Here is a 56145-nt window from a genome sequence, read left to right as displayed (position 1 = left end):
GCCGACAAGCTGGGCGTCGACCTGGTGATCGTCGGTCCGGAGGCGCCCTTGGTCAACGGCGCGGCCGACGCGGTACGCGCGCGTGGCATCGCCTGCTTCGGCCCGTCCCGGGCGGCGGCGTGGATCGAGGGCTCGAAGGCGTTCGCCAAGGAAATCATGGCCGCCGCCGGCGTACCCACCGCGATGGCGCGGGTGTGCGAGAACGCCGACGAGGTGGCCGCCGCGCTCGACGCGTTCGGGCCGCCGTACGTCGTCAAGGACGACGGGCTCGCGTCCGGCAAAGGAGTCGTCGTCACGACCGACCGGGATGCCGCCCTGGCGCACGCCGCCAGCGCGGACCGCGTGGTGGTCGAGGAATACCTCGACGGGCCGGAGGTGTCGCTGTTCGGCGTCACCGACGGCAAGACCGTCGTTCCGCTCATGCCGGCGCAGGACTTCAAGCGGGTCGGTGACGGCGACGCCGGACCCAACACCGGCGGCATGGGCGCCTACGCGCCGCTGCCGTGGGCGCCCCCCGATCTGGTCGACGACGTGGTGGCGCGGGTCCTGCAACCCACGGTTGACGAACTCCGCCGCCGCGGCACGCCGTTCGCGGGACTCCTGTACGCCGGACTGGCGCTCACCTCCCGCGGCGTGCGGGTCGTGGAGTTCAACTGCAGGTTCGGGGATCCGGAGACGCAGGTCCTGCTGCCGTTGCTGCGTTCGCCGTTGGGCCGGCTGCTGCACGCCGCCGCGACCGGAACCCTCGCCGACCTCGAGCAGCTCCGCTGGCAGCCCGGCGCCGCGGTCACGGTGGTCGTGGCCACCCACGGATACCCCGAGGCGCCTCGTACCGGCGACGTCATCGAAGGGGCCGAGGAGGTCGACGCGCTGGAGGGTGTCCACGTGATTCACGCGGGTACGTCGGTGGACCAGGCCGGCAACCTCGTCGCCGCCGGTGGCCGGGTGCTCGCCGTGACAGCGCATGGTCCAGACCTCGCGATCGCGCGTGACCGGGTCTATGACGCGGTGGCGCGGATCCACCTCGAAGGGGCCCACCACCGCATGGACATCGCCGCCGCGGCGGTTCTCGGCGAGGTCAACCTCCCGCGGTCGTAGGTCCGCCAGGCCGCCATACGTCGCCCCGCCGGGCGTCCGATCAGATCGGTTGGTACGTCAGGCAGTCGACCTCGCTCTCCCGGTAACCCACGACGATGCCGGGCGCCTGGCATTCAAGGTCGATGTTGTGCATGCAGTCGGCCTTCTTGCAGGCGCCGACGTGACCGATGGAGCTCGGGTCGCCGCCCTTCATCGCCGCGCCGAAGAACGTGTCGCACTGGGCGCTCCGGGAGTCTCCGACGGTGATGGCGAGCGCGTGGCAGGTCTGTTCGCGGTTGTACGCGCAGGCCTCGGCCGCGCAGCTGTTCACGACGGGCATCTCCATGATTTCCCCCACGGTGTGCTGGTTTTCCCTTGCCGTCTTCTGTCCCCTGAAGCTTTCTGTGCCCCTGAAGTCCGGCCGCTACTCCTGCCCGTCCGGCCGGCCGACGTACGGAACTTTTCATTGCGCCAGATGCCCCCGGCGTGCAACCCTCCGTTGCGCCGGTGCCGTTTGAAGGTGGGAAGGACCGACAGGGGGCCCGATGGGACGCGGGGACGACGCCGAGTTCGTGGAGTTCGTGCACGGCTCGGCCCGGGCCCTGCGACGAACGGCGTACCTCCTCTGCGGCGACTGGCACCGCGCCGAGGACGCCGTACAACAGGCATTCATCAAGCTCTATGTCGCCTGGCCACGGCTGCGCAAGACGGAGACCTTCGGTGCGTACGCGCGGCGCGCCGTGATCTCCGCCGTCATCGACGACGCCCGCCGGCCCTGGCGCCGACGCGAGCGGGTGGTCGAGTCGTTCCCGGAGGACACCGCGACCACGGACGGAAGTTTCGCCGGGATTGACAATTCGCTGGCCATGGTCGAGGCCCTTCGTGAACTGCCGCCACGCCAGCGTGCCGTGTTGGTTCTGCGGTATCTCGACGACCTGTCCGTCGAGCAGACCGCGGAGGTCCTTCAGATCGACCCGGGAACGGTAAAGAGCCAGACGTCGCGGGGCTTGGCGAACCTGCGCCGGCTGCTCGGTCCGCTCGCCGGCGCCGATGCCACCACCTCGGGCGAGCACGAAAGGACCGCGCGGTGAACCCCGACCTCAAAGACGGCGATCTCAGCGGCGAGGACCTCAGCCGGATGTTCCGGGCCGCGGCCGATGACTCTGGGCGTCCCTTCCAGATCGATGACCTCGACCTCCTGGCGCGCGGGCGCCGACGCGTGCGGTGGCGTCGGCGTACCATCTCGGCGGTGGCCGCGGCCTGCGGCGTGGGGCTGGTCGCCGCGGCGGTGTACGTCGTTCCGTGGAACTCCCCGTCCGAGTCCACGACGGTCGCGGCCAAGGCCCCGCTCGACAACCCCGGCATCGTCCGGGAATGCGCCCGGATGGCGGAGGTGCGCCCACCCGACGTGGTGCCCGAACCCCAAACCGTGTGGATGGCTTTCCATCATGGCCGGCGGTTGCGTTCCCCGGTGTCGGCCGAGCCTGACACGATCCGCCCGATGCGGGTACGCACGACGGTCACCGACCAGTCCGGCGTCACGGCGCTGCTGTGGGATCCCCGCTCCAAGGCCCACGTTGTCTGCAACCTCGACCTGCTGACCCGCGAGAACGCCGCCACGATGCTGAGCACCCTCGACACGTCGCCGTCGAGCGTGCGGCAGTCGGAGTTGGCGGAGTACACCACGGTTGACTACGCCCGATCCCGACCCTGCCGGGGGGACGCGCGGGACGGCTGCGCCTGGGAGCTGTGGTTCGGGCACGGCGTCGTTCCCGCCGAGGTCACGCGGGTCACCTTCGCGGCCGCGGGTGAGACCCAGGAGGTCCCGATCGTGGACGGGCGGTGGGTGCTGCGCCGCTTCGAGGACCCGGCCAAGCAGGGTGACCAGCCCCAGCCGTCGTACACGATCCGGATGTACGACGCGCGCGGCCGGCTCGTGCTCGACGACAACCCGAACAATCGCTGACAACCTTTGCCGCCCACGTTCCGTAGATGCCGGTGACAGCGCACAACGACCGACGAGCGCGAGGCACCGGGGCCAGCGTGGGGCAGGAGGACGTCAGTGGGGATGGACGGCGGACGGCGGGCGCAGGAGTTCAGTGAGTTCGTCAGTGCTCGCCGGCGTCACCTACGGCGGTTCGCCTACCTGCTGTGCAGCGACTGGCACCATGCGGAAGACCTGGTCCAGACCGCCCTCACGAAGCTCTACGTCGCCTGGCCCAGGATCAGGCAGGAAGGCACCGAGGAGGCGTACGCCCGGCAGACGCTCCTGCGCTGCCACCTCGACGAACGGCGGCGACCGTGGCGGCGCGAGTCGGTGACGGCGGAGCTGCCCGAGTCGGCGCTTCCGGGCGGGTTGTCGTTCGAGGACGGTGACCAGCTGCGGGCCGCGATCCGTTCGTTGCCTGACCGGCAGCGGGCCGCGGTGGTCCTGCGGTACTGGTGGGGTCTCTCGCTCGAGGAAACGGCCCAGGATCTCGGCTGTTCGGTCGGCACGATCAAGAGCCAGACGTCCCGCGCTGTCGATCGGCTACGCGCCGCTCTGGCGGAGGACCTGAGGACGGGATGAGGACGATGGACGACAACAATATTCGAGCAGCTCTGGAGCGCTCACTCGACGGCGAGCCCGCGGGCAACCCGCCCATGACGGACGACGTGACGCGCGGACGGAAGGCGCTGCGGTGGCGGCGGGCCCGGGCGACGGCAGGCGCGGTGTGTGGCGTCGCGCTCGTGGTGGGGGCGGCGTACGCCGTTCCTGGTGTGGTTGGTGGGGGTACGCAGGCGAGCTTCTTCGGTGGCGGTCCGGCGACGCCCACCACCGGCCCGTCCTCTCCGGCCGCGACTCCCACTGCCAGCCCCTCGGCCACGCCCCGCCCGACGACGCCGGCGCCACGGCCGTCGGTGACAGTGCCGGACACGCCGAAGCCAACCGTCGCTCGGGGTGGGAGCACGGGTCCGGGGAAGGTGGACACCCTCCCTGGCCCGCTGCCGACAGCGAGCTTCCGCGGTGTGGTCGTGAAGCATCTGGGAACGCCGAACTACTCGGCGAACGGCGTGTCGTACAGCGGAACCTCCCCTGACCAGCACGATGAGGAGCTCTCCTGGGGTACCTGGAGCGACGGTGACGCGAAGGGCACCGTGGTGGTGGCGTTGTACCGACCTGGGGCGGACCTCCAGTGGATCGACAAGGGACCCGACAGAAGGTCGTGTGCGGTACGTCCGGTCAAGTCCTTCGTGGACGGCTTCAGCTGGACCTCATGCCGGTCGGAGACGTTGGCCGACGGCAGCACGTTGCGGGTGGCAGAGGGACGGGACCCGCATGCGGCAGCGCGCGGCGTCACCTTGCTCCGCAAGGATGGCTGGATCGTCTCGATCGCCACGAGCACGGGCTACTTCGAGCGGGGCGGGGAAGACCTGTCGACCCTCGAGCCGACCCTGGCGGCGTTGCCGCTCACCGTGGAGACGATGCGTGCGGTGGTGACCGATCCGGACATGATCGCGGACTGACCTGCCCCGGCTGACTTACCTCCACCTTGACTTGGCGGAGGAGTCTCGGCCTAGAAGCCGACACACCTCCGCCAAGTCAGCTACCGCTTCACTCAGATCCGGCGCTCAGGATGCGGCGGCGGCGTTGTACTGGTCGCGCCAGGCGACCCACTTCTTGACCACGCTGAGGTCGTAGTCAGGGCCGTTGAGGCCGAAGGTGAACTGCGTGATCCCCGCGGCCAGCAGCTTGGCGGCCACCTCCTCGGGGTCCCCGTCGGCGCCCGCGGACCGCTCGATCTCGGCCGGGTCGCGGCCGATCTCGTGGCACCACTTGTCGAGGACGTCGCGCTTGTGGCTCAGGGTTTCGGGGTCGCCGAAGCCGTGCCAGATGTGGGCGTACTCCGCGGTGTAACGCAGCGTCTTACGCTCGCCGCCACCGCCGATGAGAATCGGGATGTCGCGGGTGGGAGCGGGGTTGAGCTTCTTCCAGCGCTGCGTGATGCGCGGCAGGGCCTCGGACAGGTTGTCGAGCCGGCCGCCCGCGGTACCGAACTCGTAGCCGTACTCGGTGTAGTCGCGTTCGAACCACCCGGAGCCGATCCCGAGAATCAGTCGGCCGTTGCTGATGTGGTCGACCGTACGTGCCATATCGGCGAGCAAGTCAGGGTTGCGGTAGCTGTTGCACGTCACAAGGGCGCCGATCTCCACCCGGGAAGTGGCCTCGGCCCAGGCGCCGAGCATCGTCCAACACTCGAAGTGCTTGCCGTCCGGCTCGCCGTACAGCGGGAAGAAGTGGTCCCAGTTGTAGACGACGTCGACGCCCGCGTCCTCCGCGCGCGCGACGGCGTCGCGGATCTGGGCGTAGTCGGCGTGCTGAGGCTGGATCTGAACACCGACGCGTACAAGTTTGGTCATGCCTGGAAGCCTATGGACCCCAGGCAAGTCGATCGCGGCCCGGCCCGCGAGGCCTGGAGTAACCCGACAAACCCGTTCCGCAGACAGGAGAGTCATGGGATTCGAAGGGTCGTACCTCTGGCGGCTGCGACAGAAGATCGGCACCGACCTCGTGGTGGTGCCCGCCGCGCAGGTCCTGGCCTTTGACCGTGACGATCGGCTCCTACTCATCCGGCGAAGCGACACCGGCCGATGGGGCCTACCGGCCGGCAGCGCCGAGCCAGGCTCGACCTTCGCGCTGACAGCGGTCAGTGAACTCGAGGAGGAGACCGGGCTGCGCGCCGACCCCGCCGATCTCGAGGCGTTCGGCTGCGTCTCCCATCCTGACCTGTCCTCGGTGACCTACCCCAACGGGGATCAGGTCCACTCGTTCGCGATCTGCTTCGTCGCCCACCGCTGGTCGGGTTCGCCGCGGCCGGTTGACGGTGAGGCCCTGGAGGTGGCGTTCTTCGCCGACCTTCCCGAGGACCGTCATGATCATGTCGACGAGACGCTCGGGCTCTGGAAGGCATTCCAGGAGACCGGCCGCTTCCAGGTCTCCTAAGAGGTCGTCGCCACTTGTTGGAGGAACTTCGGCAAAGAAGCCGACAGTCCTCCAACAACCCGCATCCGTGCGTCCGTCACCCGGGCGATCGGAGGGTTGCGACGTCACGAGAGAATGAGGGGCGTGTCGCAGCCTCTGATTCCCGATGTCCTCGCCGCGCGGTACGCGTCCGCGGCCCTGGTCGAGCTCTGGTCACCCGCGCACAAGATCGTTCTCGAACGCCGGCTCTGGATCGCGGTCCTCAAGGCCCAACGTGATCTTGGCGTCGAGGTGCCCGACGGCGTGATCGAGGCGTACGAACGCGTCGTCGACCAGGTGGATCTGGCCTCGATCCGCGAGCGTGAACGGGTCACCCGGCACGACGTGAAAGCCCGGATCGAGGAGTTCTGTGCCCTCGCCGGCTATGAGCACATCCACAAGGGTATGACCAGCCGCGACCTCACCGAGAACGTCGAGCAGCTGCAGATCCGGGCGTCGCTCGAGCTGATCCGTGATCGAGTGGTCGCCACGTTGGTCCGGCTGGCGGGCCGCGCCGTGGAGTACTCCGACCTCGTCATGGCTGGCCGTAGCCACAACGTCGCGGCGCAGGCGACGACGCTGGGCAAGCGGTTCGCCTCGGCCGCTGATGAGCTCATGATCGCTCTGCAACGCCTCGAAGACCTGCTGGCCCGCTACCCGCTGCGCGGGATCAAGGGGCCGGTCGGCACCGCGCAGGATCAGCTTGACCTGCTCGACGGCGATCCGGCCAAGCTCGCCGAGCTCGAACGCCGGGTCGCCCAGCATCTCGGCTTCACCCGCGTCCTGGCGAGTGTCGGTCAGGTCTATCCACGGTCGCTCGACTTCGATGTCGTCGCGGCGCTCGCGCAGACCGCGGCGGCCCCGTCCAGCTTCGCGACGACGATCCGCCTGATGGCCGGGAACGAGCTTGTCACTGAGGGATTCCAGCCTGGGCAGGTCGGCTCGTCGGCGATGCCGCACAAGATGAACACCCGTTCCTGTGAACGCGTGAACGGCCTCGCCGTGATCCTGCGCGGCTACCTGTCCATGATGGGCGAGCTTGCCGGCGACCAGTGGAATGAGGGCGACGTCTCGTGTTCGGTGGTACGCCGGGTCGCGCTGCCTGACGCGTTCTTCGCCGCCGACGGGCTCTTCCAGACGTTCCTCACCGTGCTGGATGAGTTCGGCGCCTTCCCGGCGGTTATCAACCGCGAACTCGAGCGCTACCTCCCGTTCCTCGCGACGACGAAGATTCTGATGGCCGCGGTCAGGCGCGGTGTCGGTCGGGAGACCGCGCACGAGGTCATCAAGGAGAACGCGGTGGCGGTCGCGCTGGCCATGCGCGAGAAGGGTGCCGAGCGCAACGACCTCTTCGACCGGCTCGCCGCCGACGAGCGGCTCGGGTTGAGCCACGATGACCTGGACGCGCTGGTGTCGGAGCCGCTGTCCTTCACCGGCGCGGCGGTCGCGCAGGTGGCCGAGGTCGTACGCCAGGTGGAGGAGATCGTCGAGCGTTATCCGGAAGCGGCGGCGTACCGCCCCGGAGAGATCCTCTAGAGCATGTTGCTAAACGTGTTCGGTGTTTCAGGGGCCGAGTCTTAGCCCCGTGCCGCGTGTCGGAGGGGAGCAGATCGTGGATCGCATGACTGGCACCGCTCAGGAGTTGCCAGGTGATTCTGGTGTCGACTTGTCGATTTCTGGGCTCGCCGTTCGTCTTACTGCGACCGATCTGGAACGAGGAGATGGTGATGAAGTACGTCATGCTGATCTACCAAGGCGACGCGCTCGAGCGGCAGGCCGCGCTTCCTGAGGGGGAGCAGAAGCAGGTCTATGCCGACTACCAAGGGATCAATCAGACGCCGGGCGTCACTCCCGTCCCTCCGATGGGACAGCCCCAGAACGCGACCACGGTCCGCGTCGAGGGTGGTAGGACCCTGACAACCGACGGCCCGTTCGTCGGTATGAAGGAGGCCGTGGGCGGCTTGTTCATCCTGGAGGCCGACGACCTGGATGCGGCGATCGAGGTGGCCGCCCGTGTCCCAGCAGCTCGCTACGGCGGGGCCGTCGAGATCCGCCCCTCGGAGGTGTATTGGTAACGACACTCGATCAGGTCTTCCGCGAGGAATGGGGCCGCCTCGTTGCCACCCTGATCGGCTTCCTCGGCGACTTCGATCTCGCCGAAGAAGCCGCCCAGGAAGCGTTCGCCATCGCCGCCGACCGCTGGCCACGCGACGGCGTGCCGATCAACCCGCACGCCTGGCTTATGAGGACGGCTCGCAACCGCGCCGTAGACCGCATCCGTCGGGACCGGGCTCTCACCTCGAAGCTCGGCTCGCTTGCGGTGCCGGACCGTGATGAGGTGTCGATGGCCGCGCCGACTTTTCCGGATGAGCGCCTGGAGCTCATCTTCACCTGCTGTCATCCGGCGCTCGCGGTCGAGGCGCAGGTTGCGCTCACCCTGCGTGCCCTCGGCGGGCTGACGACCGGCGAGATCGCCCGGGCGTTCCTGGTACCGGAGCCCACGATGGCGCAGCGGCTGGTGCGTGCCAAGCGCAAGATCAAAGCGGCCCGGATCCCGTTTCGGGTGCCGCCGGCTCATCTGCTCCGCGAACGTCTGGACGCCGTGCTCGCCGTCGTGTACCTGATCTTCAACGAGGGCTACGGCGGGCGTGAGGAGTTGGCGGCCGAGGCGATCTGGTTGGGTCGGGCCCTCACCGAACTCATTCCCGACGACCCCGAGGTTCGCGGGCTGCTGGCGATGATGCTGTTGCACGACTCCCGCCGTGAGTCGCGGTTCCGCGACGGCGAGATCGTGCTGCTGGGCGATCAGGACCGGTCACGGTGGAGCACCGAGCAGATCGCCGCGCTGTACGGGGAGCTCGCCCGCCTGACCGCCTCGCCCGTCGTCGAGCTGAACCGTGCCATCGCCATCGCCGAGACCGAGGGGCCGGCGGCCGGGCTGCGGATCGCGGACGGACTCGGCCTCGACGACTTCCGCTACCTCCACTCGACCAGAGCCGAGCTCCTGCGGCGCCTCGGGAGGACCGATGAGGCGCGCGACGCCTATCGGCGTGCGAGGGAGCTCACCGACGACGGTGCGGAACGGCGCTTCCTCGAGCGACGCCTAACGGAGTTGGCGCCCTAGGGCCGCCGGATCCGGTGGCTACGACCCGAGCGGCTCACGGGTTCAGTCGACTGCCACCAGCTCGACTTCGAACCCCTGGCTGTCTTCGAGGTACGCGGCGTAGTGCGCCTCACCACCCGCGAACGGGTGCCGATCCGCGAACATCAGCGCCCACCCGTGCTCAGGAGACTCCTTCACCAGCCGATCCACCTGGTCCCAACCCGCGACGTGGAAGGCCAGGTGGTTGAGCCCGGCGCGCAGCCGATCGTGGCCGCCGGGCAGGAGGGCGGGCGACTGCTCGGCCACGACGTACGTCGGACCGAGCCGCCAGCTGCGGCCCGCCGGCCAGTCCTGGAAGACCTCGTAGCCGAGCTGGCCCAACAACCAACCCAGGCTCCGCTTCGTCGCCGCGAGGTCCGACACCCACAGCTCGACGTGGTGAAGCTGGCCGTGGAGTTCAGCGGGCTCGGGGCCGGGGCGTCCGGGTGCGGTCATGTCGCGGACGCTAGCCGACCCGCGCGCCGCCCATCCACGAGGATGGAGGCCATGGCAACGCGGTCGAGCACACAGGCGGCGACAACGCACGCACCGAGCCGGGCGAGGCGGCCGAACGTCGTACTCATCGTTTCCGACGATCATGGGTACACCGACCGTGGGGCGCTCGGCATCGATCCGGCCGTTCGCACGCCGGGGCTCGACCGGCTGGCCGCAACGGGAGTGACGTGCACGAACGCCTACGTCACCGCACCGATCTGTAGCCCGTCACGCGCGGGTCTGATCGGCGGTCAGTACCAGCAGCGGTGGGGTGCCCGGTGGTTTGACACCAGCGCCTTCCCCGATCACCTGCCCTCACTGGCGGAGCGGTTCAGCGATCTCGGCTATGCCACCGGATATCTCGGCAAGGTGCACTACGGCAAGGAACGCCGCGGCGATCGCGCCTGCCCGCCCCACCACGGGTTCGCCGAAAGCTATTACGGGCTGGCCGGTCAGCAGATGGGCCGGCTCAACTACCTGCGGCATTCTCAAGCCGCGGCGGACGAGTACGGCCCCGAAGCCTCCTGGCGGATGGCGGTGCAACCCCTCCTTGACGGCGACGAAGAGTGTGCGCTCGAAGGGTTTCTGACCGAGGAGCTGGGCGTCCGGGCCCGGGATTTCGTTGCCAGGCACGAGGATGAGCCGTTCTTTCTCATGCTGGCGTTCAACGCCGTACACAACTTCTGCTTCCAGCTGCCGGAGGAGGAGCTTGTCAAGCGCGGGTTGGCGAGGTTCCCCGACTGGGATCCCGGCGTGTCGGACTACGTGGATTGGTACGACGGCGCGATCTCACCACACCTGCCGGATGGCCGCGCCTACTATCTTGCGCAGCTGGAACTCATGGACGCCCAGATCGGCCTGCTCCTTGACGAACTCGAGCGGCGCGACCTCACCGGCGACACGATCATCGTCTACACAACCGACAACGGTGGCTCCACCTGCAACTTCGGTGTCAACACGCCCTTGCGGGGTACGAAATACACCTTGTGGGAGGGCGGTATCCGGGTTCCCTACCTGGTGCGTTGGCCGGGCGGCGACGTTGCCGGTGGGCGCACCCTCGACGGGTTGGTCAGCACGCTCGACCTCTATCCGACACTGCTTTCCGCCGCCGGCGCCTCTCCTGACCAGTGGGCGCATTCAGACGGCATCGACCAACTCGACGCACTCCGCGGCGCCGACCAGCCGGTGGGGCAGCCGCACGAGCAGCCGCAGCGGGAGCGCACCCTCCACTGGGACTGCGGTTTCCAGTGGGCCATCCGGTCCGGCGACTGGAAGCTGCACCATGCCGAGGACGGCGCGCACGCCGAGGCGCTCCGGCGTACCGAACACACCGACATCGGTGCCGGCCTGCGCCTCACCGACCTTCGTCGCGATATCGGCGAGACGGAGAACCTCGCGGCGCTGCACCCCGACGTGGTGGCGCGGCTGACCGCCGAGCACGACGCCTGGCGCGACGCGATGGCGTGACCGGCGTTCGGCGTGCCGGGCGTTCGGCCCACGGCGAACGCACGCGCACCGAGGCCGGTCCGACCGGCAGGATGCGCCGTATGGCGATACCGAAGGTCGCGGTCCTCTCCGACATCCACGGCGTACTCCCGGCACTGGAGGCGGTCCTGGCCGAGCCCGACGTCCGCGCGGCCGACCGGGTGGTCCTGACAGGCGACATCGCGGCCGGCCCGCAGCCCGTCGAGGTGCTCGACCTCCTGACCAGCCTGGGTGACCGGGTCGTGTGGGTACGCGGGAACGCTGACCGGGAGCTGGTGGAGTACGCCCGGACCGGGGTGATCTCCACCCCCGACGCCATCGCCACGTGGGCCGCCGGCGAGCTTCGACCCGACCAGCTGGAGCTGCTCGACAGCCTGCCCACCTCGGTCACGCTGGAGGTGGCGGGCCTTGGACCAGTGGTGTTCTGTCACGCGACGCCCCGCGACGACGAGGAGGTCGTCCTCGTCGACTCCCGCCTCGACCGCTGGGCTGAGGTGTTCACCGGACTCGAACCCGCGGTCCGCACCGTGGTCTGCGGGCACACCCACATGCCGTACGTCCGGCTCGCGCACACCCGGCTGGTGGTCAATCCCGGCAGCGTCGGGATGCCCTACGGCCGGGCGGGCGCGCACTGGGCGCTGCTCGGAGGCGGAGTGACCCTGCGGTGTGCGACGTTCGACGCCGACACCGCCTGCGCGCGCATCGCGGCCGAATCGGGCTATCCCGACGCGGCGGAATGGGCCGACTACTTCATTCGGGCGCGGGCCAGCGACGCCGACGCCCTGGAGACGTTCGGACCACGCGACGGGCGGTAAGCGGCCGGCACCCTCAACCAGCACTCCAGCCGGCGGGCCCATTCGGCGGCTCTGGGAGGATCGGAACATGAGCGAGCGCCGCGAGCGAATCATTCAGCGCAGTGCTATTGGTGCCTCATGCGCGCCCGGAGCGAAGCGGGGACGCGCATGAGCGAGTCCGCCTTGCCATCCGGTCCCCAGCACGTCTACTCCGGCAAGGTCCGCGACATCTACCAGGACGGCGACGACCTGATCCTGGTCGCCTCCGACCGGATCTCGGTGTACGACGTCGTACTCCCCACGCCGATCCCCGACAAGGGGCGGATCCTGACGGCGCTTTCGCTGTGGTGGTTCGAGCAGCTGGCCGACCTGGTGCCGCACCACGTGATCTCCAGCACCGAGGTGCCCCCGGAGTTCGCGGGCCGCGCGATCCGCTGCCGCCGGCTGGAGATGGTGCCGGTCGAGTGCGTCGCCCGCGGCTACCTCACCGGATCCGGACTCGCGGACTACGCCGCGACCGGCACGGTCTGCGGTGTCCCGCTCCCGCCCGGCCTGGTCGACGGGTCAAAGCTGCCCGAACCCATCTTCACCCCCACCACCAAGGCGCCCGTCGGGGAGCACGACACCCCGATGACGTATGACGAGGTGGCGCTCAAGGTCGGCCCGGCGACCGCCGAGGAGCTGCGCCAGCTCACCCTGGCGGTCTACCGGCGCGGAGCCGAGCTGGCGGCCGACCGCGGGATCATCATCGCCGACACCAAGATCGAGGTGGGTTTCGCGCCTGATGGCACGCTCGTGCTCGCCGACGAGGTGCTCACACCGGACTCGTCGAGGTTCTGGGCGGCGGACTCCTGGGAGCCCGGCCGGCCGCAGGGGTCGTACGACAAGCAGTTCGTCCGGGACTGGGCCACCTCGACCGGATGGGACAAGAAGCCACCCGCTCCGGAAATTCCTCCGGAGATCGTCGAGGCGACCCGGGCACGCTACGTCGAGGCGTACGAACTCCTGACCGGCGAGCGCTGGAGCTGAGAGGTCGCGGGACGCGCTCCCATCCGCGTGACCTCTCAACCCCGTTGACTCCAGGCTCGCGCTGTCAGGGCCGTACGACTGACCTACTTCCGCATGCCGATCCCGTCACCCGCCGGACGGCTCTCCTTGGGCGAGGTCCTGCAGAGCGGCGTAGGAGAAGAAGAACGCCGCCCACCGGTCGGGCGAGTACCACTCGTGCGGGAAGTACGTCGCGAAGGCGCTCCCCTGGGCAGCCGCTCCCGGAGGAGGCGGGTCCGACGGGCTGTCTGACGGGCTCGGGCTGTCAGATGGCGAAGGGCTCTCGGATGGCCGCTCGGTCGGAGTCTCCGACGGGGTCGGCGACGGCGACGAGCTTGGTGTCTCCGAGGCGGTGGGCGACTCGGTAGGGCTCGGCGAGTCGCTCGGTGAGTCACTCGGCGTGGGCTCCGGGGGGTCAGACGGCGTGGGTTCGGGCGGGTCTGACGGAGTCGGGTCGGGCGTAGGCGTCGAGTCCGGGGTGTCCGACGGGGTGGGGTCCGGGGTGTCCGACGGGCTGTCGGACGGCGTCGGTGCCGGGCTGGTCGGATCGCCGCTGGGAGTCGGATCGGGCGTCGCGGAGTCGCTCGGCTGCGGCGACGGCGTTCCGTCAGGCGACGACGTCGGTGCGGGCGAGCCCGGGGTGGTCGGCACTGGCGCCGGCTGGCGCGGATCGGGGATCCCGGGGACGGGCGTCTCGGGATCCCGGGTCCTGCCTGGGGGTTCGGTGTCGGGCCGGGTGGTGACCCGGGCCGGGAGGTACCTCTTCTCCGACGGCGTCAGTGTGGAGGTGGGGACGACGCCCGGCTGGGACGGGCCCGAGGTCTCGGACGAGCTGGACTGGTCGAGTCGACGCGGGCCGTGGAACAGCCCGCCGATCTGGCCACGTACGAAATCCGAGGACAGCAAAGCCGCGTCACCCGTGGGTCCTGGTACGGAGCCGAGGAACGTGGTGGCCGACCAGGCCAGGGCCGCGATCGACGCGGCGACAGCCGTACCGGCGAGCGCGATGCCGGCGCGGCGACCGGTCCTGGCGGCCGCGCGGCGGAAACCACCGCCTTCTCCGCGCCCGGCAGGCCCCGAGCGCTCCTTGGTCCGGGGCCTGGTGCGGTCCTTGGAGCGCTCCTTGGTCCGCGGCCGGGTCGGCTCGACGGCGGGCGGCTCGGGGGCCTTCAGGTACGGCGCGGCGAGGTCCCCGAGGACAGCGGTCGCGATGATGACCCGCAGGCGGTCGTTGACCGCGTTGAGCCGGCGGTTGATGTCCATGCACCGGTCGCAGCGCGCGAGGTGCTGGCGGACCTTGGTGGACTCGTGCTCGGAGAGGCCGTCGCGGGTGTAGAGGCTCAGGCGGTCGATCGCGTGCCGGCAGCGCTTGGGCTGCGACGCGTCCAGGTGCCGGCGGGCGTAGTACTGCCGGAGTCCCGAGCGGGCGCGGTAGGTCACCGCCGCCACCTCGTCGGCCCCGACCCCCAGGAGAATCGCGATCTGCTCCGGGTGGTCGCCCTCGACCTCGCCGTGCCACATGGCCGCCTGCCAGGACTCCGGCAGCGACATGAACGCCTCGCTCGCCACGGGGTCGTCGTCGGGTCCGGACGCCAAGAGCTCGGCGTCCGCGTCCTGGTCGCCGTTGCGCATCCGCTCGCCGAGGTCGCGCAGGTCGATGCCGTCGGCGGTGGTGTCGCCGCTGGCCGCGCGGACCTGCGCCGCGTGCTGCTGCCGTACCGCGTTGAGCAGGTACGGACGGAACGCAGCCTCCGGACCGGCGCCGGTCTGGAGTACGTCGAGGATGCGGGTGTAGACCAGCACCAGCAGGTCCTCGGCGCTGCCGCGCCGGGTCGTGAGGTGGGCGGCCAGCCGGCGGGCGGCGGCCTCGTGGCGGTGGAAGAGTTCGTCGTACGCGCCGACGTCACCGCCCCGGGCGGCGACGATGAGGTCCGCGTCGCTGGCCGGCCGCGCATCCTCGAGCAGCGGGTCGTCGGACGCAGCCGCGGACCCCGCGAGCAGGTCGTCCAGGACGGCGTCGAGGCGGTCGATCGTGCGCGGCTCAGACGCCGGGGAGCCAGACGCCGGGGAGCCAGACGTCCCGGCGTCGGCGGGTGAAGCGAGGGATTCGTCGTTCAGGAGGCTCATGACCTCTCCACGCCACCGCTCTGGCGGAGTGGGTTTCGCGAACGGCCGCTGACCAGCTCCGGTGCCGCTGGCGGGCTGCACCTCGTCGCGGTCGCTTGAATCGTTCGTCGCTCTCGTCATGGATGGACACACTCCGGTGTCGAATACATAGAGTTACTAAACGGATTGGAAGGGTGACTATGGGGAAGGGAACTTAGCTTCTGGTGTGGCATCCGGTCTAGTCCAAGGTTCAAGCTTCGGTTGTTTTCCGTACTTGAGGAGACACACTTCGTGACGAATCCCACGCGGAAAATGATCACGAATTGGAAAAGTTGTCCTGGGCAAAATCGGACAATCTCTGCAATCGATGACAGTTCCCTCACGGGCTCGTCCGAACCTTCCCGGTTGACGGGAAGTCGCCGACGTGAGGCGCCGGAGGGTGCGCGAACCACGGTCGATACGCTGGCGGCAGTCTTGTGCGGGAGGAGCGTGCGACTGTGGCGACCGTCGTCGTCGACGTCATGCCGAAGCAGGCGATCCTTGACCCGCAGGGTCAGGCTGTTGCCGGGGCCCTCGGTCGACTCGGGTTCGCCGGCATCGCCGGTGTGCGGCAGGGCAAGCGGTTCGAGGTCGAGATCGAGGGCGAGGTCACCGAGGAGCGGCTGGCTGAGCTGCGGCGTGCGGCCGAAACACTGCTTGCCAACACCGTGATCGAGGACTTCACCGTCCGGGTCGAGGGTGCGGAGACCGAGGTCTGACATGCGCATCGGTGTGGTGACCTTCCCGGGCTCGCTCGACGACCGGGACGCCGCTCGGGCGGTCCGGGTCGCGGGCGGGGAAGCCGTCGCCCTCTGGCATGCCGACACCGACCTGCGGTCCGTGGACGCGGTCGTGCTGCCGGGCGGGTTCTCCTACGGCGACTACCTCAGGGCGGGCGCGATCGCGCGGTTCGCTCCGATCATGACCGGCATCATCGCCGCCGCGCGCGGAGGATTCCCGGTCCTCGGCATCTGCAACGGCTTCCAGGTGCTGTGTGAGTCGCATCTGTTGCCGGGCGCGTTGGTCCGCAACGACCGCCGGAAGTTCGTCTGCCGCGACCAGCGGCTCCGGGTCGAGAAGACCTCGACCTTCTGGACGTCTGACTACGCCGCCGGCCAGGAGATCGTGATCCCGATCAAGAACGGCGAGGGCGGGTACGTCGCTGACGATTCGACGCTCGATCGGCTGGAGGGTGAGGGCCGCGTCGTCGTCCGCTACGTCGGCGACAACCCCAACGGCTCCTACCGCGACATCGCCGGGATCTCCAACGAGGCCGGCAATGTCGTCGGGCTGATGCCGCACCCCGAGCACGCGGTCGAGACGCTGTGCGGGCCGACGACCGACGGCCTCGGCTTCTTCACCTCGATCCTCAACCGGCTCGTCGCCACCAGCTGATCCGCGCGATCATGAAGTAGCGCCGGTGATCATGAAGCCAGAAGGGGCTGTGTGTCCCGAAACCTTTCATGATCACGGTCATGATCACCGGCGCTCGAGGGTGGTGGCGTGTCCCGCTACCGCGTCGCGTCCCGCTACGCCGCCGCAACTCCTGGTCCGCAGCGGCTCCTACGCCACCGTGACCCCTACTCCTTGATGGCGTCGTTGCCGGCCTTCTCGGCGTCCGCGAGTCCCTTCACCACCGGCGTACGGCCGAGGAAGATCTCCTTCATGATCGGGTCCATCGCGGTCGCTCCGGCGTTGACGCGAGGGCCGACAGGTGCGGGGAACGTCGTACCCTCAGCGGCCTGCTGGAACGGCTTCAGGTCCACGCCCTGCTTGCTCCAGTAGTCGACGAACCCCTTTTCCGCGGCCGTCACGCCGGGGAAGGCGTACCCACCTTCGGCGATCAGCCGCTGGCCTTCCGCGGACCCCAACCAGGACAGGACCTTCACCGTCTCGTCCAGGTGCTTGGTCTTGGCTGAGCCGACGGCGGCGACCCCGTGGACCACGCCGACCCGGCCGGCCGGACCTTCCAGCATGGGAGCGAGACCCCACTCGAAGTCGGCGTTCTCCTGGATGTTCTTGAGGTTGTACGGGCCGGACTGGAACATCGCCATCTTGCCCTGGACGAAGAGGTCGCGGGACTTGTCGCCGTTCTCGTTGGTGTCGGCGGCCGATGGAGCCACGTGGTGCTTGTTGATGAGGTCGACGACGTACTGAGTGGCCTGCTGGGTCTTGGGGTTGTTGACCGCGAACTCGTCGCCTTCCTGCCAGGTGCCGCCGTTGGAACCGACAAAGTCCCAGACGATCGCCTGCGAGTCCAGTGCGGCGTTGAAGCCGTACTGCCGGATCTTGACCGGCTTGAACCTCGGCTGGTCCGCGCTGTTGCCGGTGAAGTCGAGGGTGAGCTTCTTGGCCGCCAGCAGGAAGGTGTCGTTCTTGACGTCAGGGTCCCAGCGCAGGGCCGCGGGGTCGACGCCGGCTTCCTTGACCAGTTTCTTGTTGTAGAAGAGGGCGATGGAGTCCCAGAGTTGCGGAACTCCCCAGAGCTTGCCGTCCCTGGTGTAGAGGTCGACGACGGACTTCTTCCAGGCGTTCTTCTGGTCGCCGAGTTCCTTGTCGATGTCAATCAGGTTGCCGTTGTCGGCGTAGATCCCGAAATTGGAGGTGTTGGTCCAGAAGATGTCTGAGACATTGCCGCTGGAAACGTCGGCGGTGAGCTTCGTCCAGTAGTCGTTCCAGGGAATCACATCGACTTGGACGTCGATGGTGGGGTTGTCCTTCTCGAAGGCCGCGAACGATTGTTCGTACGCCTTTGCCACCTGGTCGTCCCAGAGCCGGAAGGTCACCACGGTCTTGCCGGAATCGCTGCGGTCACTCTGGTCGCCGCCGATCGCGCAACCACTCGCGGCCAGTGCCAGCGCGGCTGTCGCGGCGACGAAAAGTCGTCGACCATGTCGCACGGTTCGTTGTCCTTTCCCGAGGATCTGATTGTCAGAGGTGGGGGTGGGCCCGGACGGGCAAAGCCCGAGCGGGGCCGGACTACCCAGCCTATTTGAGTCCGGTGAGCGAGATGGAACGAACGACGTGTCGCTGGAAAACCAGGAACACGACCAGCAGTGGTGCCATCGCCACCGTGGTCGCCGCCATCACGAGCGTCCAGTTTCCGGTGTGCTGGCTCTGGAGACTGGCCGTCGCGACGGTGAGCACCCGCCATTTCTCGCTACTGGTGATAATCAGCGGCCAGAGGAAGTTGTTCCAATGTGACACGATCGTGATGATCGTGAGCGTCGCGAGAATCGGCTTGCTCATCGGGACGATGACGTGCCAGATGATGCGGAGGGTCCCCGCACCGTCGAGCTTCGCGGCGTTGATCAGGTCTTCCGGGATGCCGCGGAAGTATTCGCGGAGCAGGAAGATCGCGTACGGCGACCCGAAGACGAACGGGAGCACGATCCCCCAGAAGGTGTCCCGCAAACCCACGGTGGACAGCATCGTGTAAAGCGGAATCAGCGTCACGATCTGCGGCACCATGAGCGTCGCGAGGTAGAGCCAGAACAACGCCTCCCGGCCAGGAAAGCGCACCCGCGCGAAGGCGTACGCCGCCAACACCGAAAACACCAACTGCCCGGCGAGCACCACCACGACCACCTGCACGGTGATGGCGATCGGCGGGATGAAGTCGTAGCGCCCACCGAACAACGCGGCGTAGTTGTCGAAGGTCGGCGGCGACGGCACGCTCAGTGCGCCGTCGCGGGCGAACTGCCGGGATGATTTGAACGACGTGAGGAAGCTCAGGAGGTACGGCCCGAGCGTGACCAGCGCGCCGGCGAGGAGCACGGCGTACGTCGCGGCGTTGGTGATCACACGCCGCGCCGCGATCTTCCGCGCGGCCGGCTCGGTGCGTCGGTCGCTCGGCGTCTGGCGGTCGCGGGTGGGCGATGAGGTCGGTGTCATGGGCATCAGGACAGGTCGTAGGTGATCCGGCGCCGGAAGTACAGCTGCTGGGCGAGGGTGACGACCACCAGCAGCACGAACAGCAGGACCGCGAGCGCGGCGGCCCGCCCGAGCCGGAACGCCTCGAACGCTTCGTGGTAGATCCGCGCGGCGATCACGTCGGTGCGGCCGGCGGGACCGCCGCGCGTCATGGCGTACACCGTGTCGAAGACCTGGAAGCTCGAGATCACGCCGGTGACCAGGACGAAGAACGTGGTGGGACGGAGCAGCGGAAGGGTCAGGTGCCAGAACACCCGCCGGCCGTCGGCCCCGTCCATCCGGGCAGCTTCGTAGAGTTCGGCGGGGATGGCGTTCAGGCCGGCGAGGAAGAACAGCGTGACGTACCCAACCTGCGACCAGACCGCCACCGCCGCGACCGCGGGCAGGGCGAGGGTGGTGCTGCTCAGCCATTCGATCCGCTGCCCCAGCAACGCGTTGAGGGCACCGTCGGATGGGTCGAAGATCCAGCGCCAGACGACGCCCAGCGTGAGGGGCGCGCAGATCCACGGGATCACGTAGACGACCCGGAAGAGGTTGGAGCCCGGCAGCCGGCGGTTGAGCAGCAACGCCGCGGCCAGCCCGAGCACGGTCTGGACCGGGATCACGATGAGTACGAAGAGCGACGTAACGAGGACGGAGTTACGGACGTCGGGGTCGGACAGGATGGAGCGGAAGTTGTCGAGGCCGACCCAGCGGGCGGGGCTGATGAGGTTCCACTGCTGCAGGCTCAGGCTGAGCACCACGAAGACGGGCAGGATCAGGAACAACCCGACGCCGAGGAGACTGGGCGCGAGTAGGAGGTATCCAGTGCGTGCCTCCCGCCTGGCCAGCCTGCTCACGTGCCTCGACTTCCTACTGTCTGTTGTCAGAAAGTTCCTGAATCCTAGAGGCGGCGGCCGACGTCTGGTGATCACACCCGCCGCTATCCCGACCGGCGGGCCCGGCTCCCCAACTGCCGTGGAGCAACCGCACGGGGTCAGCTGTTCAGCGAATCCAGCAGTGTCTCGACGTCCGCGTGTCGCGGGTTGTCGGGGCGTAGGTGACTGAGTGCCTCCTGCCACGAGGCGCGCGCCGCCTCCGACTGCCCCGTGGCGGCCTGGATCCGGCCGAGGGTCGTGAGCGCATCCACCAGGCCCGAAGAATCCTGAAGTCGCCGCAAAATGCTCGATGCTGATTCGCAGCACGTCAAAGCCGTGGCGGAATCGCCGGTCCTTTCGTACGCCTCCCCGAGATTTCCCAATGCCAACGCCTGCTGCAGCTCGACCCCGTGCTCCTGATAAATCTCCAGCGCTTGGCGGGAGTGCGCGATGCCGCTGTAGTAGCGCTCGGCGAGGATCTCGGTGCCGCCGTAGTTGAGCAGGGCGTGAGCGCGTACGACTGGCAGCGGGCACCGCCTGGCCGCGATCTCCGCCTCGTGGTGATACGCGCAGGCTCGGTCGTACTCCTTCGCCCGTTCGCTGTTCAGCCCCAGCACGCTCAACGCCCGCGACTCCGCCACAGGATCGCTCAGCTTCCCGGCATGATCGAGAGCGATCAGGAGGACGGCCTCGGCCTCGTCGTAGCCGCGGCTCGCGGTACGCGCGGCGCCCAGCGACAGCGCGGCGAAATAGATCGCTTCGGAGTCACCGACGTGGCGGGCGCATTCAAAGCCCAGGCCACTGACAATGATCCACTCGTCAACGTACTTCCGGCGATCGAGGAAATCGCGCAGCGCACGGGAGAGCTGCCAGGCATGGCTGCATAATCCGTGTCGCGCTGCGCTCGCCGTCGCGGCGACCAGGGCCTCGCGTTCGAATTCGTACCACTCGAAGGCCTGAGCGCTGTCCCCGAAATGGGGCCGCGAAAGCTCGGGCTCATTGATGTCCCCTCTCAGCGTGTGGGGACGTGCGAAGCCGAGTGCGCTGCGAGCGTCGTTCGTGGCGTGGAGGTACCAGTCCAGGACGCGGCGCAGGGCAGGTACGCGTTCAGTCTCCGGCTCACCGGCCGCGAGTTCGACGGCGTACTCCCGCAGCAGGTCGTGCAGCCGATACCGCCCGGGGCGCGGCCCCTCGAGGAGGTGGACGTCGGCGAGCCCGTCCAGCAGTCCCCGTGCGTCCGCGTGTTCGACGTCGAGCAGTGCGGCGGCACCTGGAACACCGATGTCGCCGCCGGGGTAACCGCCGAGGAGGCGGAACGCCCGGGCGAGGTCGGGAGCGAGTGAGTCATACGACCAGGCGAACGTCGCCCGCAGGTCGGATCGGGGATCCTGGTCGGACAACGGCTCCAGCCGGTGGTCGCGCAGCTGTGCCACCAGATGCGCGAGGGGTACGTCGGGGTGCCGGGAACCCAGGTCAGCCGCGATCCGCAGCGCCAGCGGCAGCCGGCCGCACAGGTGGAGCAGTTCGCCGACCGCGTGCGGCTCGTCCGTCACCCGCTCCGTCCCGATGCCCGCGGCCAGCACCTCGGTCGCGTCGGCATCGGGGAGTTCGCGCAGCGGCAGTTGCCGCGCGCCGTCGTGGATGGACAGGCCACGTAGCTGGTTGCGGCTGGTGACGAGGACGAAGCAACCGCTTCCGGGTAGGAGCGGCCGCACGTGCTCGGGGTCACGCGCGTTGTCGAGGAGCAGCAGCATCCGCCGGCCGGCGAGCTCGGTGCGCAGCAGCGCGGCGGCCTCCTCGATGCCGTCCGGTATCCGTCCCGCGGGTACGTCGAGCGACCGGAGGAGCCGGCGCAGCGCGACCTCCGGACCGACCGGACTGCCGGGACCGTACCCATGCAGGTCGAGGTAGAGCTGGCCGCCTGGAAATCGGTCGAGCCGGCGATGGGCCCAGTGCACCGCCACGGCGGTCTTGCCGACCCCGCCGGCACCATGGATGGCCGCGATCACGACGTCGTTTCCCGACCAGTCGTCGAGGAGCGTGTCGAGCATGGTGATCTCGCGCATCCGGCCGACGAAACCCGCCGCCGCCCGAGGGAGCTGGCGGGGGACCAGTGGCGACCGGGATCCGGCGTTGGTACGCGAGGAGGTCGGCCGCGTCCTGGAATCCTCCGGCGCCATGCCCGCCGGTCGTGGCCCCTGCGCGGCGCGTCCCGTCAGGATCTGCTGGTGCAGCTGCCGCAGCTCAGAGGACGGATCCGCGCCGAGCTCGCCGGCAAGGAACCTTCGGACCGTCTCGTACGCCTCCAGAGCCTCGGCCTGCCGGCCGTACCTCCACAGGACCGTCAGGAGTCGGATCCACAGCGACTCGCGGACCGGGAACTGGCCGGCGAGGCTTCGGAGCTCGCCGATGAGCTCGCCAGGGTCGCGGTCGCCGCGATCAAGGTCGAGGTCAACCCGGTGTTCGACGGCAGTGAGGTAGCGCTCGGTGAGCATGGGCGCGTAGTCGCGTTCGAGTGACCCGGAGTCGAGGCCGCCAAGGGGATCGCCTCGCCAGAGCGTGAGGGCCGACCCGAGCAGCTCCCGGCGGCGCCCCGGCTCGGCGGCCGTGGCCTGGCGTACCAGCGCGAGGAACCGCACGGCGTCCACCTGGTCGGGCGCGACATCGAGGAGGTAACCGTCGTCGACCGTCTGGATCCGACCGGCACCGAGTGACCGCCGCAGCCGGGAGACGTAGTTGTGGATGGCTCCGCGCGGGTCCAACGGCAGCTCCGCACCCCAGATCCGCTCGGCCAGCGTGTCGACGGGGACGGGGCTTCCGGCCGACAGCGCAAGGCTCGCGAGCAGGATTCGCTGCCGGTTCGACGGCACCGCAAGGGCGCTCTTCCCGACTCGGACCTCGAACGGTCCGAGTAGGTGGACGAAGACCTCGGGCACCGTGGGCCAGCTCCTTCGCCGTCTCGACGGGCCCGCGCCCCTTCAGACCTGGTCCCGGGCGTCACTGGAAGTGCGTCACTGAGCGTTGATCATAGGCGCCGAGGTCGCGTAGAGATCACCCCATCTCGGCACAAAACCCCTGAGGGACCATCCACCGGGAGACGCTCGGTACCGTTGCCTTGTCGTACGGCGCCGACCGCTCTGTCGTACGACGCCACCGACCCGCGTCCGGACAGGAGAACCACCCCGGTGACCGTCGACACCGTGAAGTACGCCGCCGACAATCCGGACGTCGAGCAGCCCTACCGCGAGCTCGGCCTCAAAGACGACGAATACGCCCGCATCCGCGAGATTCTGGGCCGCCGCCCCACGAGCTGCGAGCTGGCGATGTACTCCGTGATGTGGAGCGAGCACTGCTCGTACAAATCCAGCAAGGTCCACCTGCGCAAGTTCGGCGACCTGCCGGCCGAGACGCACCGGGGCAAGCTGCTCGCCGGGATCGGGGAGAACGCCGGTGTCGTCGACGTCGGCGAGGGGTACGCCGTGACGTTCAAGGTCGAGTCGCACAACCACCCGAGCTACGTCGAGCCCTATCAGGGTGCCGCGACCGGGGTGGGCGGGATCGTCCGCGACATCCTGGCGATGGGCGCGCGCCCGGTCGCGGTGATGGACAGCCTGCGGTTCGGGCCCGCTGATGCCCCCGACACCCATCGGGTCCTGCCTGGCGTGGTCGCCGGCGTCGGCGGCTACGGCAACTGCCTCGGCCTGCCCAACGTCGGGGGCGAGGTCGTCTTCGATCCGTCGTACGCCGGAAACCCGCTGGTCAACGCGCTCTCCGTCGGGGTGCTCCGGCACGAGGACCTGCACCTCGCCAAAGCCGCCGGCGTCGGCAACCAGGTGATCCTGTACGGCGCAAAGACCGGTGGTGACGGCATCGGTGGGGTGTCGGTGCTCGCCAGCGAGTCCTTCGACGCGGCCACCGGAGAGGGCAGCGGCGGGCCGGCGAAGCGACCGGCGGTACAGGTCGGCGACCCGTTCATGGAGAAGCTGCTGATCGAATGCACGCTGGAGCTGTTCGCGGCGGGCATCGTGGTCGGCATCCAGGATCTTGGCGGCGCTGGCCTTTCGTGTGCGACGTCGGAGCTGGCCTCGGCCGGCGAGGGCGGCATGCGGGTGTGGCTCGACCGGGTGCCGCTGCGCGACACCTCGCTCGCCCCCGAAGAGATCCTCATGAGCGAGTCGCAGGAACGCATGATGGCGGTCGTCACGCCGGCTGACGTCGAGCGGTTCCTCGCGATCTGCGCCAAGTGGGACGTGCCGGCCACGGTGATCGGCGAGGTCGACGCGTCGGGTCGGCTGACGGTCCAGTGGCTTGGCGAGGTCGTGGTCGACGTACCCCCTCGGACGGTCGCCCACGAGGGCCCGGTCTACCACCGTCCCCTCGCCCGCCCCGACTGGCAGGACACCCTGCAGGCGGACGTTCCCGACACACTCGCGCGGCCCCGGTCGGGTGAGGACCTGCGGGCGACACTGCTGCGCCTGGCCAGCTCGCCGAACCTCTCCGACCGTTCCTGGGTCACTGATCAGTACGACAGGTACGTGCTCGGCAACACCGTGCTCGCCCAACCCGACGACGCCGGCATGATCCGGATCGCGGAGGACTCCTCGCTCGGCGTCGCGCTCGCGACCGACTGCAATGGTCGGTACGCCAAGCTCGACCCCTACGCCGGCACCCAGCTCGCGCTCGCCGAGGCCTACCGCAACGTCGCGGTGAGCGGCGCCCGGCCGCTGGCGGTGACCAACTGCCTGAACTTCGGCTCGCCCGAGGACCCCGCCGTCATGTGGCAGTTCGAGCAAGCGACGCTGGGGCTCGCCGACGCCTGCCGCGAGCTGGGGCTCCCGGTGACCGGCGGCAACGTGAGCTTCTACAACCAGACCGGCGACCAGGCGATCCTGCCGACGCCGGTGGTCGGTGTGCTCGGTGTCATCGACGATGTGCGCCAGCGGACGCCGCAGGGATGGCGTACCCCCGGTGCGGCGATCTACCTGCTCGGCAGCACGCGTGAGGAACTCGCCGGCTCCGAGTGGGCGCATGTGGCGCACGGACACCTCGGCGGGCTGCCGCCGCGGGTCGACCTGGCGGCCGAACGCCAGTTGGCCGACGTCCTCGTCGACGTGGCCCGGGACGGGCTGGTCGAAGCGGCGCACGACCTGTCCGACGGGGGACTCGCCCAGGCCCTCGTCGAGGCGAGCCTGCGGGCGGGGTTCGGAGCGCGGGTGTCGCTTCCGGAGGACCTCGACCCGTTCGTGGCGCTGTTCAGCGAGTCCAGTGCGCGGGCGGTGGTCGCCGTACGCCCGGAGTCGGAGGTGGCGTTCACCGACCTGTGCGCGACGCGCGGTGTGCCGTACGCGTCGATCGGTGTGGTCACCGAGAGCGGTGAGAGTGCGCGTCTGGCGTTCGCAGGGCTTTTCGACGTACCCCTCGCCGAACTCCGCGCGGCCTGGACATCGGTGCTTCCGGCGCTCTTCGAGGCCTGACCCACGGTCGTCAAAGCGTCAACCGGCGAGTTCCTGGTCCCTCGGTTGGAGGAGCCAAATGATCACGTATACGTGATCATTTGGCTCCCCAGCGGTGCGGCGACCAGAACTTCTGAAGGCGCCTCACCGCTGGGAACCCACGTCTCAGCATCCGGATAGCAGCGCTCAGCTGTCAGGGGTCGTGAACAGCCACTGCGTGAGCAGGTAGAGCAGGCCGAGCACCAGGGCCACCGCGGGAAGTGCCTGCGCGACGGCCGGCCAGGTGCGGGCACCCAACTGGCGCAGGATCGCGACCACGCCCCAGCTGAGCACGAGAACGACGAGCGCCGACGGGACCACGATCATCAACGAGATCGCGAAATACCACCCACCCGCACGGACCGGATCCACGCCAGGGACGGAAAAGAATCCGAACGCGAGCAGGCCCAGAGCGACGAGAAGCACGGCTCCCACGAGCGCCGAGGCGAAACGGTAACCACGCGGGCTCGCCGGAGGAGGGGGTGGAAGCGGGCTGAGTGTGGGGGGACGAGGCGACGAGCTGGTATCTCCGGACACGGAAATCCTCCCTGGTCGACATGCCGATGATAGGGCGAGGACGAGCAGGTCGGCCTACGTGTGGTGGCTGACGGAAGCTCCGAGCCGGCCCGTCGACACTCGGACGCCCTGGTCGGGTGCCGGCCAGTCCTGCCGCGGCGTACCTTCGGACACCCGCGGGGTGGGCACCAACACGTGCCGACCTGACACCCACAGACCGGCGCGGATCAGTCCGAAGCCGAGCGTTGTCCTGGCCACCTGCCAGAGACTTCCGCTGGAACGCCGCGCGCGGATCTGGCGAGCCAGGCGTTCCCTTGCTGCTGTTCGTAATCTCTCGTGATACAGGTCTTGTACGAATATAGGATCGAGCATTACCGTCCTCTCGGGCCGCGCGCGTCTTTGGGGCGGCGGATGAACAAAGCCTTCATCCTCTCGCGATCGAGTCCGGATCGCAGCTGAATATCAGGGAATCCACATCACCGGCGCACACCCCCGTGGAGGTCCGCAGCATGACGCGTGAGATGACCGAGCCAGCCGCCGATTCACCGACTCTTGACCTGAGCCTCGCTCCGACCCCACCGATGGGGTGGAACAACTGGAACACCACTCATGACCGTCCGGAGTTCAACGAGGAGATGGTGCTCGCCACCGCCGATTTCTTCGTCTCCTCAGGCCTTGCGGATGTTGGATACCAATACATCAACATCGACGACTGTTGGGCACTTCCCGACCGGAATTCCCACGGGGATCTCGTGCCTGACCCGGTGCGATTCCCCAACGGCATCAAGGCGGTCGCGGACTACGTGCATTCCAAGGGCCTGAAGTTCGGCATCTACACGAGTGCGGGCGTGCACACCTGCAGCCCGATCGGATTTCCCGGTGCGCTCGATTATGAGGAGCAGGATGCCGCGCTCTTCGCGTCGTACGACGTCGACTACCTGAAGTACGACAACTGCCACAACGAAGGCCGCGACGCCGTCGAGCGTTACACGAAGATGCGGGATGCCCTCCTCGCCACCGGCCGCCCCATCGTTTACAGCATCTGCGAATGGGGCCAGAACAAACCCTGGACCTGGGCTAAGGGTGTCGGCCACCTCTGGCGGACGACCGGCGACATTTCCGATACGTGGGAAAGCCTCCTGGAGCTCACCAAGCTCAATATGGCACTCGCGGAGTACGCCGGGCCTGGGCACTGGAACGACCCCGACATGCTCGAGGTCGGCAACGGCGGCATGACGGATGTCGAGTACCACACCCATTTCAGCCTCTGGGCGATTATGGCCGCGCCCTTGTTGATCGGCTCCGACCTTCGTACGGTCACGCCGGCGACCATGGAGATCCTCCTCAACACCGAGTTGATCGAGGTCGACCAGGACCCGCTCGGGATCCAGGGGGCGCCCATCCGGTCAGAGGGCGGACTGCACGTCTTCGTCAAGCCGCTCGTCGATGGAAGCCGGGCGATCGCGCTCTTCAACGAGAACGACGGCCCCGCCGAGATCTCGACCACTGCCGCGGAGATCGGCCTGGAGTCCGCGTCGAGCTATCTGGTCCGCGATCTCTGGGCGCACACGGTGCAGGAGAGCTCCGGCGCGGTTTCGGCAGACCTACCCGCCCACGCAACGGCCGTCTTCCGCGTCGCCGCCAGCTGAACGCGGGGTTGCCCCGCCGGCCGCTAGAGCGACTGGCAGAACAGAACGCCGACAACCACGGCCAGCACCACCGCCGCGGCCAGCGCACCCTGAGCCGCCCCAGCCCAGCGCTTGGCCGGACTGAGCTGGAGGAGCAGGACGAGGAGCCAGGCCAGCCCGGTCGCCAGTGCGGCGAAGGGTGCGGAGATGAACGTGAGGAGCAGGGCGCCGTCGCGGGGTGGGAGGGAGCAGCCCCAGCCCAGGCCCTCGCACTGCCCTGGCGGCAGCCGGTCGTGGGACCAGCTCAGGGCCAGGAGCACCAGCACCGCGAGGACGTACGGGCCGAGGGTGAACGCGGCACCCCACAGCAGGCCGCCACCTGCAGTGGCATGGCGACGTTCAGTCTGCATGCGGCCAGCCTGGTGCGCGTGGATCTTGCTGGCATCCGCCTGGGTACTCAGATCATTTGAGTACCCACGCCGGCCGTGAGTACCCGGGCCAGGTCATGGCGGACATACCGGCCGGTCCGCTCACCGGCCAAGCCGGTCAGCGTGGGGTCAAGGGGACGAGTCAGCCAGAAGCGGGAGGGGCCGGGGCGTGGCCCCTCCCGCGGGGTGGGAGCTGCGGAGACCCGTTCGCGGGTGGGGGGACCCGAGGGTTGGGGGACCCTGGGTCGCCGCAGCGCTCGCAGTAGCCGTGGGGGAGGACTATCTGTGGTACGGCTACTCGAGCTCGGTCACCTGGGTGTGCGGAGCGGTGACCGGCAGGAAAACGCTAGCGGGTTTGGGTGGTCGGCCGCCGAGCTCTGACGAGCGCCTGTGGACAACTTCTTCGGCGTTCCGGGAATGGATGTAACTGCGTAATCAGTTGTCTCTGCCATGACCACTCTGACACTTCCCCTGCTCTTCCTGGCCGACACCGTCGTCCTGCCCGGCATGGTCGTGCCGGTGGAGCTGGACGGCGAACGCCAGGCCGCCGTTGACGCGGCCCGCCTCGCCGCTCAGGGCGGCACTACGGACGGAACGTCCCCGCAGGTCCTCGTCGTTCCGCGGCTTGAAGGTAAGTACGGCGCGGTTGGCGCCATCGCCGAGATTGCCCAGGTTGGCCGCCTTCCGAGCGGTGAGCCCGCCGTCGTACTCCGTGCGACGGGACGCGCCCGCGTCGGCGTCGGCGTGAACGGACCGGGGGCGGCGCTCTGGGTCGAGGCCGAGGTGCTCGACGTTCCGGCCCCCGACGATCACATTCGTGAGCTGGCCAGGGAGTACCGCTCCGTCCTCATCTCGATCCTCCAGGACCGCGGTGCCTGGCAGGTCGTCGACGCTGTCCAGCGGATGAACGACCCGAGCGAGCTCGCGGACGCGGCTGGGTACGCCTCCTGGCTGGAGAACGACAAGAAGGTCCAGCTCCTCGAAGCGCCCGACACCGCGGACCGGCTGACGCTCCTGCTCGAGTGGGCCCGAGCGCACCTCGCCGAACTCGAGGTCACGGAGAAGATCCGTGAAGAGGTCCGCGAGACGATGGACAAGACCCAGCGCGAGTACGTCCTACGCCAGCAGCTCGCCGCGATCCGCAAGGAACTCGGCGAGGACGACCCCGAAGGCGCCGACGACTACCGCGCCCGCGTCGAGAAGGCCGACCTGCCCGAGAAGGTGCGCGAGGCGGCCCTGCGGGAGGTCGACAAGCTGGAGCGCACCTCCGAGCAGTCTCCCGAGGTCGGCTGGATCCGTACCTGGCTCGACACGGTCCTCGACCTGCCGTGGAACCTCCGTACGACGGACACCACCGACGTCGGCGCGGCCCGGGAGGTCCTCGACGCCGACCACGCCGGTCTGGACGACGTGAAGGACCGGATCGTGGAGTACCTCGCGGTCCGGACCCGGCGGGCAAGCCGCGGCCTGGAAGCCGTCGGCGGCCGGGGCTCTGGTGCGGTGCTGGCGCTCGTCGGCCCGCCCGGTGTCGGCAAGACCTCGCTCGGTGAGTCCGTTGCCCGGGCGCTGGGCCGGAAGTTCGTCCGGGTCGCGCTGGGCGGTGTCCGTGACGAGGCCGAGATCCGCGGCCACCGGCGTACGTACGTCGGCGCGATGGCGGGGCGGATCGTCCGGGCGATCAAGGAAGCCGGATCGATGAACCCCGTCGTGCTCCTCGACGAGGTCGACAAGGTGGGTTCGGACTTCCGCGGTGACCCGGCCGCGGCCCTGCTCGAGGTCCTCGACCCGGCACAGAACCACACGTTCCGCGACCACTACCTCGAGGTCGAGCTGGACCTGTCTGACGTGCTCTTCCTCGCCACCGCGAACGTCGCCGACACCATCCCGGCCGCACTGCTGGACCGGATGGAGTTGGTCGCGCTCGACGGCTACACCGAGGACGAGAAGGTCGCCATCGCCCGCGACCACCTGCTCCCGCGCCAGCTGGAGCGGGCCGCCCTGTCGGCTGACGAGGCGAGCGTCGACGACTCGGCGCTGCGGACGATCGCGTCTGACTACACCCGCGAAGCCGGCGTCCGTGGGCTCGAACGTGCCCTCGCCAAGATCCTGCGGAAGGTCGCGACGAGGTTCGCGACCAACCCGCCGGCCGCTCCGGTGCGGGTCGGTGCGGAGGAGGTGAAGGGATATCTCGGCAAGCCGAGGTTCCTGCCCGAATCCGCGCGCGACGGCTCCACGCCGGGCGTGGCGACCGGGCTGGCGGTGACGGGTGCCGGTGGTGACGTGCTGTACGTCGAGGCCGCCACCATGGACGGCGAGCCGGGCCTGACACTCACCGGACAGCTCGGCGACGTCATGAAGGAGTCCGCCCAGATCGCGCTGTCGTACCTCCGCGCGCACGGTGAACGTCTCGGCGTACCGACCGGCGAACTCCCCGGCCGCCGGATCCACGTTCACGTACCCGCCGGCGCGGTGCCCAAGGACGGACCGTCCGCGGGGGTGACCATGACAACGGCGCTCGCGTCGCTGCTGTCGGGACGGCCGGTACGCCCGGAGGTGGGCATGACTGGTGAGGTCTCGCTGACGGGTCGGGTGCTGCCGATCGGTGGCGTCAAGCAGAAGTTGCTGGCGGCTCACCGGGCGGGACTCACCGAGGTGATCCTGCCGCGGCGTAACGAACCCGATCTCGACGACGTACCCGAGAAGGTGCTCGACGACCTGACCGTGCACCTGGTCGACGACGCGGGTGAGGTGGTCCGGTTGGCGCTGTCCGCCGAGGCCGCTACCTCCCGTGACGCGGGTGCCCAGGCCGCCTGAGCAAGCCCAATGGTCCGGCCGGTGAAGCGGGGGCGCTCGGCGAACCGGCCGGCATGAGGCGACCACCCCCGTCGCGCGGGAACGGGCCCAACCCCCGGCGGCCCGTTCCCGCGTGACCTGCGCTGCCGAGGCCCGGGACGGCACCGCGACCGCGGACACCGCCCGGGACCGAAGACTCCGTAGGCCCGCAAACCCCCGTCGGTCGAATGCAGCGCGGACCGGAGCCTGGCCGGAGTGGCAGTACGACGAGGACGCCACCACCAGCCCGGCAGCCACCAGCATCCGGGCCCTGGGCGACCGTCAGGGCGGAGGATGCTGGGGAACCGTGGTGCGTGGAGCTCATGGAACGAGCATCGCGAGTGCGGGGGTTCGGTGGATCCGCGCGTCTACTCAAGTCGATCTAGGTGCGACGACCTGTGTGACCTGAGCGTTGTGCCACCTGAGCGGCGGGTCGGTGCTACCCGACTGGGGCGAGCAAGAGCGTAGGGACGCCCAGCGCGAGGACCGGCAGGACCACGACGGCCGCTGCCAGCAGGCCGCGGTCCCGGGGTGACCATGCGCGGGCCGGAGTACTCCGGAACAGCACGGCCACGAGGATGGCCAGGACCAGCGTGGCGAAGGCGGCTGACCCGGTCACGAGGAGCCAGTCCAGGATCTGCCCGGCCGGGTCCGTCGGGGAGTACCCGCCGCGCAGGAGGACGAGCGCCTGACGCGCTCCCACGAAGGCGAGGAACCCGAGGCCGACCACCAGGGCAGCTGAACCGACGTCGGTCGATCGCACCTGCCCGCCGGCACGGTGTTTCGGGTGCCCCTGGCTCATGTCGTGAGGGTGCATCAGGAGACGGGGCCGCGCCACTGGTCGACGTACTCATTTGGGGGTGAGTGCCCCGCTTCCTGTCCGCTCCCGGTCTGGTGTCGCCCGGCCCCGGATCTGGAATCGAGCCCACTGTGGCGTCGAAGGCCTGCGATAGTCGGTCTGTCGGCGGCGGCATTTGGTGGACACAGAGGTCGCCCGGCCGATCGATCGGTAAGGAAGCGAAACGGTGAGCCTCACCATTGACGTACCAGAAATCAGCATCCAGTGGTATCGCGATGTCACCGGATTCGCCCAGCATGCGCCGTTGTGGTTACGCGATCTCGCCGGGTGGGGAACCGACGCGGGGTTGGTGTTGTTCGCCGGGCTCTTCGTCCTTGTCTGGTGGCGGTCTCGCCGGGGCGAGGCTCGCGGTGTCGTACTCGCGTTGATCGCGCCACCCGTCACGGTCGCCGCGTACCTCCTGAGCGAGACCGCCAAGATGTTCTTTCACGAGCAGCGGCCATGCCGCGCGATCGTCGGAGTCACCACGATCGCCCGCTGTCCAGCCCTCGGCGACTGGTCGTTCCCGAGCAACCACGCGACGATCGTGGCCGCCTCGGCCACCTCGTTGGTGATCGCGTGGCGGCGGATTGCCGCGGTCGTCGCGCCGCTGGCCGTTCTCATGGCGGCGTCCCGTGTCTTTGTGGGCGTGCATTATCCGCACGATGTCGCGGTCGGGTTCCTGCTTGGTACGGCGGTCGCAGCGGCACTGACGGCTGGTCTCGCACCGGTCCTCACGCCGCTGGTGGAACGCCTGCGGCCCCATCCAGCGGCGGAGGTGGGTGCTGACCAGGACCCTGATCATCGGCCGGCCTGCAGCGCGGACCAGGTCTGAGCTCCGACCCAGCCGTCCACGACGAGTCTGCGCGAGGTCTGGTAGTCGCGTACGGCCCGCTCCGTCTGCGCGCCGAAGGAGCCGTCGATGACGACCGTACGCCCGAGCGCCGCGGTGAGGGCCCGCTGGAGCCGCTGGACCGCCGCACCCGTCGAGCCGGTCCGCAGCGTCGGCCTGCTGCCGACCGAGAGGAGGGCCGTCCAGGTCCGCCGGTCCACGATGCCGTTGGCGGTGAGCCTGCGGCTTTGCTGGAACGCCTTCACCGCCGCGACGGTCGCGGGTCCGAAAGTGCTGTTCGGCGTACCCGGGTTGAATCCCGCTGCCTTGAGCAGGCACTCCGCGGCGAGCACGGCGGGACCCGTGGACCCTGACCGGATGGTCCGATAGCTGGTGAAGTTGAGGTTGACGGTCGAGCAGGAGCGGGGTGGTGGCGGTGGCGGCGGGCTTCCGGTGCCGATGTCGAAGTAGTCGCGGTCGATGTTGATCCTGACGCCACCGTAGGTTTCGGTGACATTGCCGACGTACTGGTGGATCCGCTGCCGGTTGGCCCAGTAGCTGGCCGGAATGTAGGAGCCGCCGTTCACGTTCGCCTGGCCGTTCCACCAGGCGAAGAAGATGTGGTCGGGCCGGGTGTAGGTGGTGCTGTTGTATGCACTCACCAGATCGGTCACGCCGGAGGCGGCACTGGAGTAGATGCCGGAGAGATATCCGCGGGCGTGGAGTTCATCGGTCCAGCCAGCAAGGAACGACAGGACAGCGGTCGTGCACGAGCCTCCTCGCGGGTAGGCCTCCATGTCCTCGTAGATCGCGCTGCCGGGACTGAGCCCGAGCGCCTTGGCGAGGGTGACCGCATCCGCTCCCGCCTGGTGACCCTGCGCGCGGGCTGTTGTCGGGTTTGAGGACAGGCGGCTCCGGAAGTTGGTGCATGGCGCCTGCAGGCCGACGTAGATCGGCATGACATGCCAGCCCTTGGACGCCTGGGTCGAGACCCAGGTGGCGGTGAGGTTGGGCTGCGCGCAGGCGCGGACGGCGCCGCCGATGTAGACGCCGACCGCGCGGTACGGCGAGTTCGCCAGCCAGGCGTTCATCGCGGACTGCGAGGGAGCGGTGCAGGCGTCAAAGCCCTTTCCGGTGAAGTTGCCGGGAGCGACGATGGCGGCCCTCGGGGTTGGGGGCGCGATGGGGAGACGGGCGGGTTGGGCGCCCGGTGCGAGGCGGGCCTGGGTGAGGATCTGCCGGACGTACGACTCGGTCTCAGGTGTGTGTGCCGCGGTGATGACGACCCCCGCGTCCTCGACCACGAACTGGATGGTGTCGCCCGTCGACCGGACGTCCGCTGGCATGGCCGCCGAACCCGGTGACGTCGTACGAATATCGCTCGTCAGGTTTTTGGCGGCCGCGGCGTCGAGCGGCTGAACGACGATTCCGGCGGTGCGTCCGACCAGGCCAGCGGGGCAGTCGGGTTGGCTGCTCGGCCGACCCAGATAGAGGGTGGGCGTGTCGAAGCGGATGCAGGCGTTCGAGGTCCGTTGAAGATCGACGATCCGCCAGGAGCGCGGGACGTCGAGCCGGTAACCGTGATAGGTGACGGTCCTGGAAGCCGTCGAAGGGTCGGCGACAGTGGGATCGGCGCCAGTGGGATCGGCGACAGTGGAAGGGGCGGCGGCCGGGACCGCAGGACTCGCCGTGGCGGGCTGGGGCGACAGCGTGGCACTGGCGCCGAGTACGACCACGCCCAACGCCGCGATGAACGCCGCACGAAGTGAAATACCAATGCTCCCACGCATGGGCGAGCTCCTGTCAGTCCGGGACCGGCGAGGAAATGACGCGCCTACTTTGATGGGTACCCGTCGTTGGGCCCAGTCATGTCGCATCGACCTGCCGCGGCCGCGGCCGAAGCATGCTGCCCCCCAAACATTGTGGAAACTCCGTGGGCCTATAACACCCCGGAGCCTCCACAATCATTCAGAGTTTCTGAGTGACCGCAATCTCCTTGCAAACAAGGCGTTCCGATGGCCGTCGCCGGTTGCGCATCATTTTCGCGTTCGACTAAACGCGAACGCATGAGTGGCGGCGATGATGTGCGGATCTCGCCGCTCCCGCTCGGGTTTGTTGACATGCTTCTCGGCCCGAAGTTGGTGGTGACACACAGATATTGGCGCACTGCCCGCCATGCTTCAAAAAAGATGAGGCGGAACGGTCTTCTGAGCCGGTCACCGGGCAACTGTTGAGCCTGCACCCAATGTCGAAACGGTTCTTACGCGGTCTCCCGGCGGAGTTTGTGCAGTCACTCAATCAACGCTGCACCTGGATGCTATGGAGGCGCCCGGCAATCAGCTGCGACCTTGACCATACGAAGCCTTACTCCGAAGGCGGCTCGCAGCGTACAGGGGTGCCCATGGGGCGCGGCGCCAACGATCAGACGGCTTCGAGGCCGCGGCGTCCTGACTCGATGACGAACTGCCGCGCGGTCGACATCCGGCCATCGGGCGTGCCGACGTTGCTCGCCACCCGCAGGGTCGCGAGCGCCCGCTCCCGATCGACGTCACACACGACGTAGCCGCGCCGGCCATCGCCGTACTTCCAGTACGGCGACTCCGCGATCACCTGATCCCAGCGGCGATGCCACGCTGCCTGGTCCTGGTCGCCCTCGGACGTGATCGACGTCCCGACGATCTCGGCGCCGACCGCCCGCGCGCCGGGGTCGTCGAAGTCGCTGGTGAGGTCGCACGCCATGGTGAAATGCCGGTCGCCGGTCAGGACCACCGGGTTGGAAACCGGATCCGATCCGAGCACCCGCAGTAGCCGGCGGCGTTGTGCCCGGTAGCCGTCCCACGGATCCGCCCACAGCACCTCCTCGGGCCCGGCCTTTCGATCCGTGCGGACGAGGGGTACCTGGTTGGCGAGCAGGTTCCAGCGCTGGCCGCCAGAGGTGAGGCCGTCGACGAGCCAGCGTTCCTGCGCGGGACCGGTCATTGTGCGCGAAGGATCGTCGAACTGTCGCGGGTCTCGTGCCTGGTCGGTGCGGTACTGCCGGGTGTCGAGTACGTGGATCCGGGCGAGGTCGCCCCACCGGAGTCGGCGGTACGCCTGGATCCGGGTGCCCTGCGGCTTGGCGATCCGGCGTACGGGCATGTGTTCGTACCACGCCTGGTACGCCGCGGCCCGGCGGGCGGCGAACGCCGCGGGCGACTGCTTGCCGGGGTCCTGGGGAACGCCGCCCGCCCAGTCGTTGTCGACCTCGTGGTCGTCGAAGGTGACGATCCAGGGGCAGTGCGCGTGCGCGGCCCGCAGGTCGGGATCGGTCTTGTAGCGGGCGTACCGATTGCGGTATTCGGCGAGGGTGACCGGCTCGCCGGTGCCCTCATGCCGGCGTACGGCGCGCGGATGCGGCGCGGACTCATAGATGTAGTCGCCGAGGAACGCCAGGAACTCCACATCCTGCTCGACGAGGTCGCGGTACGCCACGAAGTACCCGTGCTGGTAGTTCTGGCAGGACGCGAACGCGAACCGCATCCGGTGTGGCTGCGCGTGGCGTGCGGGGGCGGTCCGCGTTCGCCCGACCGGGGAGATCTGCGTTCCGGCGCGGAAGCGGTAGTAGTACTCCCGGCCAGGCCGCAGACCCTGGGGCTCGACGTGCACGCTGTGGCCCTCGCGCGGATGGGCGTACGCCGTTCCACGTCGTTCGACAAAACGGAACGCCTGGTCGCGGGCGATCTCCCACTCCACCGGCACCGCGTCGATGCCGCGGAGCCCGCCTCCGTGCAGTGGATCGGGTGCGAGCCGCGTCCACAGTACGACCGAGTCCGGCCAGGGTTCGCCGGACGCGACCCCGAGTTGGAACACGTCGGCCGGCAGGCCGCGACTGACCCGAGAGGTGGTACGAGCAGGGTCGGTCGTCCCGAAAGTCGCGTCGGCGAAGCTGATCGGCGGGACCGAACCAGTAAGAAGGGCACCGGCGGACAGGCTGCCGACGGTCAGCAGCCGGCGACGGGACAGCGGTGTCATGCCTGCTCCAAGAAACGGTCGGGGTGAGGCAGAAGACACTCAGAGCGTCACCGCGGCGACCGAACGTCATCAGGCTCGTAGGTGGCGCGTGGTCGGGCCGTCGGTGAACGCTCTCCGCCAGTCCTTGCCAGTCCTGATCTCTTCTTCGTCCCGCTCGACGGGAGCGTTTCGGGTGTGGCGGACAGCACGCGCCGCGAGCAGACTGGGCCGAGCGGCGCGAAGCCGGTCGGCGTCTCGGGCCGGCAGAGAGACAGATACCGCGACCAGCCGCCGATTAAGCTCACGCGGGTGCCTTCCCGACTACGCCCCGCCGATCCCGTCGCCGTGTCCCAGGCACTGGAACGCGTCCTCGCCGCCGTTGACGAGCGCGCCGCTCCGGAGGCCGGCGACCTGCGCCTGCTCGTCCGGCACTACCTGGCCCTGCTGGCCACGCGGGCGCCTGGGCGCTCCGTTGAGGTGCGAGTGCCGCCGTACGCCGCGATCCAGTGCGTGCCCGGACCGCGCCACACCCGAGGCACACCGCCTGGTGTGGTCGAGACCGACCCGGTGACCTGGGTGCTCCTCAGCGCCGGGCGGCTGACCTGGGCCGCCGCCCGTGACGCGGGTTCCGTCATCGCCAGCGGGGAGCGCACCGACCTCTCGGAGTACCTCCCGCTGGGGCCGGCAGAGGGCCCCGAAAAAAAGAATTGAGAAAGTTGAACCGAGGCGGAACCAGCGGGCCGGGACCCCCGTCGTATCGCCGGTGGTCCGAAGCCATCTGGAGAAGCCCTCGCGACACCCCCCGACGCGAGGGCTTTTCTATGCCCTCATCCAGGGGCGCCGCGCTCGCCTGTCGGGCATTGTCCGAGCCGTCCGCTAGCGTCGTGGCCACGATGGAACGCACACCTACCCCAGACCCAACCGGCCCGCACGGCACCGATGAGCTCCGTGCCACGGCCGACCGACTCCTGCGCCGGCTGGTCGGACGCGAGGACGCGGAGTTCCGGGATGGCCAGTGGGAGGCGATCGAGGCGCTGGTCGCGCGACGTCGGCGTGCTTTGGTCGTCCAGCGCACCGGCTGGGGCAAGTCGGCTGTCTACTTCGTGGCCACCGCCCTGCGGCGCGCCCAGGGAGCAGGCCCGACGCTGATCGTCTCGCCCCTGCTCGCCCTAATGCGCGACCAGGTGGCGGCCGCTTCCCGGGCCGGCATCCGAGGGCTGACGATCAACTCCGCGAATGCCGACGAGTGGGCCGACATCACCAAGGCCCTGGCCGCCGATGAGGTCGACGTCCTCCTCGTCAGCCCCGAACGCCTCAACAACCCCCGCTTCCGGTCCGAGCAGCTGCCCGAGCTGGCGGCGACGACCGGGCTGCTCGTCGTCGACGAGGCACACTGCGTGTCCGACTGGGGGCACGACTTCCGCCCTGACTACCGCCGGATCCGGGATCTGCTCGCCGAGCTGCCAGCCGACACGCCGGTGCTCGGCACCACCGCGACGGCCAACGCACGGGTGGTCGCCGATGTCGCCGAGCAGCTCGGCGGCGGTGACGTCCTGACCCTGCGCGGTCCACTCGCTCGCGACAGCCTGCGACTCGGCGTTCTCCGCCTGCCCACCCCCCAGCAGCGGCTGGCCTGGCTGATCGCCCACCTCCACATGCTGCCGGGCAGCGGCATCGTCTACTCCCTTACCGTGTCCGGCGCGGAGGATGTCGCCGCGATGCTCCGCGACGCCGGGTACGCCGTCCGGGCCTACACCGGCCGCACCGACGACGCCGATCGCCGGGACGCCGAGGAGGCCCTGCGCCGTAACGAGGTCAAGGCGCTGATCGCGACCTCGGCGCTCGGCATGGGGTTCGACAAGCCTGATCTCGGCTTCATCGTCCACCTCGGTGCGCCGTCGTCGCCGATCGCCTACTACCAGCAGGTCGGCCGGGCCGGCCGTGCCACCGAGCGGGCCGACGTACTCCTCCTGCCAGGGGTGGAGGACGTCGACATCTGGCGCTACTTCGCGACCGCCGCGATGCCCCAGCAGGAGCAGGCGGACGCCGTTCTCGCCGCGCTCGCGGACAGCGCCCGGCCACTGTCGACGGCAGCCTTGGAGGCGATCGTCGACGTCCGCCGGACCCGGCTCGAGCTGCTGCTCAAGGTGCTCGACGTCGAAGGTGCGGTACGCCGGGTGTCCGGTGGCTGGGAGGCGACCGGTCGTCCCTGGACCTACGACGCGGAGCGCTATGCCCGGGTCAGCGAGACGAGGGCGGCCGAAGCGCGCGCCATGCTCGACTTCCAGACCGGCGAGGGATGCCGGATGGCGTTCCTGCAGCGGGCCCTGGATGATCCGACTGCCACCGACTGTGGCCGCTGCGACCGCTGTGCCGGGTCCTGGTATCCCACCGAGGTGCCTGCCGTTGCCCAGGACACCGCTGCCGGTCGGCTCGCCCAGGTCGGTGTCGAGATCGAGCCGCGAGCGATGTGGCCGAGCGGCATGGACCGCCTCGGCGTGCCGGCGCGCGGGCGGATCGATGCCAGCGAACGCGCCAGCACCGGCCGTGCGGTCGCTCGGCTCACCGACCTTGGCTGGGGCCAGCGGCTGCGCGGTCTCCTGGCGCCTGGCGCGGAGGACGCGCCGGTTCCGGAGTCGGTGCTTGCGGCCTGCGTGGACGCGCTCCGCACCTGGGGATGGGAGCAGCGTCCAGTCGGCATCGTCGCGGTCGCGTCGCGCCGCCGCCCGGCGCTGGTCCGCTCAGTAGCCGAGGGACTGGCGACGATCGGCCGGCTCCCGCTGCTCGGTGCCGTCACCCCGGTCGACGGTGGGCCCACGGGTGAGCCGGGCGGCAACAGCGCGTTCCGGCTGGCCGGTGTTTGGGGTCGCCTCGGCGTCTCCGGTGAGCTACGCGACGGGCTCGCGAAGCTCACCGCCGAGATCGGGGACGCCCCGCCGGTCCTGCTGGTGGACGATCTGGTCGACTCGCGGTGGACGCTCACCGTCGCCGCCCGCGAGCTCCGGCTCGCCGGCGCCGGCGAGGTCCTGCCGTTCGCCCTCGCCCTTGCCGCCTGACCGCCGCGGCGACGGCCTAGCCGACCACCAGCCGGATGGCGAGGGGTTCCCCCTCGGCGTAGATGCCGTGCCGGCGGTCACAGCGGGCGAGGTCACGGACGTGCATGTAGCCGCCGCCCTTGGTGATGTACGGCGAGGACGCCCAGGTCTCGCGTTCCGGCACGTCCTCCGGCGCGCCTTCGTACGGCGCATAGAAGGTGCCGGTGAGCTCGTCGGCGTTCCCGGCCAGGTCCAGGAGCCCGAAGGCGCTGCGCCCGGAGGGGAACGAACCAACCGGGCAGGTGCTGCCCACGCTCGCCTTCCCCATGTTGGCCCGCCCCTCCTCCCACTCATCACCCCAGGGATAGGTGCGCTCGTCGTCGCCTCGCGCGGCGCGGACCCACTCGTCCTCGGTCGGAAGCCGGAACGGCCGGCCGGTCAGATCCGACAGCGCCGCGCAGAGCGCGAAGGTCTGCTCGACCCCCACCGTGGCGGGGTCGTCCGGACCGCCGTCGAGCGAAGGTGCGATGCCCGTCTCCGTCGCGAGTGCCCTGACCTGCGCGATGGTCAGCGGAACCCGGCCGATCCGGAACGCTTCCAGAGACACCACGTGGCGCGGTATCTCCTTACGCAGCCAGGCCGGATGGACTCCACTGAGGTCCGGGGCGGCGATTTCCGCTCGTACGATCTCGGGAGTGGAGCCGACCACGGTCTGGCCGGCGGGGATTTCGATGAGGTCGTCCTCGATCTGGGCGAGTACGTCTGGCAGGGTCAACTCGGTGGTTCCTCTCGCGGGATCGGCGGTGCGTGCCCGGCGACTCGGTGGTGCCGCCCGGCCGCTCCGCGCGCTCGCCCAACGCTGCCAGCGGATCCATCCGCTCCACCATCGGTCCATCGGCGGGCCACGGGTACGCCAGAAGCCCTAGGACGGGTCCCGTCGATCATGCTCGGGCGCTGACCGAGCCTGATCTAAGGGAGACGCACTAGGCTGGCCGGTCGTGGAGCCGGCTCCGGTGATCTTCCTCAACGGCACGTCCAGCAGTGGCAAAACCACCCTTGCGCGGGCGCTCCAGACGCGACTGACCGATCACGTGTTCCTGCACTTCGCGGAGGACACGTTCTTTGACCTGTTACCTGGTCACGTTTACGACCGCCCAGACTTCCTGACGTACGGCGCGCGCCTCTACGACGGCTTCGCGCGGTGTGCCGCGACCATGGCAGCCGCTGGCAATCGCGTCATCGTGGACACCGCCGCGTGGAGCCCCGGCAGCCTCCTGAGCTTCGTCGATGCGTTCAAGGAAACGGACGTGGTCGCGGTCGGTGTGCACTGCCCCCTGGACGTCCTCGAAGAACGCGAACGCCAGCGAGGGGATCGCTCGGTGGGCTTGGCCAGGAAGCAGATCGGCCTCACCCATCAGCTCGCGCTCTATGACGTCGAGGTCGACACCGCCCGCGATGACCTGGACGCGTGCGTGAGCCAGATTGTCACGGCATGGCTCGAGCGGGGAGTGGGCGAGCCCGCGTTCGCCCGCATGCGAACGAAAGAGTGGCGACCCCGGCTCGTACCCGACCCCGGCCCCCTGCTCTGAACCGCTCGGCGGTGGTTCCTGGACAGTCGTTGAGCCGTGCCGATGAGGTGAGCGGTTACGCGGGCACCGCGGCGGTTTCCTCGGCGGCGGTGGTCTGCTCGGCGCGGTAAGCCCGCACTGACCACGCGACCGCGCCCACCCAGATGACCGCGATGAGGATGTACGACGTCGCGCGGACGCTGAGCGGGGCGCCCACCCAGTCGGTGTTGAGGATGGTGCGGACGTTGGTCAGCACGATCACTCCACCGACGAGGGAACCCAGAATGCGTCCGGGAATGTAGCGGACCAGCCAGGCGGCGATCGGTGCGGCGATGAGACCGCCGATCAGCAGGGCAGCCACGGCGGCGAACGGAATCCCTTCGCGGCCGAGGCCGATGAGGAAGCCGATGCTCGCGGACAGTGCGACCACGAACTCGCTGGTGTCGACCGAGCCAACCACCTTGCGGGGCTCCATCCGGCCGCTCGCGAGCAGCGCGGGTGTGGCCACCGGACCCCAGCCACCGCCGCCGGTGGAGTCGACGAAGCCGGCGAAAATACCGAGCGGAGCCAGGAACCGCCGGCGTACCGGCTTACCCAGCTGGCCCCGCGGCGTGCCCCAGGCGGTGAACCGGACCAGCAGGTAGACGCCGAGCGCGAGCAGGATCCCCGACATCACCGGCTTCGCAGAGTCGGTCGAGAGGGAGCTCAGGAAGGTCGCACCCGCGAACGATCCGATCGCGCCCGGGAGGGCGATCCGGCCGACGACCTTCCAGTCGACGTTCCCGAACCTCCAGTGCGCCGCACCAGATGCCAGCGTCGTGCCGATTTCTGCCAGATGGACGGTGGCCGAGGCGGCGGCGGGTGCGGCGCCGGTCGCGAGGAGAAGCGTCGTCGAGGTGACGCCGTAGGCCATACCGAGGCTGCCGTCGACGAGTTGGGCACCGAGCCCGACCAACGCCAAGAGGACAAGCTTGCGCATTTCGGCCCCCACCCCTCCGATATCTCCTATGAAAACAGTAGGGAACACCCTAGAGGTCGTGTGTCCGCGATGCGTATCCGTTGTCCACATGAGGAGACGGGTCAGTGTCGCCGGGGATGGGCGTACGCTGCGGGTTCATGACCGGTCCCGAGGTTCCTGACGCTGTACGCCGCGTCCTTCCAGATGTCCGCAAGGACCTCGACGCGTTGATCCGCATCCCGTCGGTGAGCGCCGACCCGGCCGCTGCCGGTGAGGTCGAGCGCTCGGCCGAGGCGACCGCCGCGCTCTTCCGGGTCGAAGGCGCCGAGGTCGAGATCCTGCGGGTCGAGGGTGGACGGCCGGGAGTCCTGGCGCGCTTCCCCGCGCCGGAGGGTCAGCCGACGGCCCTTCTGTACGCCCACCACGACGTCCAGCCGACAGGTGATCCGGCTCTGTGGACCAGTCCGCCGTTCGAGCCCACCGAGCGCGGCGAACGCCTGTATGGCCGCGGATCCGCCGACGACAAGGCCGGTATCGCGATGCACCTGGCCGTGATCCGGGCGTACGCCGGACGGCCACCAGTCGGCGTGACGGTCTTCGTGGAGGGCGAGGAGGAGATCGGCTCACCGACGCTGTCGGCGTTCCTCGCGGCCCACCGCGACAAGCTGGCCGCCGACGTCATCGTCCTTGCGGACTCCGCGAACTTCGACGTCGGTGTTCCCGCACTCACCACCACCCTGCGTGGCCTGGCCGACTGCGAGGTGGAGGTGCGGGTTCTCGACCACGGTGTGCACTCCGGCGTCTACGGCGGCGCTGTACCCGACGCGCTCACGGCACTCTGCCGGCTCCTCGCGACGCTGCACGACGACGAGGGGAACGTCGCGATCAAGGGCCTGGTCACGGCACCGGCGCCGGAGGTCGACTACCCCGAGGAACGGTTCCGGCAGGAGGCCGGCATCCTCGACGGCGTCCAACTCCTGGGTACGGGCAGCGTCGCCGAGCGCGTCTGGGCCAAGCCGTCCGCGTCTGTGCTGGCCATCGACGCTCCACGGGTCGCCGACGCCTCCAACACCCTCATCCCGGTCGCCCGCGCCAAGGTCAGTGTGCGGCTGGCGCCCGGTGACGACGCCAACCGTGCCCTCACCGCGTTGGCTGAGCACCTCCGCTCGCACGCACCGTGGGGTGTCCAGGTCGAGGTACGCGAGGGCGACGCCGGGCAGCCGTACGCCGCGACGGCCGAAGGTCCGGCGTACACCGCGGCACGGGAGGCGTTCGGCGAGGCCTGGGGTCGCGAGTCGGTCGATATGGGAATCGGCGGGACGATCCCGTTCATCGCGGAGTTCGCGGCGGCGTTCCCCGATGCGGCGATCCTCGTGACCGGCGCGGGTGATCCCGACTCGCGCGCGCATGGCGCCGACGAGAGCCTGCACCTGGGCGAGTTCGAGCGGGCCTGCGTCGCCGAGGCGCTCCTGCTCAGCAAGCTCGCGGCCGACCACTAGGGCGCCGCACCGGCTTGGAGTCCTCGTCTATGAGCCGTCCTTCCCCTGCCGAGCCGTCGCCGACCGGTCCCTCACCAAGCGGCCGGCCCGCGGCGACCCAACCATCGACGCCGCGCCGGATTTCCGCTCGTCTCGTGGTCCTTCTAGGCGCGCTCACTGCCCTGGGGCCGATGACCATCGACCTCTACCTGCCGGCGTTGCCGCGGATGACGCAGGATCTGCAGACGAACAACTCCCTGCTCCAGCTCACGCTGTCGGCCGCCCTCGTCGGCCTCGCGGTCGGGCAGGCGGTGAGCGGGCCGGTCTCAGACGCGGTCGGGCGGCGGCGCCCCCTCCTGGTCGGCTTGGCGGCGTACGTCGGCGCCTCGATTGTCTGCGCGTTCGCGCAGTCCGTCGGAGTGCTCATCGCCGCCCGCCTGCTGCAGGCGTTCGCGGGCGCGGCCGGCATCGTCATCGCCCGGGCGATCGTGCGCGACCTGGTGTCCGGGCGGGAGATCGCCCGGCTGTTCTCGATGCTGCTGTTGGTGACCGGGCTGGCGCCGATCCTGGCGCCGGTGGTCGGCGGGCAGCTGCTGCGGCTCGGTGGCTGGCGGGTGTTGTTCGGGGCGCTCGCGGTGTTCGGGGTGGCGCTCTTCGTGGCGGTGTACGCCGGATTCCGCGACAGCCTGCCAGTCGAGCGCCGCCGCCAGGGCGGAGCCGCCGATGCCCTGCGTACCTACCTCCGGCTGGCCCGCGACCGCGCGTTCATGGGGTACGCGTTGGCCGGGGGATTCGGCTTCGCCTCGATGTTCGCGTACATCTCGGGGTCGCCGTTCGTCTACCAGGAGGTGTTCGGGATCAGCCCGCAGATCTTCGGCATCCTCTTCGGCGTCAACGGCGTCGGGCTGATGATCTTCTCGCAGACCAACGGCCGCCTGGTCCACCGGATCGACCCGCACACCCTCCTCGGCGTCGGACAGGTGAGCGCGCTCACCGGCGCGGGCCTGCTGGTCGCGGGCGCGGTGACGGGGATCGGCGGGGTGGCCGGAGTCCTCGTCCCGTTGTTCGTCGCGGTCGCGAGCTTCGGCATGGTGGGCCCGAACGCCGTCGCGCTGGGGTTGTCCTACCACCCGGAGGCGGCTGGTACGGCGTCGGCGCTGATGGGGACGCTGCAGTTCGCGATTGGCGCCGCGGTGGGTCCGCTGGTGACGGTGTCAGAGGTGCGTTCGGCGGTGCCGATGGCGGTGGTGGTCCTGGCGTGCGCGGCGATCGGGTTGGTGGCGCGGCTCGCGCTCACCGGAGCCAGCCGCGCCCGGTGAGCAGGTCGAGCACCTCCGCTGCCACGTCGTCAACGGCCCGGCCCGAGGTGTCGAGGGTGAGGTCGGCGTCGGCCGGCTCCTCGTACGGATCTGAGATGCCCGTGAACTCCGCGATCTGGCCGGCCCGGGCAAGGGCGTAGAGCCCCTTGCGGTCCCGGCGTTCACACTCTGCGAGCGGGGTCGCGACGTGGATGAGGACGAACGCCCCGCCGGCCTCCTCCACCATCCGGCGGACCTCGGCCCGGGTCGCGGCGTACGGCGCGATGGGTGCGCAGATCGCGAGCCCGCCGTGCCGAGCCACCTCGGCGGCGACGAAGCCGATCCGGCGGATGTTGGCCTCCCGGTCGGGCTTGGAGAAGCCGAGCCCGGCCGACAGCATCCGGCGTACGACGTCACCGTCGAGCAGCGTGAGGGTACGGTCGCCGCGTTCGAGGAGCAGGTCACGCAGCCGGCGGGCGAGGGTCGACTTGCCCGATCCGGACAGGCCGGTGAAGAACACCACCAGGCCGCGGGCATGCGGTGCCGGGTGCTCGGCGCGGACGATCGCCGCGATCAGCTCGGGGTACGCGGCTGTCCCGGAGCTCGGCTCGGCGCCCGCGTGGGCCACCTCGATCGGGTCGCCGTAGGCCGCGGCGACCTGGGTACGCAGTAGCGCGTCGTCCTCGGGCCGGCCGCGGCGGGCCAGCGAGACGGGTACGACGAGCGGGTCACCGGGCAGCAGCTGGGCGGCCGCCGTCGTGGCGCGGACCAGGGCGTGCGCCGAGACCAGCCGGGGCGAGCCGACCCCCACCAACGGCAACAACACGGTGGCGGCGTACCCCGCGGTCGCCTCGGCGAGCCGGTCCAGCGCCGCGGCGTCGAGCGGGGCGTCGAGGGGAACGGCGGCGACCTTCACACCGTCGAGCTGTGCCCTGACCTCGGCGGGCGTCAGGTGGAGGTGGCGGAAGACGCCGTCCTCGCGCGGGCGCAGCGCGGTGACGGGTCCGGTGAGGTCCCAGCGACCCGGCTCGCTCTCGCGGCGGTGGGTGACGGTGAGCCTGGCCACCGGCGTGCCCTCGGGATCGGTGAGGTCGACCGCCTCGATTAGCTCGACCGCCTCGACCGTCGACGCGGTGAACTCGGCAGGTGCGGTGACCGTGACCTCGGGGAGGATGCCGTCGAGGGCCAGCGCGAGGTCGTCGTACTCCCGTGGCGACGGTGCCCAGCTTGGTGCGGCGGCGGGCGTGGCAGGGGTCATGGGCGCGCTCACGCCTCCAGGATCAGGGTGACCGGCCCGTCGTTGACGAGCGCGACCTCCATGTGGGCACCGAACTTTCCCGTCTCGACGGTGGCGCCGAGCTGGCGGAGCGTGGCGCAGAAATGCTCGACCAGGGGTTCGGCCACCTCACCCGGAGCGGCCTCCGACCAGGATGGCCGGCGGCCCTTGCGGGTGTCGGCGTACAACGTGAACTGGCTGACCACGAGCAACGGCGCCCCCACATCCGCACACGACCGCTCGTCGGCGAGGATCCGCAGGCCCCAGATCTTGGCGGCGAGCTTCTCGGCCCGGGCCGGGGTGTCGGAGTGGGTCGCGCCCACCAGGACGAGGAGACCGGGCTTGTCGATCGCGCCGACGATCTCGCCGTCGACGGTCACGCTAGCTTGGGAGACTCGCTGGACGACCGAACGCATGCGGCCATTCTCCCGGCTCTGCGAGGATGCGAGACATGGCGACCCTGATCACGGTGGCACCGACGGGTGCGGAGACCACCAAGGATGCCTGCCCGACATTGCCGACAACCCTGTCGGAACTTCTCGAGACGGCCCGCCGATGCGAGGCGGCCGGCGCGGCGATGATCCACGTCCATGTCCGCGACCACGAACACCGGCCAACCCTCGACCTCGGCCGGCTACGAGCGACAGTCGCGGCGCTGCGGGCAGAGACGAACCTGATCGTGCAGCTGTCGACGGGCGGCGCGGTGACGGATTCGTTCGAGGATCGACTGCGGGTGCTCGACGCCGAGCCTGACTCGTGCTCGCTCACCATGGGCACGGTCAACTTCGGGGACGAGGTGTTCGCGAACCCCTGGCCGTTCGTGGTGGAGCTCTACGAGTTGACGCAGGAACTCCACATCGTGCCGGAGTTCGAGCTGTTCGACCTCGGGCACGTGGCCGCGCTGCACCGGCTGCTCGACACGTACGGCCTGCCGTACGGCGGGCGGGTTCACTGCGACCTGGTGATGGGGGTTCCTGGCGGCATGCCGGGCACCACCGCGACCCTCGTGGCGGCGGTCCAGGCGTTGCCGGGCGCCGTGACCTCCTGGTCGGCGACGGGCATCGGGCGTACGACACTGCCGGTGGCGATGGCGGCACTCAGCTGTGGCGGCCACCTTCGCGTGGGGATGGAGGACACGCTGACCCTGAGCCGCGGACGTCCGGTCCGGCACAACGTCGAGCTGGTCGAGCGGGCGGCTCGGCTCGCGGAGTTGGCGCAGCGGCCGGTGATGTCGCCGGATGACGGACGGGAACTCCTCAACATCAAACCCAGATAGTCTTGCTGACCGTGTCTGAGATGGCTGAGTCACCCGCGTCACCCCCGTCACCCGAGACGACCGTGTCACCAAAGGTGACCGCGTCACCTGAGTCGGGTGCGGCGTCCGACCTTCCGGTCATTGCCGAGGTGGTGCGGTCCGGTTTCGTCGAGTGCCGGCACCGCGGCTCGGTCGTCCTACTCAACGCCGACGGTTCGGTGGCGTTCGCGCTCGGAGACGTGACAGCGCCGTTCTATCCGCGGTCGGCGAACAAACCGATGCAGGCCGCCGGCATGGTGCGCTCCGGGCTCGGTCTCGACGGCGAGCTGCTCGCCCTCACCTCCGCCAGCCACTCCGGCGAGGAGTTCCACCTCGAGGGGGTACGCCGGATCCTCGCGGGCGCCGGCCTGGACGAGTCGGCTCTGATGTGCCCGCGGAGTTGGCCGATCGACGAACGCGCGAAGCGTGCCCTGATCCAGGCCGGCGAGCGGCCGTCCCGGATCGCCATGAACTGCTCGGGCAAGCACTCCGGCATGCTCGCGACCTGTGTGAGCGCGGGTTGGCCGGTCGAGACCTACCTCGATCCCGCGCATCCGCTGCAGGTGAGGATCCGGGAGACGGTCGAGGAGCTTGCCGGCGAGAAGGTCGCGCACACCGGTGTGGACGGCTGCGGCGCCCCGCTCTTCGCGCTGAGCCTCACTGGTCTGGCCAGGTCCTTCCGGGCGATGGCGCTCGCTCCCGAGGGCTCACCCGAGGCGCGGGTCGTGACGGCGATCCGGACCAACCCGACCTGGACCAGTGGCTCCACTCGTGACGAGGCGATGCTGATCGGCTCGGTGCCGGGGTTGTTCTGTAAGAGCGGGGCCGAGGCGTGTTACGCGGCGGCCCTGCCCGACGGTCGCACAGCGGCTTTGAAAATCGACGACGGTGGCCAGCGGGCCCGCCCTGTCGTGATGGCCGCGGCGCTTCGTCGACTGGGTGTGACGAGTTCCGTCATCGAGACACAGCTCACCACTGACATCCGTGGTGGTGGCACCGTCGTGGGCGAGATCCGCAGCGTCGGCATCTGACGGGGTGGGGGTAAGCCCGCGCGGGGCCGGAACCACACTGCGGTCGAGCCGAAACTTCGTGCGTCGGCGCGGGAGCAGTCCAACATTCCCGGAACGCCACTTGCTGCCAGCTTGCATGTGCTAACTTTTGCAAGCACAATAAGGTCCATGAAGGTTCGGTCAATAAGCACTCTCGGCGACTACCTACGGGAGCAGCGGCGAAATGCCGAGCTCTCCCTCCGGCAGCTCGCCGATCTTGCTGGCGTCTCCAATCCGTATCTCAGTCAGATCGAGCGAGGCGTCCGCAAACCATCCGCCGAGGTGCTTCAACAACTCGCCAAGGCACTGCGGGTTTCGGCGGAGGTGCTTTACGTTCGGGCCGGACTACTCGATCCGTCCGAAGAGGAAGGGCAGGAGGACCGCTCGGTGGAGATGGCAATCCGCGCCGACCCTGCTCTGTCAGTACGCCAAAAGCGGGTACTGCTCGATATCTATTCCTCGTTTCGTCGGGAGGCTCACGAGGAAGAGATCAGTGAGCCGCTACGCGAGAGCACGACCCGGAACCGGGCCGCACGACGCGCCCGTCAGGAGGACTAACCATGCCCCGTACCACCCGCAAGCCTTCTAGCGAAGCCACACCGCTCTACGCGATCGCCGGCGCTGGCGACCTGGCCGTCGAAAAGATCCGTGCTCTGTCAAAGATCGCATCGCAGAAATTCTCAGAGCTCGAAGCCACCGACCCCGCCAAGGTCTCCGATCGGGTTCAGGGGCGTCTCGAGGAAGGTGCTGACGCCCTCGCGACCGCACTGCGCACCGCGTCGACCGACATCATGGATCAGGCCAAGGGCATTTCCGACCGGGCTCAGGCCGCTTTCCAGGCCGCGCTGATCCAGGCTGGCGACACCTACGACGTCCTCGCCCAGCGCGGCGAGCGCGCGGTGGTCCGTATGCGTAGCAAGCAGAACGGCCGGCAGATCCAGCGCCCGTCGACGTCGCGGGCGAAGTCCACGACTCGCAAGCGCGCCACGACCAAGAAGGCCACCTCGCCGACGACGCGTGCCCGCAAGTCCACTCGCAGCACCGCCAAGAAGTCGAGCTCCATGCCGGCGCAGTCGCCCTCGTCCAGCATCTGAATGCGCCGCACCGCCGGGGTCGCCGGGCGCCCGGCCACGCCGCGTCAGACAGCAGACAGGGTGTCCTTTCCGCCTCGCAAAAGTGTGGAAAGGACACCCACTGCCGTCATACCGCGGTGATCGCGGGCCGTGATCCCAGATGGCCCGCGACGGACCGTTGGCGGCACGGTGCCGAAATCCCCGCTACTCTCGGGGTGTGTTCGCGTCCGCGTCTCCGGTGATCTTCTATCTCACGCTAGCGATCTGGCTGGCTCTGTTGGTGCTCAAGGCTTTCGCGTTGGGTGATGCCGTCATGCGTCCAAAGGACGCGTTCCCAGCGGCCGACAAGCAGACCAAGCCTCTTTGGCTCCTCCTGGTCGGACTTGCCATGCTGATCCATCTGATCCCGACGTTCTCCTCACCGCTGAACTTTCTCAACATCGCGGGCACCATCGCGGCCGCGGTCTACGTCGTGGGCGTGCGCCCGGCGGTGCGGGAGGTTGGCGGTCGTGGTGGCGGCCAGGGCCGTGCGGACGGGCCCTACGGTCCGTGGTGATTGGTCCAGCAATGACCCAAGCTTGCAATGGCGCGACCGCCTGACCGCGGTTTCGATCTCCTCCTGACCGGCTCCGGCGAGCCCACCACCGTGTTCGCCCACGGGCTGGCCGGATCGATCGCCGAGACCAGGCCGTTCGGGAGCGGAGTGCGGGGCACTCGCGCCTTCTTCCACTTTCGCGGCCACGGCTCCTCGCCCATCAGCCGGTCGCCCGGAGGGTCGGCTGCGGATCGGACCTCCGACCGTACGGACGCCTGGACGTACGACGATCTCGCGGCCGAACTCCGGCAGGTCGCCGACGGCACCGGGGCGACCCGTGGCGTTGGCGTGTCCCTGGGGGCGGGTGCCCTCCTTCGCCTACTTACGCACAATCCGCAGCGGTTCGACCGGGTCGTGATCGTTCTCCCGGCCAGCCTGGACGCACCGCGCCCCGACCACGTCGTACGCCGGTACCTGGCTGCGGCCGACCTGGTCGAGAGGCGCGACCTGGCGGCGCTGGCGGCGGAGCTCCTTGGGCTGCAGCCTCGGCTGGCACGGACGAACCCCGACGTCCTGGCCTGGGCGGACCGGCGGGCGCGTGACCTGGTGGATCTGCCGATCGCGCCCGTCCTGCGCGCGTTCGCCGACCAACCGCCCGTCAGTGACCGCCGCCCGCTTGCCCACGTCGAAGTGCCGGTGCTCGTCATCGGGCAGGAGGACGACGACGTCCATCCGGCCGGTATCGCCCGCGAGCTTGCCGCTCTCCTGCCGAACGCCACCCTCGCGGTGTTCCCACCCGGCGGCCTCCTGTGGGCGCACCGGCACGCCCTCCGCGACCAGCTCGCCGCCTTTCTCAACGCATAAAGGTTGCCGCCCTCGCCGCGGAGGTTCGGCGTACCCCGTGGAGGTTCGGCGTCCCCGCCGACCGGGTAGCAGATGCGGCAACCGGTACGGCCCGGTTCGTACGGAGGGGCAGCGGTTCATGGCGGAGGCCAGCGGTAGGCCGAAGCCCAGGGACATACCCGCGGACGTACGAGTTCGGGTGCGGATCTTCCTCGGACTGCTGATCGGCCTGCTGGTCACGTACGCGCTGATCATCGGGATCGGCGGGGTTGTCCTGGGTTCGCTGGCCCGGATCCTCCTGCTCGGGTTGATCCTCGCCGTGTCGCTGGGGATCAGGCGTACCAGCCGCGGTCCCGCGCTCGTCGTCGTGGGTCTCGTCGCGGCGGCCATCGTCGCCACCGCGTTGGCCACGGTCTTCGCTGGTCCCACCGTCCTGTCGATCCTCACCGCCAGCGCGACCATCCTGCTGGTGTCGGCGATGGCCGCGCTGATCGTGCGCTTCCTGGTGGGGGTCGCGCGGGTCGACTTCGCCACCGTGCTTGGGGTCTTGTGTATCTACCTGCTGCTGGCGTTGTTCTTCGCGTCGTTGCACCAGATCGGTGGCGCGCTGGTGTCTGGGTACCTGCTGGGTACGGCCCAACCGCCCACCGCGGGCGACTGCCTCTACTTCAGCGTGATCACCATGGCGACGGTTGGCTACGGCGACATCATCCCGGGCACCAACCTGGCGCGCATGCTGGCTGTACTCGAGGCGCTCGTCGGGCAGCTGTACCTCGTCTCCATCGTCGCCGCGGTGGTCGGCGGTTGGCGGGCCCGCCGACAAGGAGCAAGGCGAGGTTGACAGCGGCTGGAGCTTGCGGTGAATACGTCCCGGCTCGGGCGTCACGGAGGGTACCGATCATGCGGGCGACCGCTCGATAATGAATGAAGCCTTCAGGGACGAGCCGTGAACGGCCCGGCGCAAGCCATGAGTGATCCGATTCGCCACGACACCCGTACGCAGTCGGCGACGCCTCAGGTGGACGCGGCGCGACTGTGGTCGGGAGGCTTGGCCACCGCCCTGGTCGCGGCCCTGGTGGTAGTGGTCGGGGTGTTCGTCTCCCGGGCGTTCCTGAACGTCCCGGTGCTCGCGCCGCGGACGGCGAGCGACCTCGGAGATTCCAGCACCTTCGCCTACGCCGTGATCGCGGCGGTCGCGGCACTCGCGGCGACCGGCCTACTGCACGTGCTGTTGCTGGCGACGCCCCGGCCGTTCCAGTTCTTTTCCTGGATCGTCGTGCTTGCCACCGTCGCCGCCGCGGTCGCGCCCTTCCTACGGTCGGCGTCGCAGGCAAGCCAGGTCGTCACCGGCGTGATCAACCTGGTGGTCGGGCTGGCGGTTCTGTCGCTGCTGAACGGGGTCGGCCGGAGTTCCCTTCGTACCCCCGAACCATGATTGGTTCGCACCCGATTGACGGGAAGCGTACGGAGGGCCGGAATGGACATCTCGCTCGTCCGCGGCGACATCACCACACAGCGGGTCGACGCGATCGTGAACGCCGCGAACGCGAGGATGCGCGGCGGCGCCGGCGTCGACGGCGCCATTCATCAGGCCGGCGGGCCTGCGCGACTGCGTACGCCGCTACCCCGACGGCCTCAGCGTGGGTGCGGCCGGCTGGACGGTGGCGGGCGAGCTGCCGGCCCGCTGGGTCATCCACGTGGTCGGCCCCAACTGGAACGGCGGCCAACGCGACCCCGACCTGCTGGCCGCCTGCTACCGCAACGCCCTCGCGGTCGCTGACGAACTCGGCGCCACCTCGCTGGCGTTCCCGGCTGTCTCGGCGGGCATCTTCGGGTGGCCGCTCGACGATGCGGCCCGGATCGCCGTCGACACGGTTCTGCGGACGCCGAGCCAGATCGTTGCGGCCAGGTTTGTCCTTTTCTCGCAGGAAGTCTTCGACGCGTTCCGGAGGGTGATGTCGGACAGCGGGGAATGACCGGGCGACATTCCGAGGTTGTCATCTGCGGCGTGCAACGGCGTGCAACGGCGTGACGGCTTCGGTTTCCAGGAGGTGCGTCGGGTGTTTCCCGTATCCCGAGGTCGGCGTCCCCAGCGGGTGGCGATGCTGAGCGTCCACACCTCGCCGCTGGACCAGCCCGGCTCCGGCGATGCCGGCGGCATGAACGTCTACATCGTCGAACTCGCCCGCCGGCTCGCCGCATTGGGAATCGAGGTGGAGGTCTTCACCCGGGCCACGTCGAGCGATCTGCCCCCTGTTGTCGAGGCGGCCCCCGGCGTTCGAGTACGCCATGTCGTCGCCGGTCCGTTCGAAGGTCTGTCGAAGGACGAGTTGCCCGCCCAGTTGTGCGCGTTCGCCCGCGGTGTGCTGCGTGCGGAGGCTGGCCACGATGTCGGGTGGTACGACCTGATTCACTCGCATTACTGGTTGTCCGGCCAGGTCGGTGCGCTGGCGAAGGAACGCTGGGGTGTGCCGCTGGTCCACTCGATGCACACGATGGCGAAGGTCAAGAACGCCTTGCTCGCCAAGGGTGACCTGCCGGAGCCGAGGGCGCGCGTCATCGGTGAGGAACAGGTGGTGGAGGCGGCCGACTGGCTGGTGGCCAACACCGACGAGGAGGCGCGGCAGCTGGTCGACCTCTACGCCGCCGAGCCCGACGACGTGGTGACCGTGAACCCGGGCGTCGACCTCGACGTCTTCCGTCCGGGCGACCCGCGTGCCGCCCGGCGCCGGCTGGGCCTCGCGGATGACGCGATCGTCCTGGCGTTCGTCGGGCGGATCCAGCCGTTGAAGGCGCCCGACGTGCTGGTCCGTGCGGCCGCCCACCTGGTGGCTGCCCGGCCGGAGCTGCGGGACCGGCTGGTCGTCGCGATCGTGGGCGGACCCAGCGGGTCGGGTACGACGGCGCCGGACGCGCTGGCTGGGCTGGGCGGGCTGGCCCGGAGGCTCGGCATCGCGGAGGTTGTGAGGTTCGTCCCGCCCGTGCCGCAGGACGAGCTGGCCCGGTGGTACCACGCGGCGACCCTGGTGGCGGTCCCGTCGTACAACGAATCCTTCGGGTTGGTCGCGCTGGAGGCCCAGGCCTGCGGGACGCCGGTCGTGGCGGCCGCCACCGGCGGGCTGCTAACGGCCGTCCGTGACGGGGAGTCCGGGGTGCTGGTCGACGGCCACGATCCCCGCGACTGGGCTTTCGTCCTCGGTGACCTGGTGGGCGACCCGGATCGGCTCGCGCGCCTCGGCAAGGGTGGGATCGCACACGCCCAGGGCTTCGGGTGGCCGGTGACCGCGGCACGGACGCTCGACGTGTACGCCGCCGCGCTCGCGCCACCCGAGCAGTCGGTGAGCCTGGTGGGTCGCTGACGCACTTCCTTTCGTGTCCGCTTTGGTTACGGTGACCGGGTGACGGCTGACCCTGCCGCGACGATCCGCGGCGTCCTCAACGATCTCGGGCTGGACTGGGACGAACCCCGCCCCGCCTCCTTCGTGGTCACCCTCCCGGGCGAGCGCAAGCTCCGGACCACCTGCGTGCTCGACGTGGGCCGGCAGGCCGTCACGGTGCACGCGTTCGTCGTACGCCGCCCCGACGAGAACCACGAGTCGGTCTATCGGTACCTACTGGAACGCAACCTCAAGCTGTACGGCGTGGCATTCTGCGTCGACCACCTGGGCGACATCCACCTGGCTGGCAAGCTCGCGTTGAAAGCGGTGACACCCGAGGAGATCGACCGGGTGCTGGGCACCGTCCTCGAGGCGGCGGACTCGGCGTTCAACCCGATCCTCGAACTCGGCTTCGCCTCGGCGATCCGCCGGGAGTGGGCGTGGCGTACCTCGCGGGGAGAGTCGACGGCGAACCTCGAAGCGTTCCGCCGGCTCATCCCCGAATAGGTCCCCGCCTCGTCTCCGTCATGCCGAGTTGCCAGAGGTTTCTCGGTCTCTTAGCCGACATTCCTATGGCAACTCGGGGTTGCCCTCCGGCTTCTCAGTATCCGGAACGATCGGGTGTACGCCATCCGAGACGGGTGCGACCTCCCGCGGCATCTCCCCACGAAGCGCGCCCGATTCGCCTTGCATGGTGAGGAATTGGCGCGTCAGGCCGTCGATGCCCCACATGGCGTACACCTTGCCGCTGCGGATGGTGGGCCTATTCAAGATCTCTGGCGCCGGAGAGGTTGCTGGATCTGGTTGAGCGGGGAACCGGACCATGATCAACTTGCAGAAATCGCCCACGTTTCGCGCAAAGTCTGGGCGATTTCTGCAAGTTGATCATGAACCAGCTCGAGGATCGCGAACTGATGCTGAACCCCGCTCCGGCCGGCCGTTGAGGGTGGCGATCGTGCCCTGGGCGACAGCGCATTCGACCTCCCGCTCTTCGCCGAGCGAAAGGATCTCGCAGCGGGTGACCGCGAGCCGCTGTCCGGCGTTCACCACATAGGCGGTGGCGACCAGGCGCGGGCCGAAGGCGGGACGCAGGTAGTTGATCGTGTATCCCGCCGTCACCACCGACGGTCCCAGGACGGAGCCGCCGGCGAACGTCATCGCGTTGTCGGCAAGGTAGCTCAGGACACCGCCGTGCGCCTGCCCGAACTGCTGGAGCAGCTGGGGCGTCAGCGGCAGCGAGAGTTCGGCGTACCCCGGTTTGAACGCATCCAGGCTCGCGCCGACAAGCACGCTGAACGGCTGGGCGACGAGGAGTTCGCGGCCGAGCGCCAGCAGCGCCTCGGGGTCCGCCGGAAGCGATGGGTCGAGCGAGGGTTCGTGCGAGCGTTCGGTCACGCCGCCCAGTCAAGCCTTCCGGTGGCGGGGTGTCCACGCGGCGCTCGGTAGAGTCGAGCCCATGAGTGCCGCCCCATACCGTCTGATCCTCCTCCGTCACGGCGAGAGCGAGTGGAACGCCAAGAATCTCTTCACCGGCTGGGTCGATGTGGGCCTGTCCGCGACCGGCGAGGCCGAGGCGCGCCGCGGTGGCGAGCTGCTCCGTGAGCGTGGCATCCTGCCCGATGTCCTGCACACCTCCGTGCTGCGCCGGGCGATCCGCACCGCCGAGATCGCGCTCGACACCTGTGACCGGCACTGGCTGCCCGTACGCCGGAGCTGGCGGCTCAACGAGCGCCACTACGGCGCCCTGCAGGGCAAGGACAAGAAGCAGACGCTGGAGCAGTTCGGCGAGGACCAGTTCATGACCTGGCGGCGTTCCTATGACGCGCCG

At 69.3% G+C, this 56145-nt stretch carries 55 protein-coding genes and 1 pseudogene (2 of these 56 running past the window's edge); 36 read left to right on the top strand and 20 right to left on the bottom strand.

Annotated elements, in window-relative coordinates; genetic code table 11:
* Positions 1-1098, top strand: the 3' portion of a protein-coding gene (gene purD, locus B141_RS0130735; RefSeq protein WP_020579037.1) for a phosphoribosylamine--glycine ligase. 171 nt of this gene lie to the left of the window's left edge; the window shows 1098 of its 1269 coding nt (coding positions 172-1269); its start codon lies beyond the left edge, outside the window; the stop codon is at positions 1096-1098.
* Positions 1099-1138: 40 nt separating this feature from the next.
* On the opposite strand, the gene B141_RS0130730 is transcribed toward purD, so the two are convergent.
* Positions 1139-1417, bottom strand: a complete 279-nt coding sequence (locus tag B141_RS0130730; RefSeq protein WP_202805980.1) for a DUF1540 domain-containing protein — start codon at positions 1415-1417, stop codon at positions 1139-1141.
* A 205-nt stretch (positions 1418-1622) separates the two neighbouring features.
* On the opposite strand from B141_RS0130730, the gene B141_RS0130725 reads away from it, so the two are divergent.
* From B141_RS0130725 to B141_RS0130710, 4 genes are all read left to right on the top strand, one after another.
* On the top strand, positions 1623-2168 hold the full coding sequence (locus tag B141_RS0130725; protein WP_020579035.1) for a SigE family RNA polymerase sigma factor: 546 nt from the start codon (positions 1623-1625) through the stop codon (positions 2166-2168).
* Positions 2165-3043 carry a hypothetical protein gene (locus B141_RS0130720; RefSeq protein ID WP_020579034.1) on the top strand — a complete coding sequence of 293 codons (879 nt, stop codon included), beginning with the start codon at positions 2165-2167 and terminating at the stop codon, positions 3041-3043. The genes B141_RS0130725 and B141_RS0130720 overlap by 4 nt, the downstream gene beginning before the upstream one ends.
* A 102-nt stretch (positions 3044-3145) precedes the next feature.
* Positions 3146-3646 (top strand): SigE family RNA polymerase sigma factor, encoded by a 501-nt coding sequence (locus tag B141_RS0130715; RefSeq protein WP_020579033.1) that lies wholly within the window; start codon positions 3146-3148, stop codon positions 3644-3646.
* Positions 3643-4584 (top strand): hypothetical protein, encoded by a 942-nt coding sequence (locus B141_RS0130710; protein ID WP_020579032.1) that lies wholly within the window; start codon positions 3643-3645, stop codon positions 4582-4584. Before B141_RS0130715 ends, B141_RS0130710 begins: the two co-directional genes overlap by 4 nt.
* 105 nt (positions 4585-4689) lie before the next feature.
* On the opposite strand, the gene B141_RS0130705 is transcribed toward B141_RS0130710, so the two are convergent.
* The gene (locus B141_RS0130705; protein ID WP_020579031.1) at positions 4690-5478 is read right to left on the bottom strand and encodes an LLM class F420-dependent oxidoreductase; all 789 of its coding nucleotides are present in this window, start codon (positions 5476-5478) and stop codon (positions 4690-4692) included.
* A 94-nt stretch (positions 5479-5572) separates the two neighbouring features.
* On the opposite strand from B141_RS0130705, the gene B141_RS0130700 reads away from it, so the two are divergent.
* From B141_RS0130700 to B141_RS0130685, 4 genes are all read left to right on the top strand, one after another.
* Positions 5573-6061 carry an NUDIX domain-containing protein gene (locus tag B141_RS0130700; protein ID WP_020579030.1) on the top strand — a complete coding sequence of 163 codons (489 nt, stop codon included), beginning with the start codon at positions 5573-5575 and terminating at the stop codon, positions 6059-6061.
* Positions 6062-6175: 114 nt separating this feature from the next.
* Positions 6176-7615 carry an adenylosuccinate lyase gene (gene purB, locus B141_RS0130695; protein ID WP_040422763.1) on the top strand — a complete coding sequence of 480 codons (1440 nt, stop codon included), beginning with the start codon at positions 6176-6178 and terminating at the stop codon, positions 7613-7615.
* 191 nt (positions 7616-7806) lie between these two features.
* Positions 7807-8154, top strand: a complete 348-nt coding sequence (locus tag B141_RS0130690) for a YciI family protein (protein ID WP_026257702.1) — start codon at positions 7807-7809, stop codon at positions 8152-8154.
* A complete protein-coding gene (locus tag B141_RS0130685) occupies positions 8148-9203 on the top strand; it encodes an RNA polymerase sigma factor (protein ID WP_020579027.1) in 1056 nt (351 codons plus the stop codon). Before B141_RS0130690 ends, B141_RS0130685 begins: the two co-directional genes overlap by 7 nt.
* A gap of 42 nt (positions 9204-9245) precedes the next feature.
* Here B141_RS0130685 and B141_RS0130680 read toward each other — a convergent pair whose 3' ends face one another.
* The gene (locus tag B141_RS0130680) at positions 9246-9677 is read right to left on the bottom strand and encodes a VOC family protein (RefSeq protein WP_020579026.1); all 432 of its coding nucleotides are present in this window, start codon (positions 9675-9677) and stop codon (positions 9246-9248) included.
* A 51-nt stretch (positions 9678-9728) separates the two neighbouring features.
* Here B141_RS0130680 and B141_RS0130675 point away from each other — a divergent pair, with 51 nt between their 5' ends.
* The 3 genes from B141_RS0130675 (at position 9729) to B141_RS0130665 (ending at position 13024) form a co-directional block, all read left to right on the top strand.
* Entirely contained in the window at positions 9729-11183 is a 1455-nt protein-coding gene (locus B141_RS0130675; protein WP_020579025.1) for a sulfatase family protein, read from the top strand.
* Between the two features lie 80 nt (positions 11184-11263).
* Positions 11264-12016, top strand: a complete 753-nt coding sequence (locus tag B141_RS0130670; protein WP_202805979.1) for a metallophosphoesterase family protein — start codon at positions 11264-11266, stop codon at positions 12014-12016.
* Between the two features lie 147 nt (positions 12017-12163).
* Positions 12164-13024 carry a phosphoribosylaminoimidazolesuccinocarboxamide synthase gene (locus B141_RS0130665; protein ID WP_020579023.1) on the top strand — a complete coding sequence of 287 codons (861 nt, stop codon included), beginning with the start codon at positions 12164-12166 and terminating at the stop codon, positions 13022-13024.
* 105 nt (positions 13025-13129) lie between these two features.
* Here B141_RS0130665 and B141_RS0130660 read toward each other — a convergent pair whose 3' ends face one another.
* Positions 13130-15169 carry an anti-sigma factor gene (locus B141_RS0130660; RefSeq protein ID WP_020579022.1) on the bottom strand — a complete coding sequence of 680 codons (2040 nt, stop codon included), beginning with the start codon at positions 15167-15169 and terminating at the stop codon, positions 13130-13132.
* Positions 15170-15645: 476 nt separating this feature from the next.
* On the opposite strand from B141_RS0130660, the gene purS reads away from it, so the two are divergent.
* Both purS and purQ read left to right on the top strand, forming a co-directional pair.
* Positions 15646-15906: a phosphoribosylformylglycinamidine synthase subunit PurS gene (purS, locus tag B141_RS0130655; RefSeq protein ID WP_020579021.1), complete on the top strand. Its 261-nt coding sequence runs from the start codon at positions 15646-15648 to the stop codon at positions 15904-15906.
* A 1-nt stretch (position 15907) separates the two neighbouring features.
* Positions 15908-16582: a phosphoribosylformylglycinamidine synthase subunit PurQ gene (gene purQ, locus B141_RS0130650; RefSeq protein ID WP_020579020.1), complete on the top strand. Its 675-nt coding sequence runs from the start codon at positions 15908-15910 to the stop codon at positions 16580-16582.
* Positions 16583-16767: 185 nt separating this feature from the next.
* On the opposite strand, the gene B141_RS0130645 is transcribed toward purQ, so the two are convergent.
* The 4 genes from B141_RS0130645 to B141_RS43720 all read right to left on the bottom strand — a co-directional run bounded on the left by B141_RS0130645 (position 16768) and on the right by B141_RS43720 (position 22913).
* Positions 16768-18087, bottom strand: a complete 1320-nt coding sequence (locus B141_RS0130645; RefSeq protein ID WP_020579019.1) for an ABC transporter substrate-binding protein — start codon at positions 18085-18087, stop codon at positions 16768-16770.
* An 88-nt stretch (positions 18088-18175) separates the two neighbouring features.
* Positions 18176-19081, bottom strand: a complete 906-nt coding sequence (locus B141_RS0130640; protein ID WP_157181420.1) for a carbohydrate ABC transporter permease — start codon at positions 19079-19081, stop codon at positions 18176-18178.
* A 5-nt stretch (positions 19082-19086) separates the two neighbouring features.
* Positions 19087-19959 (bottom strand): carbohydrate ABC transporter permease, encoded by an 873-nt coding sequence (locus B141_RS0130635; protein WP_020579017.1) that lies wholly within the window; start codon positions 19957-19959, stop codon positions 19087-19089.
* Between the two features lie 137 nt (positions 19960-20096).
* Positions 20097-22913, bottom strand: a complete 2817-nt coding sequence (locus B141_RS43720) for an AfsR/SARP family transcriptional regulator (protein WP_020579016.1) — start codon at positions 22911-22913, stop codon at positions 20097-20099.
* A 249-nt stretch (positions 22914-23162) separates the two neighbouring features.
* Here B141_RS43720 and purL point away from each other — a divergent pair, with 249 nt between their 5' ends.
* A complete protein-coding gene (gene purL, locus B141_RS0130625) occupies positions 23163-25451 on the top strand; it encodes a phosphoribosylformylglycinamidine synthase subunit PurL (RefSeq protein WP_020579015.1) in 2289 nt (762 codons plus the stop codon).
* 165 nt (positions 25452-25616) lie between these two features.
* Here the strand turns inward: purL and B141_RS0130620 are convergent, their stop codons facing one another.
* A complete protein-coding gene (locus B141_RS0130620) occupies positions 25617-25904 on the bottom strand; it encodes a hypothetical protein (RefSeq protein WP_020579014.1) in 288 nt (95 codons plus the stop codon).
* A gap of 156 nt (positions 25905-26060) precedes the next feature.
* A complete protein-coding gene (locus tag B141_RS49865; RefSeq protein WP_157181419.1) occupies positions 26061-26357 on the bottom strand; it encodes a hypothetical protein in 297 nt (98 codons plus the stop codon).
* Positions 26358-26494: 137 nt separating this feature from the next.
* On the opposite strand from B141_RS49865, the gene B141_RS0130615 reads away from it, so the two are divergent.
* Positions 26495-27634, top strand: a complete 1140-nt coding sequence (locus tag B141_RS0130615; RefSeq protein ID WP_020579013.1) for an alpha-amylase family protein — start codon at positions 26495-26497, stop codon at positions 27632-27634.
* Between the two features lie 23 nt (positions 27635-27657).
* Here the strand turns inward: B141_RS0130615 and B141_RS0130610 are convergent, their stop codons facing one another.
* On the bottom strand, positions 27658-28023 hold the full coding sequence (locus B141_RS0130610; RefSeq protein ID WP_020579012.1) for a hypothetical protein: 366 nt from the start codon (positions 28021-28023) through the stop codon (positions 27658-27660).
* A gap of 468 nt (positions 28024-28491) precedes the next feature.
* On the opposite strand from B141_RS0130610, the gene lon reads away from it, so the two are divergent.
* Positions 28492-30855: an endopeptidase La gene (lon, locus tag B141_RS0130605; protein WP_020579011.1), complete on the top strand. Its 2364-nt coding sequence runs from the start codon at positions 28492-28494 to the stop codon at positions 30853-30855.
* A gap of 457 nt (positions 30856-31312) precedes the next feature.
* On the opposite strand, the gene B141_RS0130600 is transcribed toward lon, so the two are convergent.
* A complete protein-coding gene (locus tag B141_RS0130600) occupies positions 31313-31675 on the bottom strand; it encodes a hypothetical protein (protein WP_157181418.1) in 363 nt (120 codons plus the stop codon).
* Between the two features lie 223 nt (positions 31676-31898).
* On the opposite strand from B141_RS0130600, the gene B141_RS0130595 reads away from it, so the two are divergent.
* Positions 31899-32546 carry a phosphatase PAP2 family protein gene (locus B141_RS0130595; RefSeq protein ID WP_020579009.1) on the top strand — a complete coding sequence of 216 codons (648 nt, stop codon included), beginning with the start codon at positions 31899-31901 and terminating at the stop codon, positions 32544-32546.
* Here the strand turns inward: B141_RS0130595 and B141_RS50970 are convergent.
* Entirely contained in the window at positions 32513-34333 is a 1821-nt protein-coding gene (locus tag B141_RS50970; protein WP_020579008.1) for a glycoside hydrolase domain-containing protein, read from the bottom strand. The genes B141_RS0130595 and B141_RS50970 overlap by 34 nt on opposite strands.
* A gap of 631 nt (positions 34334-34964) precedes the next feature.
* On the bottom strand, positions 34965-36554 hold the full coding sequence (locus B141_RS0130585) for an alkaline phosphatase D family protein (RefSeq protein ID WP_020579007.1): 1590 nt from the start codon (positions 36552-36554) through the stop codon (positions 34965-34967).
* A gap of 288 nt (positions 36555-36842) precedes the next feature.
* On the opposite strand from B141_RS0130585, the gene B141_RS0130580 reads away from it, so the two are divergent.
* Both B141_RS0130580 and B141_RS0130575 read left to right on the top strand, forming a co-directional pair.
* Entirely contained in the window at positions 36843-37244 is a 402-nt protein-coding gene (locus tag B141_RS0130580) for a sterol carrier family protein (protein ID WP_040422804.1), read from the top strand.
* Positions 37245-37426: 182 nt separating this feature from the next.
* Positions 37427-39589 carry a RecQ family ATP-dependent DNA helicase gene (locus tag B141_RS0130575; protein WP_020579005.1) on the top strand — a complete coding sequence of 721 codons (2163 nt, stop codon included), beginning with the start codon at positions 37427-37429 and terminating at the stop codon, positions 39587-39589.
* Positions 39590-39605: 16 nt separating this feature from the next.
* Here the strand turns inward: B141_RS0130575 and B141_RS0130570 are convergent, their stop codons facing one another.
* Complete coding sequence (locus B141_RS0130570) at positions 39606-40343, bottom strand: formylglycine-generating enzyme family protein (protein ID WP_020579004.1); 738 nt, start codon at positions 40341-40343, stop codon at positions 39606-39608.
* A 4-nt stretch (positions 40344-40347) separates the two neighbouring features.
* Between B141_RS0130570 and B141_RS49860 the strand changes: the two genes are divergently transcribed.
* Together B141_RS49860 and B141_RS43715 are read left to right on the top strand one after the other, a co-directional pair.
* A complete protein-coding gene (locus B141_RS49860; RefSeq protein WP_157181416.1) occupies positions 40348-40494 on the top strand; it encodes a hypothetical protein in 147 nt (48 codons plus the stop codon).
* A gap of 72 nt (positions 40495-40566) precedes the next feature.
* Positions 40567-41157 (top strand): chloramphenicol phosphotransferase CPT family protein, encoded by a 591-nt coding sequence (locus B141_RS43715; RefSeq protein ID WP_020579003.1) that lies wholly within the window; start codon positions 40567-40569, stop codon positions 41155-41157.
* Positions 41158-41212: 55 nt separating this feature from the next.
* On the opposite strand, the gene B141_RS43710 is transcribed toward B141_RS43715, so the two are convergent.
* A complete protein-coding gene (locus B141_RS43710) occupies positions 41213-42115 on the bottom strand; it encodes a sulfite exporter TauE/SafE family protein (protein ID WP_020579002.1) in 903 nt (300 codons plus the stop codon).
* Positions 42116-42252: 137 nt separating this feature from the next.
* On the opposite strand from B141_RS43710, the gene B141_RS0130555 reads away from it, so the two are divergent.
* Positions 42253-43593 (top strand): dipeptidase, encoded by a 1341-nt coding sequence (locus tag B141_RS0130555; protein WP_051114229.1) that lies wholly within the window; start codon positions 42253-42255, stop codon positions 43591-43593.
* A 29-nt stretch (positions 43594-43622) separates the two neighbouring features.
* The gene (locus B141_RS0130550; RefSeq protein WP_051114225.1) at positions 43623-44891 is read left to right on the top strand and encodes a Bcr/CflA family multidrug efflux MFS transporter; all 1269 of its coding nucleotides are present in this window, start codon (positions 43623-43625) and stop codon (positions 44889-44891) included.
* Here B141_RS0130550 and cysC read toward each other — a convergent pair.
* Together cysC and dtd are read right to left on the bottom strand one after the other, a co-directional pair.
* A complete protein-coding gene (gene cysC, locus B141_RS0130545; RefSeq protein ID WP_237742850.1) occupies positions 44866-46140 on the bottom strand; it encodes an adenylyl-sulfate kinase in 1275 nt (424 codons plus the stop codon). The two genes, B141_RS0130550 and cysC, sit on opposite strands and share 26 nt — an antisense overlap.
* A complete protein-coding gene (dtd, locus tag B141_RS0130540; RefSeq protein WP_026257695.1) occupies positions 46137-46562 on the bottom strand; it encodes a D-aminoacyl-tRNA deacylase in 426 nt (141 codons plus the stop codon). The genes cysC and dtd overlap by 4 nt, the downstream gene beginning before the upstream one ends.
* A gap of 35 nt (positions 46563-46597) precedes the next feature.
* On the opposite strand from dtd, the gene B141_RS0130535 reads away from it, so the two are divergent.
* From B141_RS0130535 to B141_RS0130485, 11 genes and pseudogenes are all read left to right on the top strand, one after another.
* Positions 46598-47422 carry a beta-keto acid cleavage family enzyme gene (locus tag B141_RS0130535; RefSeq protein WP_020578997.1) on the top strand — a complete coding sequence of 275 codons (825 nt, stop codon included), beginning with the start codon at positions 46598-46600 and terminating at the stop codon, positions 47420-47422.
* Between the two features lie 20 nt (positions 47423-47442).
* Positions 47443-48471, top strand: coding sequence for an asparaginase (locus B141_RS0130530; protein WP_063828684.1), 1029 nt, complete (start codon positions 47443-47445; stop codon positions 48469-48471).
* Between the two features lie 147 nt (positions 48472-48618).
* The gene (locus B141_RS0130525; RefSeq protein WP_020578995.1) at positions 48619-49047 is read left to right on the top strand and encodes a helix-turn-helix domain-containing protein; all 429 of its coding nucleotides are present in this window, start codon (positions 48619-48621) and stop codon (positions 49045-49047) included.
* Positions 49048-49049: 2 nt separating this feature from the next.
* A complete protein-coding gene (locus tag B141_RS0130520) occupies positions 49050-49583 on the top strand; it encodes a hypothetical protein (RefSeq protein WP_020578994.1) in 534 nt (177 codons plus the stop codon).
* Positions 49584-49779: 196 nt separating this feature from the next.
* Positions 49780-50118, top strand: a complete 339-nt coding sequence (locus tag B141_RS0130515; RefSeq protein WP_020578993.1) for a DUF2516 family protein — start codon at positions 49780-49782, stop codon at positions 50116-50118.
* 27 nt (positions 50119-50145) lie between these two features.
* Positions 50146-50961, top strand: coding sequence for an alpha/beta fold hydrolase (locus B141_RS0130510; RefSeq protein WP_020578992.1), 816 nt, complete (start codon positions 50146-50148; stop codon positions 50959-50961).
* 118 nt (positions 50962-51079) lie between these two features.
* Positions 51080-51781 (top strand): potassium channel family protein, encoded by a 702-nt coding sequence (locus B141_RS46405; protein WP_084678622.1) that lies wholly within the window; start codon positions 51080-51082, stop codon positions 51779-51781.
* A 126-nt stretch (positions 51782-51907) separates the two neighbouring features.
* Positions 51908-52375, top strand: a complete 468-nt coding sequence (locus B141_RS0130500; protein WP_020578990.1) for a DUF6069 family protein — start codon at positions 51908-51910, stop codon at positions 52373-52375.
* Between the two features lie 42 nt (positions 52376-52417).
* Positions 52418-52916: pseudogene (locus B141_RS43700) on the top strand (O-acetyl-ADP-ribose deacetylase).
* 84 nt (positions 52917-53000) lie between these two features.
* A complete protein-coding gene (mshA, locus tag B141_RS0130490; RefSeq protein WP_026257693.1) occupies positions 53001-54299 on the top strand; it encodes a D-inositol-3-phosphate glycosyltransferase in 1299 nt (432 codons plus the stop codon).
* Positions 54300-54338: 39 nt separating this feature from the next.
* The gene (locus B141_RS0130485; RefSeq protein WP_020578987.1) at positions 54339-54824 is read left to right on the top strand and encodes a type III secretion system chaperone family protein; all 486 of its coding nucleotides are present in this window, start codon (positions 54339-54341) and stop codon (positions 54822-54824) included.
* 63 nt (positions 54825-54887) lie between these two features.
* On the opposite strand, the gene B141_RS49855 is transcribed toward B141_RS0130485, so the two are convergent.
* Together B141_RS49855 and B141_RS43695 are read right to left on the bottom strand one after the other, a co-directional pair.
* A complete protein-coding gene (locus tag B141_RS49855; protein ID WP_020578986.1) occupies positions 54888-55049 on the bottom strand; it encodes a hypothetical protein in 162 nt (53 codons plus the stop codon).
* A 153-nt stretch (positions 55050-55202) separates the two neighbouring features.
* Positions 55203-55712, bottom strand: a complete 510-nt coding sequence (locus B141_RS43695) for a PaaI family thioesterase (RefSeq protein ID WP_020578985.1) — start codon at positions 55710-55712, stop codon at positions 55203-55205.
* A gap of 61 nt (positions 55713-55773) precedes the next feature.
* Between B141_RS43695 and B141_RS0130470 the strand changes: the two genes are divergently transcribed.
* Positions 55774-56145, top strand: the start of a protein-coding gene (locus tag B141_RS0130470) for a phosphoglyceromutase (protein ID WP_020578984.1). 387 nt of this gene lie beyond the right edge of the window; the window shows 372 of its 759 coding nt (coding positions 1-372); the start codon lies at positions 55774-55776; its stop codon lies off the right edge, out of view.

This window comes from Actinopolymorpha alba DSM 45243, assembly GCF_000373925.1.
In the GTDB taxonomy this organism is placed as follows: Bacteria; Actinomycetota; Actinomycetes; order Propionibacteriales; family Actinopolymorphaceae; genus Actinopolymorpha; species Actinopolymorpha alba.
This window is presented reverse-complemented; position numbering and strand designations above follow the sequence as displayed.

What these genes read in the sequence shown, in the direction of transcription:
- B141_RS0130610 (WP_020579012.1), bottom strand. Translation starts at nt 28,023, where the DNA reads ATGCAGACTGAACGTCGCCATGCCACTGCAGGTGGCGGCCTGCTGTGG.
- B141_RS0130660 (WP_020579022.1), bottom strand. Translation starts at nt 15,169, where the DNA reads ATGAGCCTCCTGAACGACGAATCCCTCGCTTCACCCGCCGACGCCGGG.
- B141_RS0130675 (WP_020579025.1), top strand. Translation starts at nt 9,729, where the DNA reads ATGGCAACGCGGTCGAGCACACAGGCGGCGACAACGCACGCACCGAGC.
- B141_RS46405 (WP_084678622.1), top strand. Translation starts at nt 51,080, where the DNA reads ATGGCGGAGGCCAGCGGTAGGCCGAAGCCCAGGGACATACCCGCGGAC.
- B141_RS43710 (WP_020579002.1), bottom strand. Translation starts at nt 42,115, where the DNA reads ATGCGCAAGCTTGTCCTCTTGGCGTTGGTCGGGCTCGGTGCCCAACTC.
- B141_RS0130585 (WP_020579007.1), bottom strand. Translation starts at nt 36,554, where the DNA reads ATGACACCGCTGTCCCGTCGCCGGCTGCTGACCGTCGGCAGCCTGTCC.
- B141_RS49855 (WP_020578986.1), bottom strand. Translation starts at nt 55,049, where the DNA reads ATGTGGGGCATCGACGGCCTGACGCGCCAATTCCTCACCATGCAAGGC.
- B141_RS0130510 (WP_020578992.1), top strand. Translation starts at nt 50,146, where the DNA reads ATGGCGCGACCGCCTGACCGCGGTTTCGATCTCCTCCTGACCGGCTCC.
- B141_RS0130705 (WP_020579031.1), bottom strand. Translation starts at nt 5,478, where the DNA reads ATGACCAAACTTGTACGCGTCGGTGTTCAGATCCAGCCTCAGCACGCC.
- B141_RS0130500 (WP_020578990.1), top strand. Translation starts at nt 51,908, where the DNA reads ATGAGTGATCCGATTCGCCACGACACCCGTACGCAGTCGGCGACGCCT.
- B141_RS0130715 (WP_020579033.1), top strand. Translation starts at nt 3,146, where the DNA reads ATGGACGGCGGACGGCGGGCGCAGGAGTTCAGTGAGTTCGTCAGTGCT.
- B141_RS0130640 (WP_157181420.1), bottom strand. Translation starts at nt 19,081, where the DNA reads ATGACACCGACCTCATCGCCCACCCGCGACCGCCAGACGCCGAGCGAC.
- B141_RS0130700 (WP_020579030.1), top strand. Translation starts at nt 5,573, where the DNA reads ATGGGATTCGAAGGGTCGTACCTCTGGCGGCTGCGACAGAAGATCGGC.
- B141_RS0130575 (WP_020579005.1), top strand. Translation starts at nt 37,427, where the DNA reads ATGGAACGCACACCTACCCCAGACCCAACCGGCCCGCACGGCACCGAT.
- B141_RS49865 (WP_157181419.1), bottom strand. Translation starts at nt 26,357, where the DNA reads ATGCTCGATCCTATATTCGTACAAGACCTGTATCACGAGAGATTACGA.
- B141_RS0130680 (WP_020579026.1), bottom strand. Translation starts at nt 9,677, where the DNA reads ATGACCGCACCCGGACGCCCCGGCCCCGAGCCCGCTGAACTCCACGGC.
- B141_RS0130670 (WP_202805979.1), top strand. Translation starts at nt 11,264, where the DNA reads ATGGCGATACCGAAGGTCGCGGTCCTCTCCGACATCCACGGCGTACTC.
- B141_RS0130555 (WP_051114229.1), top strand. Translation starts at nt 42,253, where the DNA reads ATGACCGGTCCCGAGGTTCCTGACGCTGTACGCCGCGTCCTTCCAGAT.
- B141_RS0130725 (WP_020579035.1), top strand. Translation starts at nt 1,623, where the DNA reads ATGGGACGCGGGGACGACGCCGAGTTCGTGGAGTTCGTGCACGGCTCG.
- B141_RS0130690 (WP_026257702.1), top strand. Translation starts at nt 7,807, where the DNA reads ATGAAGTACGTCATGCTGATCTACCAAGGCGACGCGCTCGAGCGGCAG.
- B141_RS0130535 (WP_020578997.1), top strand. Translation starts at nt 46,598, where the DNA reads ATGGCGACCCTGATCACGGTGGCACCGACGGGTGCGGAGACCACCAAG.
- B141_RS0130530 (WP_063828684.1), top strand. Translation starts at nt 47,443, where the DNA reads ATGGCTGAGTCACCCGCGTCACCCCCGTCACCCGAGACGACCGTGTCA.
- B141_RS0130665 (WP_020579023.1), top strand. Translation starts at nt 12,164, where the DNA reads ATGAGCGAGTCCGCCTTGCCATCCGGTCCCCAGCACGTCTACTCCGGC.
- B141_RS0130550 (WP_051114225.1), top strand. Translation starts at nt 43,623, where the DNA reads ATGAGCCGTCCTTCCCCTGCCGAGCCGTCGCCGACCGGTCCCTCACCA.
- dtd (WP_026257695.1), bottom strand. Translation starts at nt 46,562, where the DNA reads ATGCGTTCGGTCGTCCAGCGAGTCTCCCAAGCTAGCGTGACCGTCGAC.
- B141_RS0130525 (WP_020578995.1), top strand. Translation starts at nt 48,619, where the DNA reads ATGAAGGTTCGGTCAATAAGCACTCTCGGCGACTACCTACGGGAGCAG.
- lon (WP_020579011.1), top strand. Translation starts at nt 28,492, where the DNA reads ATGACCACTCTGACACTTCCCCTGCTCTTCCTGGCCGACACCGTCGTC.
- B141_RS0130615 (WP_020579013.1), top strand. Translation starts at nt 26,495, where the DNA reads ATGACGCGTGAGATGACCGAGCCAGCCGCCGATTCACCGACTCTTGAC.
- B141_RS0130710 (WP_020579032.1), top strand. Translation starts at nt 3,643, where the DNA reads ATGAGGACGATGGACGACAACAATATTCGAGCAGCTCTGGAGCGCTCA.
- B141_RS0130600 (WP_157181418.1), bottom strand. Translation starts at nt 31,675, where the DNA reads ATGAGCCAGGGGCACCCGAAACACCGTGCCGGCGGGCAGGTGCGATCG.
- purQ (WP_020579020.1), top strand. Translation starts at nt 15,908, where the DNA reads ATGCGCATCGGTGTGGTGACCTTCCCGGGCTCGCTCGACGACCGGGAC.
- B141_RS0130520 (WP_020578994.1), top strand. Translation starts at nt 49,050, where the DNA reads ATGCCCCGTACCACCCGCAAGCCTTCTAGCGAAGCCACACCGCTCTAC.
- purB (WP_040422763.1), top strand. Translation starts at nt 6,176, where the DNA reads ATGAGGGGCGTGTCGCAGCCTCTGATTCCCGATGTCCTCGCCGCGCGG.
- B141_RS0130730 (WP_202805980.1), bottom strand. Translation starts at nt 1,417, where the DNA reads ATGCCCGTCGTGAACAGCTGCGCGGCCGAGGCCTGCGCGTACAACCGC.
- B141_RS50970 (WP_020579008.1), bottom strand. Translation starts at nt 34,333, where the DNA reads ATGCGTGGGAGCATTGGTATTTCACTTCGTGCGGCGTTCATCGCGGCG.